Source organism: Acidimicrobiia bacterium, from assembly GCA_009694375.1.
GTDB lineage: Bacteria > Actinomycetota > Acidimicrobiia > Acidimicrobiales > VFJN01 > VFJN01.
This window is the reverse complement of sequence record SHVB01000009.1, coordinates 1-57,671: the sequence shown is the minus strand read 5'-3', so window position 1 is coordinate 57,671 and position 57,671 is coordinate 1. Positions and strand designations below refer to the sequence as shown.

Genomic DNA, 57,671 nt, shown 5'->3' with positions numbered 1-57,671 from the left:
GGAAGACGTCGAGGTGGTGTTCCATCAGGCCGCGCAACCCGGCGTCCGACTCTCCTGGGCCGAGGGCTTTGCGGAATACGAATCGTGCAATCTGCTGGTCACCCAACGACTACTCGAAGCGACGCGGGGGTTACCTCTCCGTCGGTTTGTGTACGCCTCCAGTTCATCTGTGTACGGAAACGCCCAGCAGTACCCCACCAGCGAAGCCTCACCCACCGATCCGCATAGCCCCTACGGCGTTACGAAACTCGCCGCCGAACATCTTTGCCGTCTCTACGCCAGCAATTACGGCGTTCCCACCGTGTCGCTGCGGTATTTTACGGTCTACGGCCCCCGGCAGCGCCCCGACATGGCTACCCACCGGCTGATCGAGGCAGCCCTGAACGGGCAACCCTTCCCTCTCTACGGGGACGGATCACACGTGCGCGACTTCACCTATGTGGGTGACGTCGTCGCCGCCAACTTACTGGCTTCCCGTCAACCGCTTCCCGCGGGAGAAGTCATCAACATCTGCGCTGGTGGTTCGGTGACCATGTCAGAACTGATCGAGATGGTGGGTACGGCGGTCGAGGGATCGGTTTCGGTCGATCTTCAGCCGGAGCAGCCGGGTGACGTGCACCGCACCGGTGGCGACAGCACCGTGGCCCTCAAACTCCTAGGGTGGTCCCCTCAAACTTCTCTTAGCCATGGGCTCAGTGCCCAGGTCGCCTGGCACCTTGCCCAGCGTCGCTCAGGCCCGCCCCCAGTCGTTGGCTGAAAGGGCCAATCACAATGATCCATAGCGCGAAGCCCAGGACTGCCCCCACGGTGTTCCAACCAATGTCAGCCATGCTCGGCGTGCGCCAGGGCAGGAACACCAGTTGCGTGATCTCAATCGCTAGGGCGAGCACCACCGCCGCCGGGATCGTCCAGCGGCGCCGTCGTGGCCAGCGGGCCGGAAAAAGCACGCCGAAGGGTACGAACATCATGATGTTGGCCAATTCCCCAACATCAAGCCTTCCGGCGGCGCCAATCATGCTTCTCCCGGGGACACCGGCCCCTAGTCGAAACGGCATTGCTGACTGCGCCTCCGCTTTGACCTCTCGGAGCCCCGACGCCACGCTGTCGAACTGCGGCCCAGGACTCGGCCCGACCACACAGAACACGACGGCGGCGACAAAAGCCACCATCAAGATCCGCACCAACTGCTGTTTCACCCGTCCACTCTGCCAAAGCGAACCCCGACCGGCACGTCTCATGGGAGAGTTCACTGCTATCTCTTCGGGCTATGGGGCTCGCTACGGTCGCGGAGGTTCACTCGCCCGAGCGCCCAGAGACCGCCCCCACCGTAGCGGCCAGTATCCGCAGGTCGGTGCCCAGCGAGGCTGATTCGATGTAGGCCAGGTCAAGACGTAACCGCTGATCAAAGGTGGAACCGTTTCGGGCCGTTACCTGCCAGAGACCAGTAATGCCGGGGCGGACCTCCAATCGTCGAGTGTGCCAAAGTTCGTATGTGTTCGCACCGAACGACGTTGGCCTCGGACCCACCAGCGTCATCTCACCGCGCAGCACGTTCCAAAGCTGTGGGAGTTCATCGAGACTCGTCTGCCGAAGAAATCGCCCGACTCGGGTAACCCGGGGGTCGTCGGGGATCTTGAAGTCGGGGAAGGGGAGCACATTCAGATGGGCCAGCCCCGCCTTCAGGTTCTCGGCATCCTGCACCATCGACCTGAACTTGTAGAGCTTGAATTGATTCCCATCCCGACCCGTGCGCATCTGCCAAAAGATAACCCCCCCAGGAGAGTCCAACCGTACGACAAGGGCGCAGACCAGTATCACCACAAGCACCAGAGGGAAAACCAACAGAACCAACGCAACATCCATCACGCGCTTCACCTGTTGGTATCCGACAGGGCCATGGGCACGCCGGTGAATGACCAGCGCACTGTGCTCGGCGTGAGAGCTCAACATGCCCAGGCAAGCGACGAATGCTCATGCCCCACGACGAATCTCCCTTGACGAAGATTCTTCGATACTTCGCCACATTGCGCCGGAGGTCATCGCCGAGTCGGGGAAGACAGAGTAACGAGCGTCGCGCACATCTATCCCCAGTTCAGCGATTCGACCCAAGACAAGATCCACTCCTGTGTCACGCGTGTCGCACAACGTCAGGAAGAGATCGCTCCCCTCCATCCAGACGAGATCTATTCGACGGGTAGCCAACAGGCCTTGGGCTGGGTGGGAGAGCCGCGCGTGCGCCACCGCTCCTGCGAGGGGGATCCTCAGGAGAACCAGGGAATGACCAAGACGTCGTGCTCGCTCGAGCTCCTGTTCAAACCGCGCACGACTGACCACCGGCCTCGAGGTATCGGCGGGACTTGCCCTCATGAGCAGACCCAGACTCAGCCCGGATACCCCCACCAAAAGCCCCACTACGATGCCTTCGAGCCAGACGGCTCCTAGGAGTACGAGAATTGCAATACTTGCCCGGACCGGCGCCGAACTCGCCCTTGCCCAGTAGGCATGACGCTGATGTGTTCGCCCTTGCATCTTTCTCCCGCCTCCCGTGCGAATTCTTTCACGCAATTTTATTTCACCCTCAATAAGACTACTAGGATTTGTTCATCACGAGTACAGATTTGTTCATCATCAACCCCTAATTACTTTTTCCCAGGATGAGGTAAGTTTCCGAGGGTGTTAGATCACCGGCAAACAAGCGCTCCGCATGCGGCCGTGCCAACTCTCCATGAAGCGGTGTGGGCGAAACTTGGCCGCTGACAGTCCCACTCACGGATCGACCGTGACCGATATCGATATCCATGGATGGCTCCGGGTTCGGTTTGAAAACGCCGGTGCCTCGGATCTGGCGGCCGTGGCCGCCGCGCTCGGACTCCCCCTGGTATCCCCTTCGGGCACTCCCGCCCTCCGGGTTCGGTATACGGACCAGGTCCAGGCCCCAGATCGAGGCTGGTCGCTCGGGGCCGGGGAGGCGGCGTTCGATGACGAGAACTTTGTGCTCACTCGGGGACGGTGGGGACGACCCGTCGCCATGAACCTACCCCTGCCGGGCCTCACTGGCGACTACATCGACATCGTCTGCGAGCACGGCATCGGACGCCCACCACTGCTCACCCATCTTCTGAATGTGGCCGCCGTGCGCGCTGGCGGTCTTGCCCTCCATGCCTCAGCATTCGAGCACGAGGGACACGGCGTACTGGTCCTGGGTTGGTCAAAGGGCGGTAAGACCGAGCTCCTTCTCGGGGCGGTAGCCCGCGGAGCGAGGTATGTAGCCGATGAATGGGCCTATGTACCTCCCAATGGCCGCACCGTCGGCGGACTGGGGGAACCAGTGCGCCTGTGGGACTGGCATCTCACCTCTCTGCCTGAGTACCGCCATCGGCTAGAGCCCCAGGATCGAGCTCGGCTCCGCACCTTCGGGACGGCCGTTCGAGCCCTCGAAGGAGTCTCCACCCGAATCGGTTCGCGAGGGGATGCCCTCCGGCGGGCGCTGGTGATGCTGGAACGCCAGCGTCACGTAGACGTCCGGCCCGGACCGCTGTTCGATGCGCCGGAGGGCCCCGGCCGCGGGCCGCTCGACACCGTCGTGCTAGCCACGGTCGGGCGCGGTAGTGCCGTTAGGGCCTACGAGGTCGACGCGGAAGACGTCGTTCTGCGAGCCGCCGCGTCGCTGGCCCATGAGCGTGCTCCGCTGGCTGAAGCCCTCAACATGGCGAGGTTTGCGTTCCCGAGCCGTCCCTGGGTCTCGCTGGAGGAACTCAACGCCCTCGAGACCGACCGACTGCGCGCGGTCCTGTCTACGAAACGGGTGATCCGAGTGGAGCACCCCTACCCGGTTCCCATCGAAGCCTCCACGGATGCCCTGCTAGAAGCCCTCCATTGACAGGTGGCCTGCTGGTGGCTCTCGTGGGGCCCGATGGTGCTGGCAAATCTACGGCTTGCGCCGCCGTCGTAGGTGAACTTCGGCGGGAAGGCCTTCGGGCATCATCGATCTACATGGGCGTTAGCGCGCGGAGCGCCGATCGGTTGCTGCCCACGACCCGTCTCGCTCTGGCGCTCAAGCGGCGTCGCGGCGCGCCAACCGACGCGGGCGGCCCACGGCTGGCGTCGACGATCGCCCAATGCCCCCAGTCACGAACTCCCGCAGACCAACTCCGGGCGGCGCTGCGGCTGGCCAACCGTCTGGCCGAAGAGTCACAACGGGAACTAACCGTCCGATGGCGCACCAACCGGGGCGAAATCGTGGTGGTCGACCGCCACTACCGGCTCGACTACTACGCCACTGACGTGACCATGCGCGAGCTCCCCTGGGATCGACGGGTCCACGGATTGTTTCTGCGCCACGCACTCCGGTACCCCGATCTCGTCATCCACCTCTACGCCCCGGCGGAGGTTCTCCACGCCCGCAAAGGAGAGGGGACGGTGGAGGTCTTGGCGATGCGCCAACTCGAATACGAGGCCCTCGCCGATGTCGTGCCGCGCTTCGAGAGGGTCAGTGTCGAACAGCCGATCGATCGGACCGTCCAGGACGTGCTCACGCTCGTGAAAGACCAGCGGGATGGATAGCCAACCGGTGGCGCTGGTCACCGATACCGAGCGGGGCAGCGCCGTGGCCGTGATCCGGGCACTGCACGCCGATGGATGGCGAGTGGTGGCGGCTGCTACCCACCGAAGCGCCCCGGGCCTTCACTCTCGCAGCACCTACGCCCGGCTTGTTCATGCCGATCCAGCCGAGGTACCCGATCTGGCTGCTCAGCAAATCACCGCCGCGATTCGGGAGCACCAGTGCCAGCTCGTATTCCCGATTACCGACCTGATGCTCCGGCTCTGTCGACGAGCGTCGCTGCCCCGGTCAGCCGTGGTGGCGGCGGCGCCGCCGGAAAACTACGAGGCGGCCTCCGATAAGTGGGCCACGGTCGAGGCGGCCCGCCGCCTCGCCATACCCGTTCCCGACAGCCGCCTCGCGAACTCCTCCGCCGAGGTGCGCACGGCGGCGATGGAGTTGGGCTGGCCGGTCGTCCTCAAACCCCGCTGGTCGGTGACAGAAGACCACGGGTCCTTCCAGCGCCACGACGTGACCATCGCCGATGGGCCGGACCAGCTCACCCGAGCCGAGGAGGACATGCCGGGTGGAATCATCGTCCAGGGTTTTCATTCCGGCGCCGGCGTGGGGGTGGAACTACTCCTGGATCAGGGGAAGGTGCTGGCGGCCTTTCAGCATCGGCGACTCCGCGAGTACCCCATCGGTGGCGGTCCAAGCTCGCTTCGCGTCAGCGAGGCGCTCGATCCCGATCTGTTGGCATGGTCCACCCAGTTGCTCGGCGAACTCAAATGGACGGGCCTCGCCATGGTCGAGTTTAAGGTCGGCAAACATGGTCCGTCGCTCATGGAGATCAACGCTCGGGTCTGGGGATCAATGCCCCTCGCCACCCGCAGCGGAGTGGACTTCCCCGCTCTGGCGGCTGCCGTGCACCTCGGTCGGCCTCCGCTCATGGGACCCGCTCCCTATCGGGTGGGGGTGCGGTCGCGCGATCTACGCCTTGAGATGATGTGGATCGCGGCGGTGATGCGGGGCGGGCCACCCCTGGTCGACGGTCCTCGACCCTCGCGCTGGAGCGCGCTGTCCGCCGCCATGCGGCTGCCGCTCCCGGGCGACGGATACGATGTCGTCACGTTTCGCGATCCGGGGGCGAGCATGGCCGACATTCGCCAGGCGGTGCGGCATCTGCTCAGGAAGGCTCGGTCGAGCCGGTGACCGCGATGGCGCGATTCGCCCCGTCGGCCCTGGAATGCGCTCGGCCCGTCATCAATCTGCTCGAACGGGCTCCGCGTCGTCCGGGCACCTTCATCGCCCTCACCTGGCACCGCATCGACCATCCCGACCGCCATCCCGACCGCTACCCCGGCCTGCTCAGCGCAACCCCGGAGGACTTTGCTACCCAGGTGACCTGGATTGCCAACCACCGACCGGTGGTGCGAGCCAGCGAGGTCGTGGCGGCGGTTGGCGGAGGACCGCCGCTCCCGCCGGGAGCGGTACTACTCACCTTCGACGACGCCGCCGACGACCTTGTGCGTCATATCTGGCCACTCCTGAAGTCTCTCGGCCTCCCCGGCTTGGCCTTCGTGCCCACCGGCTTTCCCGATCAGCCGGGGGTCTTCTGGTGGGATCAACTCTGGAGCGCGCTCCACCGAACCGCCTCACGGGAACTGTTGTCCTCACCGATTGGCCCCCTTGATCTCCGTGATGCTCCCGCCCGGGCAGAAGCCTTTCGTAACCTTCGAGGGCCCCTCAAGACTATGCCCGCTCCTGAGGCCGCCGCCACGGTGGATGGGCTCGTGGCAGACCTCGGCGGCGGACTGAGCGCCAACTCGGTGCCCGGCTGGAACGAACTTCGCCGATTAGCCGCCGACGGACTGGACCTTGCCCCCCATTCACGCACACACGCCATGCTCAACCAACTGCCCGTCGAAGCCGTCTATGAAGAAGTAGCCGGTTCCTGGGCCGATCTACGCGATCAGATTCCCGAAGCCGTGCCGCTGTTTGCCTATCCCGCCGGACAGGTGAACGCGGTAGCCGTGGAGGCAGTGCGCGCCGCCGGACTGGTGGGGGCGTTTGGAACCACCCGTGGCCACAACCGAGTGCCGGGCACGGACCAGTGGCGATGGCGCCGGGTGAATGTGGGGAGACGCACCACCGTCCCCGCCCTCAGAGCCCAACTTCTGCCAGCCGCCGGGGCTCTCTGGGGCCATCGAGACGCATGAGTCCCGCCGACGAAACCGGCTCTCCGGCGACGCGCCCGGTGGCTGCAATCACCATGTCGCGCTTCCCGAAACTCACGGAGACGTTCGTACTCAACGAACTGCTAGCGCTGCCCGAACACGGTATCGACGTTGAGGTATTCCCGTTACTTCGGGAGAAGGCACCCGTGGTGCATGCATCTGCCGCCGCCGTCACCGAGGCGGCGACGTTCTATCCATTTATGAGCGTGGCGATCCTTCGCAGCAACCTCCGTACCCTGCGGGCCAAACCGGCGGTGTACCTCGGGAGTCTCCTTACCTTGATTCGAGAAACGTGGCGCAGCCCAAACTTTCTGGTGGGGGCACTCGGCATCTTTCCCAAGGTGGTGGCCGCCGCAGAGCGGATGCATCACCTCGGCGTGGATCACATGCATTGTCACTTTGCCACTCATCCAGCCGTGGCTGGCTGGATCGTCCATCGCTTGGTGGGAATCCCCTATAGCTTCACCGCCCATGGCTCGGACCTGCACGTGGACCGAAGGATGCTGCCTCTAAAGGTCCGGGAAGCTGCGTTTGTCGTGGCGATTTCTGACGATAATCGCGACGAAATACTGCAAGACTGCGGTGTGATGCTCGCCGAGCGCGTCCACGTGATCCGATGTGGGGTGGACAGCCATACCTTTGCCCCCCGACCCTTCCGGAGTATTCCGGCAAAGCTGAATCTCGTCTCCATCGGTACGCTCCACGAGGTCAAGGGGCAGCGTCATCTGCTCGACGCCTGCCAACTTCTCCATGCTGCCGGCGCCCTCTCCATGTGCACCTTTATTGGCGACGGCCCCGACCACGATCTGTTGGTTCGCCACGCTAAGAGCCTTGGACTCGACGAGGTGGTCACCTTCGCCGGACCCTGCCCCAGCCGCGTTGTGGCTTCCCATCTGGGCCAGGCCGATGTGCTCATCGCCCCGAGCGTGCCGACTGCGGCGGGAAAGCGGGAGGGCATTCCGGTGGTGCTCATGGAGGCAATGGCTAGCGGAGTACCGGTGATCGCCAGCCGCCTCTCGGGTATCCCTGAACTCGTCGAACATGATCGATCGGGTCTGCTCACGCCCCCCGGTGATCACCGAGCGATCGCGGCCGCGGTGCTCCGCCTCCGTGACGAAGCGGGCCTGGCTGAGCGCCTGGTGGCCGGTGGCCTCGAGATGGTCCAAGGAGAGTTCGACCTCAGCCGAAATGTTGAACGGCTGGCCAACTTGATTCGACAGAGCGCGGCGGGGGCTCGGTGATCGCTCTCTTCTGGACCGCCGTGGCCGCCATCGCCTGGACCTACATGGGTTTCCCCGCCTGGGTGCTGGCCCGGGGGCGCTGGAAGCCCCGGCCCCTCCGGCCCGACCCAACGTGGATCCCCCCCGATGTCACGATCATCATCGCGGCTCACAACGAAGCCGCCTCTATCGCCGACAAGGTCCGGGACGTCCTGGCCCTCGACCATGGCGAGAACACGGTTCAACTCGTGGTGGCCTCCGATGGCTCAACCGACGACACGGTGGCGGAGGCAACCCAGGCCGGCGGGAGCCCCACCGTCGTGCTCGATCTCCCGCGAAGCGGAAAGGCTCCAACTCTCAACGCTGCCATTGCCGCCGCCAACGGCGAGATCCTCGTCTTCACCGATGCCAACAGCCGACTCACACCCGATGCCCTCACCCACCTCTTGGCACCGTTCGCGGACTCATCGGTGGGTGGCGTGGCGGGGGACCAACGCTACAGCGAGGGGTCCTCCACCCAGGGGCAAACCCACGGCGAACGGCGCTACTGGGATTTCGACCGGGCGCTCAAGCGCGCCGAGTCGAGTGCGGGAAACGTGATCTCCGCCACCGGTGCGCTCTACGCGGTTCGGCAGCAGTTCGTCGGACCGGTGGCCGACGGGGTCACCGACGACTTCTACATCTCCACTGGCGTGGTCGCCGGTGGCGCCCGGCTGGTTCTGGCCGAGGGAGCCGTCGCCTGGGAGCCGCCGGCGGCTACCGCCGGACTCGAGTACGAGCGCAAGGTCCGGGTGATGACGCGTGGATTCCGAGGTGTCATCCTCAGGCGAGCTCTGCTTGATCCCCGACGCACGGGCGCCTACGCCGTCCAGCTCCTCAGCCACAAGATCCTGCGACGGCTGGTCGTCCTACCCCTCGCGATACTGGCGATCGCCAGCGCAGCCTGCTGGCGGCAAGGCCCCCTCTATCGACTGGTGGGACTGGGGCAACTGGCGGTTTACACCCTTGGTGCGATCGGCCTCGGGGCTCGGAATCGTCCCATCGCTCGCGCCAAGATCCTGCAACTCCCTGCGTATTTCTGCCTGGTCAACGCGGCCGCCCTGCGGGCGGCCATCAACGTAGCAACGGGTCGGCGGATCACCCAGTGGGATACTCGGCGACCGGGTGACCCGTCACTCGAACCCGCCCTCACCCCCGATGAAGGAGGAGACCTTGGCTGAACAACGCGTCGACCGCAAAGCCCTCGCTTCGAACCTCGCTCGCTTGCGCAGCCCCAGCCCGCACCCCCCGGACCTCTCGGTAGTGCTGCCCGTAAACGCCAAGGAGGATCTTGAACTGGCCCTTGCCGTGGTCGAGCGCCTCGGCACCCACGCGGGAATCCAGAGTGTTGAGGTCGTCCTGGCAGTGAACAACCACCCGGAGAAGACGCCCCCACCCGAGATCGAGGAGTACCGCACCCTCGGGCTGACCGTCGCTGCCCATCCATCGCTATTCCGAGATTGGTACGGCACCTCACCGGCTCAGTCGCCCTTCTGGCCGACACGATCCACGACTACCTCAGCATGAGTCCAGACACATCTGTTCTGATCGGTGCCTACATCACACTGCTGCTGATCGCGTGGAGGCCACGATCATTCGAATGAGCCTGTAAGAATTACTCCAGCGGCTACCGACGTCCGACCAACTACTTGAGGCGTGGCACCCTGGGTTCAGGCGTAGGCCCAATCGGCCCAGGCGATGTTCTTCGCCGCGGAGGTCGACCCGGTGGCGAAGGAAGCGCCGTAGCGATTCAGCATGTACGGCGTGTTCCGGTCGTCGCTCGACGGGGGGTTGGCATTGGGGCCGGAGAGCCATGCCTCGGCACGGATGAGCGCATTGTCACCGGTGGCGAACGGCAAGGCCCCCGCTCGGTCCAAGATCACCGAGGCGAGAACGGCACCCTGGAGCGCCTCGTGCGGGTAGCTCCCCTGCGGTGCGGGCCACGTGTACTCACCGGTCCGGCGTTGGTCCTCGGGTTGCGCGCCGTCGAGCGGGTGGCCGTCTCGCACGGCGCCCACTGGATTCACGCCGACCTTTTGCGAGCCCGAGTGCCAGGTGGTCGACGTGTACCTCAGCTCATTGGGGACGGACTCGCCGAGCCAGGCCCGCTGGGTGTTGGCCACCACGGCGAGATCCGTGAAATCGCCGAGGTACACGTCGGCCGCGGCCATGGCGGCCCGGGACATCGTGCCCCAGTTGTTTGGGGACAGGCGGGCAGTGGACCGGAGGTCGGTCCCGCCGGAGTGCCCTTCCATCTGGTGCGACATCGCCTCACGCAGGAACGCCTCGAACCGCAGGCGGGCACTCGGCTCGAGTCCCACCAGGTCGGCGGCGATCACATACGACGGCAACTGGCGAGCGAGGCTGAGCACCCGGTCGTACGGATGCGACGTCACCAGGGCCGCAAGATGGTCCCGCACCTTGGACCGCAGGGCATCGTCGTTCAAGCGGACGGCGACGATGGCGCCGGCGAGGGTGTCCGTGTCGTCGGTGCTGTCCTGGTCCGCGATCGTCGGCGTCCCCCACGACGCCAGGGCGGCCGCCTTCATCGCGTCCCAGGCCTGGCCGGTCGTGGGCCGTGCGGCGATCTCGGACGCATTGACCCAGATCCCGGTAGATACAGCCGAGGGCGCGGGGGGCGGAGCCGTGGTCGTCGTCGTGGCCGGAGCCGTGGTCGCTGTCGTGGCCGGAGTCGTGGTCGGCGTCGTCGCCGTGGTCGGCGTCGTCGCCGTGGTCGGCGTCGTCGCCGTGGTCGGCGTCGATGTCGGTGTCGGCGTCGTGGCGGGGGTGACGACTAACACCGGGCCGGTGGCGGACTCGCTGTTGGCGTACATCGCACTGTTACCGGCTCCTGCCGCCACGATGAAAACGTAGCGCCCGTTGCCCGGCACCGATCCGAGCCGCACGTCGACGACCTGACCGAGGGCAACCGCACCGATTTGGGCCAACGCCGAACCCATCGGAGTGGGGGCAGTGGACCAAGAGACAGTGGATTCGTTCCAGGTGGTACTCGACCCCGCATACACCGAGCCGCCGTTGTAACTGGCGTCGGTCACGGTGAGGCGCAACGAGACCGAAGCCGGCCCGGAGAGTCCAGTGAGATCGAACTGCACCAGGCTCCGCCAGTCCGCCGACGAATCCCGCACTCGGAGCGCACGGCTGCTGTAGTTCGAGCTTGGTGAGCCCTGGCTGATGGCGCTGTCCTGGGTGGCCGACACCGCAACGCTTGAGGTCGCGGTGGCGCTGTTCGGGAAGATAACTACCCCCGCCGCCAGCGTCGCCACTGAGCAAATGGCGGCCAGCCATCTCCTCCCCCGGGGGCGCTGTCCGGATATCCCCGTGGGGTCATGCGGGTGGACGGACCGGGGCTGCAAAGACGATGACATGGTCGGTTCTTTCGGAAGTGAAGCGGGTGGAGTCAGGACTAGGTGTGCTCCGCAATGGCGCACTGTTGTCTCTGGTGTTCGGCACATCCGGCGCCCACCTTGAGCGGTTGCCACGAGATGCCGACACAACTCCAAAGCCGGCAGTACCGGGAGGCATCTCGCCGCCCGGGAACGGTTCTCGTCCCGGCTCAATGCGCGCTGGCTACGACCGTCACCGGCGTCACGATCAGCCCTGGTGATTCCCGGCGTTTCCGCCGCTGATCAACCGCGCCGAAACACGACCATCGACTGATGCAGGGGCACCAGGTCGCGACGGTACTGACGGTGAGTCTGTTCCACCACCTGCTCGGCTCGCTCCCGCTCCACCTGCAGCGCCCGATGGGCGGCGGCTAGTTCAGCCTCGAGGGTAAGCACCCGCTGCACGCCCGCCAGGTTCAAGCCTTCGTTCGTAAGTTCCTGGATCCGGCCGAGGAGCAGAATATCGGCGTCGCTGTAGCGACGGCTCCCACCGCCGGTTCGAGCAGGATCCACGAGGCCCTTGCGTTCATAGATGCGTAGCGTCTGCGGGTGCAGCCCCGACAGTTCGGCGGCGACCGAGATGATGTAGACGGCTCGTTCGGGAGGCGTGGCCATAGCGATCAGACCCCCAGGTGCTCACGAGGGGAAGCCCCGTCAGAAGCCGCTCGAAAGGCTTCGAGTGCTTTGCGCTCTGCGCTCGAAAGTTTGGACGGGACCGCCACCTCCACGGTGACGAGGAGATCCCCGGCGCCCTTGGGGGTGCCCACACCCTTACCCTTGGCCCGGAACGTGCGGCCCGAGCGCGTGCCGGCGGGCACGCGGATGGTCACTGGGGGGCCGGCGAGGGTGGGCACCGCAATGTCGGCGCCGAGGACCGCCTCGGGAAAGGTAACCGGCACGGAGATGGTGAGATCGATGCCCTTGCGCTGAAACAGCGGGTGCCGAGCCACGCGGGCAACCACGTAGAGATCCCCAGGCGGGCCACCGTTACGGCCCGGCCCCCCCCGTCCCTTGACGCGGATGCGCTGGCCCTCGTCAACACCGGCCGGCACTCGGAGCTTCACTTCTCGAGGACGGCGCTCCACCCCCGTGCCCCGACAGGCGGGACACGGGTCGTCGATGGTTACCCCTCGTCCTGCGCAAGCCGCGCATGGAGTGGAAAATGAGAATAAGCCCTGGTTGTCCGACACCACCCCTTGGCCTCCACAACTGCCGCAGGGATGGGCTGCTGTGCCGGGTTTGGCGGCGGAGCCATGGCAGTCATGGCACACGGCCTCACTGGTGAGATGCACCGCGGTGGTTACACCGGCGGCGGCATCTTCGAAGGCAAGGTGCAACTCAGTCTCCAAATCTTGACCCCGGTGGGGACCACCACCGCGAGCACCGCGCCCACCCCCTCGGCCCCTCCCCCCGAACAGTCCTCCCAGTACGTCGCCGAGGTCACCCCCGCCGTTGGGAAACCCACGCGATCCGCCGCCCCCGCCCGGGAACCCCGAGGGGGTCGGTCCGAGCCGGCGCACCTCGTCGTACTCCGCGCGCTTGTCCGGTGTGCCCACCACGTCGTAAGCCGCCGACACCTCTTTGAAACGCTCCTCGGCACTGGCATCGCCCGGGTTGGCATCCGGGTGATATTTCCGAGACAACGCCCGGTAGGCGCTCTTGAGCTCTTTGGTCGATGCCGTGGCCGCCACACCGAGCACGCGGTAGTAATCCTTATCGAACCACTCGCGCGGGGGAGCCATCGGGAATCTCTAGTCCGTTACCTTGACCATGGCGGGACGCAGTACACGACCCTGCCAGATATAGCCCGCCCTCATCACCTCGGCCACCACGTGCTCGCCCCCGTCGCCCGGTTCGTGCACGACCGCCTCGGCCACCGTGGGATCGAATACCTCGCCGAGCGGGTCTACCCGCGCCAACCCCTCCTTCTCCAAGGCGGCTAGGAGCGCCGCCATGATCGGGGCGGCCTCGCCTCCGCCATGAGCAAGGGCGCCATCGCAGGCATCGAGCACCGGCAAGAGGCGTTCCACGAAGCCCCCCAACGCCCGCGCGAGCTCGTCGTCTTGCCGTCGCTGCGTGTTCTTGCGGAAGTTGTCGAAATCGGCCGCCGCCCGCTGATAAGCGTCACGGAACTGATTGCGCTCGATGGTGACGGTCTCGAGGTTGCCCACCAGGGACTCCACCGAGAGCTCCTCGGCCAGCGTTGTCGGGGAGTCGTCCTCCATCGCGTCACCCTCCACGAACACCTCGTCAACGGGTTCCATCGCCGCTAGGACTGCGGCTCGTCGTCGACGATCTCGGCATCAACTACGTCGTCATCGGAAGGATGCTCAGCGCCGCCCCCGTCGCGATCAGCCGCCGCGGCGGCGTCGTAGAGCTTCTGGGTGAAACCCTGCGACGAGGTCGCAAGCGCCTCCGTGGCGGTCTTGATGGCGTCGTTGTCGGTGCCGCTGATGGCACTCTTGAGGGCGGCGAGGTGGCCCTCAACGGTGGACTTCTCCTCACCCTCGATCTTGTCGCCCTGTTCCTTGAGCAGCTTCTCGGTTTGGTACACGAGGGTGTCGGCGTTATTCCGCACCTCCGCCTCCTCCCTTCGGAGCCGGTCTTCTTCGGCGTGGGCCTCGGCGTCTTTCACCATCTGATTGATGGCGTCTTTATCCAGGCTCGACTGGCCCGTGATGGTCATCGACTGCTCTTTGTTGGTGGCTCGGTCCTTGGCGGACACGTGCACGATGCCGTTGGCATCGATGTCGAAGGTGACCTCGATCTGAGGCATGCCTCGCGGGGCAGGGGGCAGGTCTACGAGCTGGAACTTGCCGAGCGTCTTGTTGAACTGCGACATCTCGCGCTCACCCTGCAACACATGAATCTCCACCGATGGCTGCATGTCTTCCGCGGTGGTGAATACTTCGGTTCGGCGGGTGGGGATGGTGGTGTTGCGCTCGATGAGTTTCGTCATCACGCCACCTTTTGTCTCGATGCCGAGCGATAGCGGAGTGACATCGAGCAGTAACACATCCTTGACCTCACCCTTGAGCACGCCCGCCTGGACCGCCGCCCCGATCGCCACCACCTCATCGGGGTTCACGCTCTTATTGGGCTCCTTGCCGGTGAGGCTGTTCACCATTTCCGCCACGGCTGGCATGCGCGTGGAGCCACCCACGAGAATCACGTGGTCGATCTGGTCTTTGGTGAGGCCAGCGTCCTTGATGGCCTGGCCGAACGGCGTGCTGCATCGCTCGAGAAGATCGGCGGTGAGGTCCTGGAACTTGGCCCGGGTGAGTTGCACGTCGAGGTGAAGGGGACCATCGGCGGTGGCCGTGATGAAGGGCAGATTGATCTGCGTGCTCTGCACCTGACTCAGCTCGATCTTGGCCTTCTCGGCGGCCTCCTTGAGGCGCTGAGTGGCCATATTGTCTTTGGCCAGATCCACGCCGTGGGCGGCGCGAAACTGCTCAACCAACCAGTCGATGACCTTCTGGTCCCAGTCGTCGCCGCCCAACTGGGTGTCGCCGTGGGTGCTCTTCACCTCGAACACGCCGTCACCGATCTCCAGGATCGACACATCGAAGGTGCCGCCCCCCAGGTCGAACACCAAAATCGTCTGGTCGGCGTCGCCCTCTTTGTCCAACCCGTAAGCCAAGGCGGCGGCGGTCGGCTCGTTGATGATGCGCAGCACTTCCAGACCGGCAATCTGGCCAGCTTCCTTGGTGGCGGTGCGCTGGGCATCGTCGAAGTAGGCGGGCACGGTGATGACGGCCTGCGTGACGGTGTCGCCCAGGTAGGCCTCGGCATCCCGCTTTAGTTTCATCAAAGTGCGGGCACTGATCTCCTGGGCGGTGTACTTCTTGCCGTCGATCTCAGTGGTCCAACTCGTGCCCATATGACGCTTCACGGATCGAATGGTGCGATCCGGATTGGTGATGGCCTGGCGCTTGGCCACCTCTCCCATCAGCACCTCGCCACCCTTGGAGAAGGCCACCACCGAAGGAGTTGTGCGAGACCCCTCCGAGTTGGGGATAACCACGGGATCGCCGGCCTCGAGGACCGAAACGACGGAGTTGGTAGTGCCGAGATCGATACCGACAGCTTTGGGCATGGGGGGTCCTCCAGGAGGTGCTACAGAAGTGAGTCGTTCGTCACTATAGAACCTGAGTCACCCATTAGCAACTTTGGGTCCGCCGGGGATCAGCGGCGCACGGGGCGCGGCTGCGTGGGGCCGCTCCCCGGGCGTGTGCTCCCCATCCGCCCGACGGACACGTACGCTCCAGGCATGACCTACCGGTTGGTGTTGCTCCGCCATGGCGAGAGCGAGTGGAACAAACTAAATCTCTTCACCGGATGGTGGGATGCTGCGCTCACCCCACTGGGCGAGGACCAGGCCGCCGCCGGGGGGCGCCGGATGGCCGAAGCCGGGGTAGCCCCTGATGTCGTGCACACCTCGCTACAGACCCGGGCCATCCGCACCACCGAGATCGCCCTGTTGGCCCAGGGCCGATCCTGGATTCCGGTGCGGCGCGACTGGCGGCTCAACGAACGCCATTACGGCGACCTCACCGGTCGCAACAAGGCCGAAACTACCCAACGCTTCGGGGCCGATCAGGTGAAGGTGTGGCGCCGTAGCTACGACATCCCGCCACCCGCCATCACCGCGGACAACCAGTTCAACCCCAACGGGGACGAGCGCTATGGGTCGATCCCACCCGATCGCCGCCCGCTCACCGAGTGCCTCGCCGATGTAGTAACTCGCATCGCTGCCTACTGGGAAGAAGCCATCGTGCCCGACCTCCGCGCCGGGCACACCGTGCTCGTCGGCGCCCACGGAAATAGCCTGCGGGCGTTGGTGCTGCACCTCGACCGCATCAGCCCCGCGGCCATCGTCGAAGTGAACATCCCCACTGGCGAACCCCTCGTATACGACCTGGGCCACGATCTCACCCCGCTCGTCGCCATGCCGGTAGAGGATCGGTACCTGCGCAGCGCCGAGGAGATCAGAGCGGCGGCGGCGGCCGTGGCGCGGCAAGCCGAAGGTCCTTCACCCGATGGTCCTGAGGTAAGTGAAAGACTAGGAAATCAACAACGGACTGTGGGGGAATACCATGGGTGAACACATCACGATTCGAGCCATGATGACCCTCGGCATCGGAGTGTCCCTCGCCCTGACGGCGTGTCAGAGCGACCGAGAGGCCACCAAACCCGATCCCGTTCCCGTGACCGACCCACTTCTCCAGAGCGCCCTGCTCACGGTGGAAGATCTACCCACCGGGTGGGTGGCGGATGCCACGCCCCTGCCCATCAACACAGAGGTAGTGCCGGGCAGTCCCTGTGACGATGCGCTCACCAAGCTCAAGCCAAAGGCATCCGCCTCGGCTGACTTCGCCGCAGCCCCCAGCCACCTCAGCAACGCCGTGGCCTACTTCCCGGACCAAGGGTCCGCGATCGAACAGACCCTCATCAATGTGGCCGAGAATTGCCGCGAACTGGTCCTTCCGGACGGCGTGAGCGTGAGGTCCGCCGCCCTGGACTTCGGCGTCTTATCCGACCGGACCTTGGGGATTCGTTTCGAGTTTGAGCCCAAAACCGGCCCCATCCAGGAGACCGATCTCATCCTCATCCGAGACGGCGACCTCGTAGGTCTGGTGCGGCTAGACGGCACCCGACCCACCGACAAGGCGCTCCTCGACAGCATCGTGCGCACGGCCATCGGTCGGCTCAGCACCGTCGCCGCCCAAATCTGACATCAACCTGCGGATAGCAAGCGGGAGGGGTGCCAACCGGCGGCGCAGGCGACGTATGTGCGCATCTAGCCCATCCCGCCCGGGTGCCCCGCTGGCCATCGAATACGGGCGACCTCCGCCGGGACAAGCCTGGGAATCCAACGTTTCACACCTGTTTCGCCACCGTGAAGCGTTTGACCGTCCGGTCGGGTCACGCAGCCCCGAATATCCGATCGCCTGCCTATGCTGCAGGCATGACTCGTTCCACCCACCTGGACCACTTGGCCTCAGTGTCACTCTTCTCGAACTGCTCGAGAAAAGAACTGGAAGCGGTGGAGCGGGCCTCCGATCAACTCACCCTGCCCCAAGGCAAGGTCCTCTGCGAGCAGGGGGCCTCTGGGCGAGAAGCGTTCGTGATCTTGGAGGGCACTGCGGACGTGGAACGTAACGGCATCGTCGTGGCCACCCTCACGTCTGGGGCGTGCGTCGGCGAGTTGGCGATCCTGGACCACGGCCCCCGCACGGCCACGGTGAGAGCCACCACCGATCTTGAGGTCCTCGTGCTGGGAGCACGGGAGTTCGCCTCGCTCGTGGACGACGTGGGACCCATTGCCCACAAACTGCTGAAGTCGCTGGCTACCCGCATCCGCGACCTCGACTCACAGACCTACGACTGAGGACCTGCGCCATTCGGAACCGACGAGCCCGAAGCGATACGTTTTGGGGGTGAAGTCCCCCGCCAAGCCTCAACAGGCCGTCATCGGAATCGGTCTCATGATCGCCGCCGTCACGGCCCTCTCCGGCGTCACCGCCACCGTGTTCCAATGGCATGACGACAGCGATGTGCAGCGGGAGGTATTCGCCAACATTCCGAGCGCATGGAAGTTGGTCTTTTACACCGCGATACCCGTGATGTTCATCTGTGGGGCCGTGCTGTTCAGCCAACGAGTGCGCAACTGGGAGCGTGGTGCCCCCGACGACCGCCGCACCACCCGGAAAAACGTCGGCCGCCGCATGAAGGACTTCCGAGCCGGCGTGTACATGAAAACGCTCCTGCGTGATCCGGCGGCGGGAATCATGCACAGCCTCATCTACTTCTCCTTCCTGATCCTGCTCGCCGTCACCACGGTGCTGGAGATCAACCATCAAATGCCCGAGTCGGCCAAATTCCTGCACGGTGGCGTCTATCAGGCTTACGCCGCCATCGGTGACTTCGCCGGCATGACGTTCCTCATCGGAGTGGTGTGGGCCATCGTCCGTCGCTACATCCAACGGCCGTACCGGATCCGCATCAAAACCAAGCCAGAGCACGCCGTGGTCCTCGGCACGCTGTTGGCTATCGCGGTCACCGGATTCGGGGCCGAGGCCTGGCGTATCGCCCTGATGGGTAGGCCCTCGTTCGAAACAGCTTCCTTCATCGGCTACCCGCTGTCGGGCCTGATCGCCGACGGCAACAACCTCGCCGGCACCCACCAGATCTGGTGGGTGGCCCACGTCGTCAGTTTCTTCCTGTTCCTAGCGATCCTCCCGATCACCATGCTGCGCCATATCTTCACGTCACCGCTCAACATGTACCTAAAGGATCGTGAGCGCCCCAAAGGTGCCATGAGGCCGATGCCCAACCTCATGGAGACCGAACTTGAGAGCTTCGGGGCCGCCACCATCGAAGACTTCACCTGGAAACAACTGCTCGATACCGACGCCTGCACCATGTGTGGCCGCTGCACGGCCGTATGCCCGGCGCATGCCACCGGCAAGTCACTCGACCCCCGGGAAATCGTACTCAAAACCGGTGAGGTGATGGCCCGCACCGGCACTCCCGCCGTTTCGCCTCCCCTCGGCGTGGACGCCGAAATCACGGTCAGTTCCAGCAGCATGTTCGAACGGATCACCCCCGAGGAGGTGTGGGCCTGCACCTCGTGCAAGGCCTGTGATGAGATCTGTCCGGTCAACATCGAGATCCTCGACAAGATCCTCGACATGCGGCGCTATCTCTCGCTCATGGAGTCGAACTTCCCGACCGAGCTCGGCAACGCCTACCGCGCCATGGAAAATTCGGGGAACCCATGGGGCCTGTCGCAGAGCGACCGCGCCACCTGGACGAGCAAAGTGGATGGGGTCGACATCGTGGATCCGGGCGATCCGTTCGCCCACGAGTACCTCTACTGGGTGGGGTGCGCTGGATCGTTCGACGACAAGAACCAAAAGGTCACCATCGCCATGGCCAAACTGCTGCAGCGGGCCAAGGTCGACTTCGGCATCCTCGGCCCTTCCGAGACCTGCACCGGCGACCCTGCCCGACGATCCGGCAACGAATACATCTTCCAAATGCTGGCGACGGCCACCATCGAGCAGTTGAACACGATGGGGGTAAAGAAGATCATCACGCAGTGCCCCCACTGCTTCAACACGCTGCTGAACGAATACCCCCAGCTCGGTGGGCACTTCGAGGTCATCCACCACAGCCAACTCCTCGAACAACTCATCGACACGGGCCAGCTCGATATGACCAATGCCCGGCTGGAGGAGCGAGTCGTCTACCACGACTCGTGTTATCTCGGCCGCCACAACGACGTCTATCTCTCGCCGCGCAAGGTCATTGGTAGCCTGGGGGGCATCGAAATCGTGGAGGCTGGCCGTAACGGCACTACGGGCATGTGCTGCGGAGCCGGCGGGGCACGCATGTGGATGGAGGAAAGCGTGGGCAAGAAGATCAACGACGAACGGGCCGAGGAACTCATCGCCACCGGGGCCACGAAGGTGGCCACTGCTTGCCCCTTCTGCTACATCATGCTCGACGACGGGGTGAAGGGCGCCGGGGCCGAAAACACGGTGCAGGTCGCCGACATCTCAATGCACCTGCTCGCCGCCCTCGAAGCCGCGGATGAACACCTCGGCTCCGGGCGCCTCCAGGCCATCGAAGACTGACCGTGGCGGGCCTAGTCCTTCGCCGCCGCGCCAAATCCCTTCCGGATCGCCGCGGTCCTGCGCCGGTCCTCGTTGCCAACGACAACGCCGCGGCCTGCGCCCTCCTCCAGCGCATGATTGCTAGGGCGGGCTACCAGGCCGCCGGTGCCACCACCTTCGACGCGGCTCTTCGCCAGATCTCTCAAACCCTCCCGCGTTGTGTGGTACTCGACATGGCGAGCAAGGGCGGCAGCGGAGGTTCGAGCCTCAACTTGCTCGCACTGATCCGCGGGAGCGAAGACCCTCGGGTGAGTTCGGCTCGGGTCGTGCTGTGCACCGCCAGTGCCAAGAACCGCTCCTTTAGCTTCGAGTCCGGCGCCGATGCATTTCTGGTGCACCCGTTCCACCTCGATGAGTTGCTGGCTGAGATCGCCAATGTGATTGCCCGCCCCCAGAAAGATCGGGCCCAACACCGCCGTGACGAAATCAATAGGCCGGAGCCAGATCAGGAATCGGTAAAGTTCTCCCAGTAACGGGAGGGAGTGGGGCCACGCTGGCCCTGGTACTTCGATCCGAGGTTCCCGCTGCCGTAGGGCACATCGGCCGGAGTGGTCATGGTGAGAAAGCTGATCTGACCCACCTTCATGCCGGGATAGAGGGTGATCGGAAGATTCGCAACGTTCGACAATTCGAGGGTGATGTGGCCCGAGAAGCCCGCGTCGACAAAGCCGGCGGTGGCGTGCACGAGAAGGCCGAGACGCCCAAGCGAACTCTTCCCCTCCACCCGACCGACGAGATCGTCCGGCAACCCGAGGCGCTCCAGGGTGCTGCCCAGGACAAACTCACCTGGATGCAGCACGAAGGCCTGGTCTTCGGGGATTTCGATGAGTTGGGTCAATTCTTCGAGGTTCTTCTTGACGTCGATGACGGGCATCGTGTGGTTCAGGAACACCCGGAAATAGCGGTCGAGGCGCATGTCCACCGAGGCCGGCTGCACGAGGTCTGGATCGAAGGGGTCCAGTTGGATCCGTCCGGCCGCAATGGCCTCACGGATGGAGCGGTCAGACATGATCACGCCGAGGAACTTAGCCCGGCCAGCGCGCCACTCTGGTGGCGAAGACCGGAACCCGATCTCCGCCACCAGAGCCCCAAGCGCTCAGGGTGGACTGGCCGTTCACCGCCAGGCCCGGACCAGCCTAAGATCTGTAGGCCGGTCGACAAGCCACCCGGATTCTGATGCCGCATCAAACCCGGCACCCGTTCCCGAGTGCCGTTCGACCTTCCTGCGGGTGTAGTTCAGAGGCAGAACATCAGCTTCCCAAGCTGAGAACGCGAGTTCGATTCTCGTCACCCGCTCCACCATGAAGGCCCAGTTCAGCGGCCATACCGACACCCTTCCCGCCGCGAGGATTCGCGCCGTTAGGCGACCACGGCCAATGAGGCCACCGAAGCCAGGCCGACGCCGCGGGCGTTGGTGGCGGTGACCCTGCAGGTATAGGTCTTGTTAGCGGTAAGGCCGGTGACCGTGATCGGCGAAACCGTACCCGTGGCATTCCCGCTAACGCCGGCATTACTCGACGTGCATGTCACCTTGTAACTGGTAATCGAACTGCCATTCGATGCCCCCGGGGTGAAGGTCACCCGCAGTTGGCCCGAAGCCACCTTTACACCGGTGACCGCGCTGGGGGAGGCAGGCGAACCTACGATCACCTGCGCGCTGGCGGCGGAAGCCGCACTGGTGCCGATGGAGTTGGTCGCCGTCACCCGGCAGGTGAACTTCTTCGAGGTAGCGGCACCGGAAACCGTGATCGGCGAAGTGGTTCCGGTGGCATTCACCGCGGCAACCCCTCTTTGCGTGGAGGTGCAGGTGGCCACGTAAGTGAGGATCGCGCTGCCGTTCGATGCCCCCGGGGTGAAGGAGACCAGGAGCGAACCGGTCGTGGCCGTCGCAAGGCCGGGTGCGGCAACGACGCCGGTGGGAGCCGACGGCACGGCGGCCGGGGTCACAGCGTTACTTGTAGCTGAGGTGGCACCGGTTCCGAGCGCATTCTTGGCGGCCACCGTGAAGCTGTAGGTGGTGCCATTGGCGAGGCCCGTGAGCACCAAGGATGTCACCACGCCCACACTCTTGGGGGTTTGAGCGGTGGTGCCGATGTAGGGCGTAACCACATAGCCCGTAATAGCGGAGCCACCGTTGGAGATCGGCGCCGTCCAGTTCACAGTGGCCTTGGTGCTCGTGGCCGTTGCGATACCAATGGTGGGTGCACCGGGCGCCACTAGCGGTCCCGTGGGAATAACCGAATTAGAGGCCGACGACGGGGCGCCGACTCCGAACTCGTTGGTGGCCGCCACCTTGAAGGTGTAAGGGTACCAACTGGTGAGACCAGTCACCGCCGCCGAGGTCACCAGCCCCACCACGGTCGGTGTTTGGGCGGTCGTTCCGAGGTACGGCGTAACCACATAGCCGGTGATCGGTGGGCCACCGTTAGGAGTGGGCGCAGTCCACGTCACCGTGGCGGACGCAATCCCACCAGTGGCGGCACCAATCTGGGCAGCCGCCGGGGCCGCCGGAGCGCTATGGACGGTACCCGTCCCCGAATCCTCAAAGGAACTGTCCGTCGTGGCCAGGAAGGCCCAGTCGTAGCCGGTCTCGTGGAGGGTGAGCTTCAGTACCCCGTTGGTGCGGCTCTTGCACACCTCCTGCGTGAGAATCGGGACCCCACAATTGGAACCCGCAGCCCCTCCGGTGCCAACGGTAAACTGCCGGATGCCGTAGTCGCTATCGGCGGTACCATCCGGCTTCGTCGGAGCAATTCTCTCATAGACGTGATCATGGCCCTGTAAAATGACGTCAACGCCGGCTTCATAAAGATCCGTGTACATCGCTTGTAACGCGGTGTAGCGCGTGCCACCCGAGCTAAACAACGGCTGGTGCCATATCGCGATGACGTTCTTGCTGCTGTTGCTGGCCAGATCGGCCTTCAGCCATGTTTCCTGCGGGGATCCCGCCGCGCACCCGTCGGCAACATTGGGGGTCACCAATTCGCACTCGGTATCAAGGTTCACGATGTGCCAGTTGCTCAAGGCGATGTCGTAACTGTAGTAGCTCTTTCCATTCGCATCAGTGGCGTTGGCGCCGAAGTAGCCCTGGTAGCCGCTGAGGCTCCCTGAGGTCGAGTTGTCGCCCCAGTCGTGGTTACCAGGAACGGGACGGGTGCGGGCCTTGATACTGCCCCCCCACACCGGGTCGTAGCAGTTCGCAAAGTCCTCGGCCAGGCCCGACGGATACACATTGTCACCCGATGTCCACACGGTCCCATCGATCCCGCTCAAAATCGCCGCAGTGGCAGCGTCCATGTCCTCGTTGCAGCCCGCAATATCGCCGGCCCCGATGAAGATCGGGTCGGACCCCGGCGCGGTGTGGAAGGTCCACGTCGGGCTCGTGGTCGAGAGGAACCCGTCGCTAACCACCGCGTACCACTCGTAGCTCTGGCCCACCGCCAGGGCCGACCAAACCGTCGAGTCGGTGGTGCCTGAGGACACACCGGTATGAAACATGATCGGGAGGAATGGACCACTAGCGAGTGGTCGTCCCAGGTAGGTGACGATCACCGTGTCGTCGTTCGGGTCCGCCACGGCGACCGACAGCGTGGGCGCCAGGCCAACCCCGTTGGAAGCATTCGCCGGCGTCACCAAGGTGGCGACGGTGGGAGATACGTTGCCCTCGGGATTTTGTGCGCCGGTAACCCACGTCGGGCTATTGACCGTGGTGCCGGAAAGGTTGCTGACGGATTGGTCTCCCAGCTGGGTGCCATAGCCCTCGTTGATGTGCCATACCCCCAACAACCCACTCGGGGATCCCACGAGGTCCGCGTCTTTGGCAGAGGAAATCTCCGCCTGTGTACGCGCCGTCGCCCAAACCCGCACCTCATCCACGTCACCGGCGAAGAACCCCGCCGGGTTCCCCGTTGTCTGCAACGCCGAGCCCACCGCCGCCACCGCGCTCGTCTCCGCGTTCGCCGGCACCCCCACGAACAAGCCCGCTTCCTTCACCCCATCCAAATACAAAGACCACGACGAACCGTCATACGTCCCCGCCGCGTGATGCCACACACCATCCGCCGGGATCGCCGTGGTACCCGACGCCGGATGATTCGCCCCCGGCGTCACCCCACCCGCCGCCGTCTGCGCCTCCTCAAAATCCGCCACCAACGCCCCCGTCGTGGCGTTAATACCCAGGAAATAGTTGATATCCGCCGCCGCCGATTCGCTCTGGGACCGGCCCTTGGTGATCAAGGGGATCACCGACGGCAAACCCCCCAAACCCGTCGACGTCGCCACCCCCGTACCCGTTCGGCGAAACCACAACTCCACCGTAAACACCGACGACCTCAAATCAGTCGCCACCCCCAACTTCGCGTACTGCGACACACCATCAAACCCCAACCCGGTACCACCTACCGTGGCCCCAGCCGGACTTGCCAAAGAGGGAACGACCATCGCCATCACCAGCAGTGCCACGAGTCCTGTCCCTATTTTCCGCACAAATCCCCACCCAAGTCTGTCAGACCACATCACTGCTTAGGCAGGACTAGTGGCGTTCCCGATCCCCTATCATTCCCCCACTGAGGGCGTTTAGGCAATGCCGTCCATACATGACCCCCGGCCGTCCTCCGCCCAGCGCTGCCGGCCGCATGGCTCTTCCCCCCCCCGCCCGCCATGGGCCGCGTCCGCTCCCGAACTCTCCGGTATCGCTACTCTCCCAAGTGATGGGCGTCCAACCGCAGCCAAGCGCAGCTATTTTCGTGCTTCCCACAACTACTTCAGGCCAAACAGGGCCGGTCGCCGGGTGGATCAGCACCTGTGGTTGGGCCAGCGCAGCCCAACGTGAGTTGGGCAGGGCCTGGATCGTAACCCCCCAGGGAGTACTCGATATCGACGAGGTGCGCCGTCGAGCCACCGACGCGCAGGCATCCCCCCCTTCCGGCCATCGTCGAGCCCGGCAAGCTCTGCCCCCGGTAGTCAAAACTATCCTGAAAGACGGACGTGAGGCACTGCGAGCCCGCCGATTCCGCCCCGACGAGCGCGGACCATGGACGGAGGAGGAAGGCACGATCGAGTTCGTATGGCAGCGCCATGAACTGTTTCACTCCGCCGGACTCACCCTCGCCGATCGCCTACAGGTGCCATCAGTGCTCTTCGTGCCCGCCCTACTTGTCTGGCAAGCGGAGCAGTGGAACGTGCGCCGACCGGGGTGGGGCACCTGGCTAGAGCGGCGAGGCGAACATCCAGCCCTACGACACGCCACGCTGGTGGCGTGCGGCTCCGAAGTAGTAGCTGAGGAAGTCGCCCGCCTCGGGGTCGCCGAGGACCGCCTGATCATCACACCCACCGGGGTGGACCTCGATCTGTTCGCACCGCCCATCGACCGCGCCGCCGCCCGAAGGTCCGCCGGAGTGGGCGACGAGGTAGTCATTGGATGGGCGGGCAGCTTCCGGCCATTTCACGCCATCGATGACCTGGTACGCTCAGTGGCCCCCTTGACGGGGGTGAGTTTACTCCTCGTGGGGGATGGCCCCGAGCGGACACGGATTGAACACTTGGCGCAGGAATTGGGCGTCCATGTGCGCTTTACCGGGCTCGTTCCCCACCACGAATTACCGGCGCTACTCGCCGCGATGGACATCGGGGTGGTGCTGGGTCGTCCCGACGAACCATTCCATTACTCTCCGCTCAAACTAGCCGAGTACCTCGCCGCTGGGCTTGCGGTGGTCGCCCCGAACGTGCGCCAACTCACCAATCGCCTTGATAACGGCCGCCACGCCGTCTTCTTCGTGCCCGGCGATACCGCCGACCTCTCCCGGGCGCTGCAAACCTTGGCAGACGATCCCGAACAACGCAGACGTATCGCCGCCGCCGGACACAGCGTGGCAACCCAATGGTCCTGGGACCACCAGGTACGGACGGTGCGCCAGGCCCTCACCCTCCGGTAAGCCGCCTCCGGTGCGCCACGCCACGACGTAACTGCTCAGCGCAACTCAACCCGCCACTCTGCGCGGCAAACCTTGACCCACCATGGTAAGTTTTCTGGGTAATAGGGACTAGTGCACCGTGGGAAGCAGAAGCCAGGTAAGGAATCGGTTGCTGTGGGGTGGGCTAGGAAACACGGGGGAAACTATGAGTCTTTCGGAAACACGCTGCACGACGAGTGCTCCAGTCTCTGGCGACCCGGATTTCCGAAGGCCGGCACCTTGGCTGGTCTCCGAGCCCACCTCTACCCGTATTCCATTCAACCGAACCTGAGGAGTTAGCCCGATATGCACGAGAACAAGCAACCCGAACAAGGGCCAAAGGTAGGCAGGCGCCGCCGGCGCCTGCTGGCCCACCTAGGCATTTTCGCCGCCGCCGGACTGGCCATGGTCACGCTTGGCCCCTCCTCCACCTCCGCCGGTAGCCCTCCCGGTGGGCAAGAAGGTAAGTACCTCACGGCAGGGAACCTACAAGCAGACTACCTCTGCGAAGGTGCGGATGCTGGTAGCAAGGCCATCCTTGGGGGCATCCTGCCGAGCCCCCCGGCACCAGCCGCAGGTCAGTTCCTACTCCCTACCACAATTCTGTCTGACGCTGTGGAGCCCTCGCCGGCGCAGGGCGATGACTTCGATATGACCTTCACCTTCAACTTCGTCCTACCGAAAAACCTGACGGAGGTTGCGGTTGAGACGGGCTACACAGAATTGGTTGTCACCGGCGGCGGTGCCATAAGTCCCACCGAAGGAGCTGTCGGAGAGACGGCCATCCTCACCGACACGGTCACCGTTCAGCTCGGTGACGGGTCGGTCGCGGTCGGATTTACCATTGGCCCGCAAAGCTTCCCGTATACCCGCACCGCTGCCCCCGGTGAACCCATCGTCTTCACACCCAACCAAATCCTCAGCGAAACCCCAATTGTAACTGGGCTACTCAAGATGATTTGCTACCCCCCTGATGAAGAACTGATCCTGAACGACCAGATTGGCGTAGCGCCGATCGCCACGACCACCACGCTTCAGGCGCTTGTGCCCACCACCGCTGGTCCTCCGGCAACCGTCAAGGGCACTACTGATGATGCTGAGGTGGCTGCGTTGCCCCGCACTGGCAGTGGCACGTCCAACCTGTACCTGGTCCTCCTAGCGCTTGGTCTGCTCGATGTGGGCTACCTCGCCCTAACCGCTGATAACTCTCGCACGCGGCGAGCGTCATCGGTGCGCTAACCAGCCCGTGGTTCCGTGACCGCGGGGGTCGAAAGACCCTCGCGGTCACAAGCGCGCTCCTAAACCAGCCAACCCGCTTAGAATACGCGATAGAAGCGGAACCCATGGCAACCCCAGCGGTCCAGAACGGCCTACGGGTGCTCCATGTGGTGACACGGTCCCACCGTCGAGGGGCCGAGGTGTTCGCACTCGAGTTGGCGTTGGCCAGCGATGCGCTCGGCGACCGCAACGAGGTCGTGGCCATTACCCAGGCCACCGACGGAGGAGAAATATCGAGGCTACCTCCGTTGGTCCCAACCACCCGCCTCGGAATCCGAGCCTTCGTGCAGGGAACGTGGGCCCTGCGGCGCCTGCTAAAACACAACCCAGCCGACGTCGTGCTCGCCCACGGCGGGTGGGCGGCGATCGTGGTGGCCGTGGCGGGGTCCTCACCGGGCACCGTGCGGGTTTGGCAAAGAATCCTCGGGCTCCCACTGGAACGATGGGGTCGCATCCGTCTCGCCATCTGGGCCCTGATCGCCCGCCAGTTCGACGGAGTAGTCACCTTGACCCCCGGCATGGAGACCGAGATGCGCAACCTGGGCTACCCCGGGCCGGTGTGGACGATCGGAAATGCGCGTGAGCCCAGCCGATTTGCCGCCGTTGACCGCACCACAGCCTCGGCCACCCTCCGACACCAAATCGGCATCAGCGAGGATCTACCGCTGCTGGGATTTGTGGGGCACCTGGTAGACCAGAAGCATCCCGAACTCGCCATTGATGTCCTGGCTGAAATCCATCGCCAGGGTCACCCGGCTCACCTCGTGGTGGCCGGCGACGGCCCTCGCCGGTCGGCGCTGCTAGCTCGCATCAAAGCTTGCGGGATTGAGGATTCAGTGACCCTCCTCGGCCATCGAGATGACCCGGAGATGGTCTTTGGCGGTGTTGACCTGGTCTTGATTACCAGCCGGGCCGAAGGGATCCCTGGGGTCGCCATCGAAGCGCAAATGACCGGCTGCCCGGTCGCCACCTTCCGTCTTGGGGCCATTGGGGATGTGGTTGAAGACGGCGTTACTGGCGTGATCGTGCCCCTAGGCGACTCCACGGCTCTGGCTTCAGCCGTGGTGGGATTGATCATGGATCCGGATCGGCTGCACGCCATGAGCCTGGCAGCCACCCCTCGTGTTGCGGGCTTCACCACCGCGATCACCGCCACTCTGTACACCAGCCGATACAACGAACTGCGCTCAGCCCTGCCGCGGTAGCGTTCATTCTGGTTCGGTCCACCCAATCAGCTGGGAAACACCACCGAGGACTCTCAATGCCCGTCCCCCCGCAATCCGAGATGAACATCGTGGACGCTGACGAGACCGGGGATGTTGGATCCTCCCCCCCGCGCCAATCAAACACCGGCGCCCGCATCGCCCTCGGGCTCTTCATCGCCTACCTGCTCATTTCGTGGTGGTGGCTGGTCTTCGAGATCGGCCCCAACTATTGGTTCTTCCGCGACGACTGGGCGATGCTCGTCTCACGCGACGGCGGCAGCCTCCGGAGTGTGATGGCACCATTCGACGTCCACCCGATCCCCATCCCAGTGGTGATCTTCCGGCTGATGTTCAACATGTTCGGACTGAATTTCATCCCCTATCACATGCTTCTCGTGACACTGCACCTGGGGGTCGCGCTGTTACTTCGCATCATCATGCGGCGAGCCGGAGTTGGCCCATGGATCGCCAGCGCCGCCGCCGCCACACTGGTCCTCTTCGGTCACGGCGGATCTAACATCATCTGGGTCTTTCAGATCACCAACCTCGGGTCGATATTGTTCGTGCTGATCCAACTCATTCTGGTCGATCACGATGGCCCTCTCAGACGACGAGACGCCCTCGCAGTGCTGGCCGGAATAGCCGCCTGCATGTGCTCCGGCCTCGGCCTGTTGCTGCTCGTTCCCGTGGGCCTGGTCAGCCTCGCCCGGCGAGGATGGCGCTACGCCCTGCTGCAAACAGGCCCTGCGGCGCTCACCTACCTAACCTGGAACCACTTTTTTGGGTTACGAGATCGCCCCAACCCGCCCGCCCCACGCGTCGTCTTGACTTGGATGAGCGAGGGACTCTTGGGCACGGGCAAGGCCCTTGGCCACCTACCAGTAGTGGCCATTCTCCTCGCCTTGTTGCTCGTCGGTGGCCTGGGCCTACTTGTCACATCCACCTCCCTCGAAGACCTACGACGCACCGTATGCGTGCCGGGTGCGCTACTGATCTTTGTCCCGCTGTTCTTCGCACTATTAGCAGTGGGTCGCTCTTTTGCAGGTATCGAACTAGCGCAATCCAGTCGCTACCTCTACACGGGAGCCGTGTGCGCGCTACCGGCCCTGGCCGTCGCCGGAGATGCCGTAGCGAGGCGGTGGCGGCCGACGACCGTCGCCGTTGTCCTCCTGTTTCTGGCCGGCTTTCCTGGCAACATCAGAGCGTTCGACCACATACTCGGATTCCCCTATCCCGACAGGGCGATCTTCGACTATGAGCGGAAGGTGATGACTGGGATCGCCATGAGCCCACAGGCGAAACAAGTACCGAGATGGGTCCGGCCGTTGAACAGCGAATTCGACTTCAAGGAAGTGACCGTTGGGTTTTTACTCGACATGCGCGATCAGGGGTTTCTCCCACCCAGAGGAGACCTCAAACCACAGAACCGCGCAACCATTCAACTGATGCTGGGGCTCATACAAATTGACCAACCCTTTGCGGACGGCGAGTGCAAAACCCAGTCGAGGCCACTCAACCTCTCCCTTGTCAAGGGCGAGACCCTCGGCATCATCAGCCCGCTTCAGGTGGCTCTCACGCAGGAAGGGAAAGTTTCCCCTGGGCAGAACCTTTACCTTCCGGATTTCGGCCAAACTCTTTCGGTAGAGTCGCCCAGCCTTGAGGTGAGGTTTGCCCCATTGGAGCCCAACAAGACCTTCACCCTATGTCGATGACGAGCAGTCGGAGCCGATGACCAACCGAAGCACCTTCGTATGGGGGCTGAAGAGGAGCGGGAACCACCTCATCGCGAACTGGCTCTACGCCAACCACGGCGGAGTGACAAAAGACCCCCCCATCACCGATGGGCTCCATCGTCAATTCTGCGATGGGTTTGTCGATCCTGCGGCCGGGGTGGCGTTCTACAACAACTGTGGCCGTCTTCACTCCCGTCGCTTCGAGCTGGGCACCCTTGGGCCGAATGATTTCCGGCGGGCCGCCCAACCCCAACGGTCGGCGATCTTTAGCATTGAGGACTGTTCACTCTCGTTCGCCGTGCGCACGGCGGGGATCGCGGAGGCCACCAGCGTGCTCATTCTTCGGGATCCACTCAATACACTGTCCTCCCGGCTCGCCGCCGCCCAGTCGCGCCCCGAGCTTTTTCCAGTGGACGAAGGATTTGTCGACCTGCTCGATACCTACTGCGCCGAAGCACTCGACCACACCCAACAACTTCCGGCCAAGGTGGTGATCAGCTTCAACCGCTTTGTAGAGGACCCGGCCTATCGAGATGCGCTGGCCGAGCAACTCGGATTCATCAACCTCGACGCCGTTTCCGAGGTCTCCTCCTACGGTGGCGGAAGTAGCTTCTCTTCGGACCCCACCCCCAGTCCCACCCACCTGCTCATGACACGCTTCCAACAACACCCGGTATCGCCGTGGCTTCTCGAACTCCTGCTGACCCGCTCCTCGGTGCAAGAGGCGTGTACCAGTCTGTTTGGCTACGATCTTGCCGACCATATGGGGAATGCATGACCACCCCGCCGATCGTTCTCATACCGGGGGGGCCACGGGCCGTGCTCCTGATCCGAATGGCGTATGAAGAAGAGGGGCTCCCGTGCCCTGCGATCGACGAGCGCACGGTGGCTACGCGGCTCCTATTCCCGCGGTCATTTGTGGAGGCCGTGAGCGAAATGCCGAACGACAAGATCCATGATTATTGCTTCATGGGTGGCCTTTATCGTGCCGACACCTACGACAACCGCCGTTGGATCCTCGACTTTGCTCGTGACCACTTCACCGAGCGTTCCCACCTGCTGATCAGCGACGGTCACGAACAGCACACGCCTCTGGGGAGCTTCGATCACACCGGAAACAGCCATTCGGTCTTCGTGCCACGCGATCGAGCCGAACATGAGCGGGGCTACTTCAACCCCTCCTATTTCGAGACACTCCGTCACAGCGAATTCGCCCTCTGTCCAGCCGGTGATCTGCCCTGGAGTATTCGCTTCTTTGAGGCAATCATGTGCCGATCGATACCGATCGTTGCCGATCGACAGGACACTGGGCGCAATAGCCTAGAACGAGGTATCGGATATCGTGTCGAGCTTCGAGAGCACCAACACCAGTACCAGTACCGCGAGGACATCGTGGAGGAGAACTACCAACTCTTCCTGGAGTACCAGACACTTATCAGCCCCTCATCGAGACGGTAACTAGCACCCATGCCGCAACCCATACCGCCCACCAATTCCCAGCGACGGCGCTTCCTGCTCGAGATGCTGCCCCCGGAATCAGTGGGAGCCGAAATCGGGGTACACCTCGGGGACTTCTCCCAGGTCATCCTCGAGACGGTGGCGCCGCGACAACTCCACCTCATCGATCCATGGATCTACAACCCCGCACCCGAGTATGAGCGCGCGATGTACGGGGGACGCTCCGAGGGCGGACAGAGCGAGATGGATGAGCGCCACATGAGTGTTCTGAGCCGGTTTGGGCCGGAGATCAACCGCGGGCAGATCATCATCCACCGAGGCGAATCAGCGGAGATACTCGGGGCGCTCCCCGATGCGTCGCTGGACTGGGTGTACATCGATGGAAACCACACCTACGACTTTGTAGTCCAGGATCTGCGCCTCTCACTGGCCAAGACCAAACCGGGCGGCCTCGTTACTGGCGACGACTACGGCGAGGGGGGTTGGTGGGATGGTGGAGTAAAGCAGGCGGTGGACGAACTAGCCGAGAGCGGAACCGCCCGGCTCCTAATGATCCAAAATGGTCAGTTCGCCTTTGCGGTGACCGGAACGTAACGGTTCACCGTTCGAGGACCGCTGCGCTGAACAAGCACCGGCTCCTACCCCGCCGATCGGTTGCCCATATTCTGACTCTGGCCCCTTCGGTTGGGTCTCCCCCTACGTGGTGTCGGGCGAAACCCAACCGGTGGGACGCGACAAGGTGCGTCTGCTCATCAGCACCCCCGTCTGCCGGCGGTTCTAGAATCCGAACCATGGCTGACGATATCGAGGAACTCCGGGAACTGAAGAAGTTGGTTGCCGAAGGTCCGGTGGCCCAGCAGGTGGCCCTGTCCCTGGCGGCGGGCGCAGTGCTGCGGGGCCGTCTGACCGCCAACGAGGCTGCCCAGGCCGGCGCCTTCTCCACCGCAGAACTCCATAAACTCATGGGCACCTCGACCCAAGAAACAGCCCGAGCCATCCTCGTAAGCATCGTTGTCCCTGCCTTCAATGAGCAAGAGAATCTGGACGCCCTCTGGGCACGCGTGGCTCCAGTGCTTGATGCAGCGGGCACCGGGGAGATGGTCATCGTGGACGATGGGAGCACGGATGCCACCTGGTCGGAGATTCTTCGACTCGGGGCCATCGACCCTCGCGTTCGGGGCATTCGGCTGTCACGGAATTTCGGACACCAGGCCGCCCTCACCGCCGGGATGGCAAGCGCCCAGGGCCAAACCGTGTGCTTTGTGGATGCCGACCTGCAGGATCCCCCAGAACTTTTGGAGCAAATGTTGGAACACTGGCGGGCGGGCAACCACGTCGTCTACGCCGTGCGGCGCACCCGTCAGGAAGGTCTCGTCAAACGTCTGGCCTATCGCACGTTCTACCGGGTCTACCGCCGCCTCGCGAATATCGACGTCCCGCTCGACAGTGGCGATTTTGCCCTCCTCGACCGGGTGGTTGTTGATGAGTTGCTCGCCCTCCCCGAGCACAACCGGTTCCTACGAGGACTGCGAAGTTGGGTCGGTTACCAGCAGATCGGGCTGGAGTACGACCGCGAGGCCCGCAACGCTGGCACACCGAAGTACACGACGCGCCGCCTCTTCCGCCTCGCCTTCGATGGGCTGTTGTCCTTCTCTACCCTGCCCCTGCGGCTGGCCTCTTGGCTCGGTATCTTGGCCGCCCTGGCGGGGTGCGTTTACATCGGAGTTGCCCTGGCCTTTCGCGTTTGGTTCGGCGGTGTACCCGAGGGATGGACCTCCATCATCGCAGTGATCCTTACCCTTGGCGGCATGCAACTCATGATGCTTGGGATCCTCGGCGAGTACCTCGCTCGGGTCTACGACGAGACGAAAATGCGACCGAACTACCTCGTAGCTGAGACAAGCAACCATTCGGCCGGTTCGTCCTAACCATGGACCGGGCGCTCTACGACGAACATGCACAGCTAGAGACCAACCACTGGTGGTTCGTGGGGCGTCGGGCCATCATCCACTCCACCCTCAGTCAACATCTGCCAACCACCACCGGCAACACCATCGTCGATGTGGGATGTGGGACGGGAGGAATGCTGCCGATGCTCGCCACCTTCGGCCAGGTGACCGGCATCGAAGGCGACCAACTGGCAGTGGAGCATTGCCGCTCCACCTTCGGTCAGTTCGAAGTTGCCCACGGGCAGATCCCCCACGCCATACCCACTGAGGGCACCTTGACCCTGGCCACGGCGTTCGACGTCATCGAACATCTTGATGACGATGTGGGGGCACTCGTTGCGCTCCGAAGATCGGTACGGCCTGGCGGAACTGTGGCGGTGACGGTCCCGGCATTGTCGTGGTTGTGGAGCGACCATGATCGCGCCAACGGCCACCGCCGCCGGTACACCCGCCGAGTTCTCCTGGGGGCCATCCAACAGGCCGGGTTAGAGGTGCGGCACGCTTCCTACTTCAACACGATCTTGTTGCCGCCGGTGGCCGTTAGCCGCCTTGCGCAACGAATCCACGCGCCGGTCGTCGAGCCGGAATCAGACTTCTCAATGCCCCCATCACTGCTCAACCGAATCTTGACCGGCGTGCTTCGCTCGGAGCGGAGGATCGCGGCACGGCGAGGACTACCCATTGGTGTATCGCTGATTGCCATCGCTGAGCGTCGGTTGTGACCAACGCTCAGACAGCGCACTCTTGCGTACCCTTTGAGCGAACCCTGAAAATCACGCCATCATCGACGACCGCCACTCGCTCCAGATCGACCACGGCTCGAATCTCTCGCAACGGAACCACCCGGTCGTTCCCAAAGAGGTAATAGACCAGGTAGGTCGCTTGAGGACTGCAAAGGACGTCGTCCACAAATGCATCGAGTTCCCCCACTGCGGGCGCGCCCCGATAACCACTATCCCGCGGCGCCCACTTGATGGGCTGCAGGCGGGCGCCCGCCCAGAGTCGGCTCACCTCGTTACTGAACACGTTGACCGGCGCCTCCCTGCTCAAGATTTCGGCGGCCACGACGGACAGTTCAGATTGGGTACTGGCGTCGGCGTTGTACCCAATCCCGTTGGTAAACCCATCTCGAACGTTACCGATCGTCGTGATTACAGGGCCCGCCCAGAACAGCACCGCCGCACAACCAACGGCCACTGACCACCGGCGTCCGGCATGGCGGTTTAGGAGGGCCGCCAGCCCGGCAGAAGCGAGAGCGAGGCCGGGAACGTATACCGGCGACAGATAACGAGAGTTTGTGGGTTCGAACGAGGTAGCCACCGACGCCAGGGTCAAGTAACTCACATAGACGATGGCGAAGGTCGTACACGCCAGCAGCTGCCCGCGCTGCACTCCTCCAGTTGTTTCGTCGCAGTCCGACCGAAGCACCCACCCCACCCCGACCATGATGAGCCCCACTCCCACGATGCCGATCACAGTCAGGACGCGCGTGGATGGGTCGAACATTGGAACCGCCCAATCGCCGAAGACGGCCCCCGTGCGAGCGGCCACCACCCGAATCGAATCCGGCGATGGGGAACGGCGTCCCATATAGGTTCCGTCGGCACCGTAGTTTCGTAGGATCCACAAGATGGGAAACGACATGCTCACCACCCCGAAGGCAGCGATGCGCGTCAGCACTCGTCGATCCAAGGGACGGATAGCGGCCAGCATCGAAACTCCAGCCGCCGCGATCAATGCCGTTCCCGCATAACGGAGAATGAACGCCATCCAACAAAGGCCGGCTAGTCGCAGCACGTCAGTGGCAGTGAGAGCGCCGCGCTCCCATATGTCGCCCAGCACGAAGAGAAAGATAAGGGTCACGACAATAAACGGGGGCTCGGACCAGGCCATCGTGGCCACTCCCAGCAACACCGGAGATACCGCCAGCATGGCGGTGGCTCCGAGTTCCACCCCCCGATGAGGAACCACCCGCTGCAACAGGCGACTGCCCAGCCCCACGATCAGACCAAACGACACGATCGATACGATCCGCAGCATCATTTGAGCCCCGATCCCTCCCACCTCCCCTAGCGCCGCCAGTAGTGGGAGTCCCGGGGGGAAGATCGTGAGCGCCTGACCGCTGACGGCCACCCAGTCATCGCCGTTCGCGATGTTGATCCCCGCCGACAGATAGTTCACCGAGTCAACCGATAGTCCTGGGCCTTTGCGCGTCGCCAGGGCGGCCAAAAACATCGCCGTTCCGATCGCCACAATCCGCACCCAAGCGAACGGCTTGAGCCCTCTATGGAGCGAGCCGTGGTGAGAAGCGGTCAACTCAGTCATCGCCGGAACGGAAACGGATCAGATGGAATGGCGACACCGAGGAACGGACACAGTTGATCCCACCCATCGCCGGCGGTGACATCGAATACCAGCAGATCTGCGGGACGGGCAGCGAAATAGGACCGAACCCGGGATTCGTGTTCGAGTGCTTCGGTTCGCCACCCGATGAGATCTACCTCCAAGAACGTACCGTTGTATTCACCGCTAGATTGCATCGCCTGATTCGCCTTCACGTGCATCTCTCGACTGGCGAGCCACTCCTCGATGGGGCGCACCGTGAGAATAAACTTACTGGCGGGGTATTGACTATCGAGCACGTCGAAGTTCGTATTCAGCGCGTGAATATCGGAGTAGGCATCGGCGTCCTCAAGCCCCTCGAGCAGCGGTCGGCCCGCCGCCAGCGACTGCTCGACCGCCGCCCGAATCTCTGGCCCCCGCTGCACGGCCGTCGGCAGATTCGGCCCTCCCCAGTGGACGCTTCGAAAGCCCAAGACCTGCAGGGCATCGTGCAGCGACCGCGTCCCTGTCTTGTTCAGGCCCACGCAGAAAATTTTCATCGGATCCGCTTGAGGAATCCGCCCGGGTTGAACGTCAGGGAGTACCGCTCCGGCTCGTAATCTATGGCGAAGTTACCGTGACGCCCCAAAATCAGCTTCACCGCTTCAAAGGGCCCGGGGCCAAAGCCCGCCCACACCGGATTCCCATTGACCGCGGTGTCGGTGACGATGGCGTACGACCCCACCGACACGAATGGGGCGTAGGCCTCAAACTCCTGCTCCGTCGTGTTCCGATGGGCGCCGCTCCCGACCAACACCAAACCATGGGGGTCCTTCCCCACCAGTTCCCGCACCTGCGCCACGGTTGACTCCAGGGCGGGTACGGCATCGATGTAGGTGAGCAGTGAGTGAACCGGAAGATCGTCGGAAGGTTGCTCGCCGATCGAGACCACTCGGCCGTGCCCAATGAGTTCACACACCGACGCTAAGAAAAGTGCCCGACCCCCGCTACCCGTGCCAGTTTCGATGACCCAGTCGGGCCGCAGGGACGTGATCAACTGCTGATAGGCGAAGAGGTCAGTAGGGGCGCTAGTTAACGGTCGCCCCAGCCACGTCGTCTCATCCCAGGCCATGCTCCCCCAGACGGCCTCGATGAAGCTCCATCGCAGATCTTCGGGCACGAGAGTCGGTGACGTCGGCAGGCCATCCGGCTCTGGAGCACCAGCCCCGCGGCCAAACAGCTCCCCGCTAAGACGGCGGGAACGGCTGCGCGCGGCGTAGGGTGATCCGACCCGTCCGACGTAATGGAGCGGCTTTCCGGGACCACGAAAGCCGCGACCGCGAAGGTCGGCAAAATGCTCGCCGTACCCGAACACCCGTGCTCGACGCTCATCGGAATCCGGTTGATTCGTACTCACCCCCCCGTGGACCTGATGGAAGGACCCCTCCCCGATAATCGTCGCCACCGTTACCTCAGGAGAGGACCCCAGGCGCTCGTAGAGGTCTAGGTTGGCGAATCCGCCGCCGGCCATGTCGAAGTTCTCATCGAAGCCGCCTACCTGTTCGATTTGTCGCCTCGGCGCGAATAGGCAGTTGCTTTCCCACATGCCATCCAGCCAGTCACGGCCACCGACGAAGTGGCCGATCTCAAACAGGCGATACCCCGCTTCCGGCCAACCGATCCGTTTGAAGAGCCGGTCTTCTGCTGCCTGGTCGTAGCCGCGCCGCATTGCTTCGCCCTGTTGCCCCGGACCCACATACCACTGCTGCGTAGCCACGATGGCGGGCTCGTAGATTCGCAGGCCATCCAAGCCAAATCGCAGCACGCTGGGGGTGAGCACGTGGGCTCCGTCGATCATGAGCGCAAAGGCCTCACCGAGGCCGGCTCGAATGCCAACGTTGAGGGCATATGACGGAGAGGGCCGTGCCTCGTCTCCGAGGTCGATATAACGAAACTCGGGGCCAAAATCAGCAACGAAATCATTCCCCAACCGCTGGTCGGGGAATGATCCATTTTCAACCACGATGACCTCGTACCGAACCTCCTCCAGATCCTCTTGATAAGCGCGCGAGAGGGAACGAAGGGTGCGGGCGGCCTCCCGCTTCATGTTGTAGAAGACCACCACCACCGTGAGATCGATCGCCCCCTCCGGCGCGGGCAGAGCGAGGGGCAGACCCAGCGATGCCATCTTGGCCGCCGCCGAGGTGGCCTGGTCGTCATCGACGCGTTCGGTTTTACGCCACGAGACGGCCACCCAGTCGACGACCTCGAGGGGAGCGTCGATTTCCCGGTCCACCCGGTAGGCCGTGACGGCACGAGCACAGGCCGGGTCCGTGTAGTCGTCAACGACCACGCGGGCTCCCAGCGACAGGCGAGGGTAGAGCGCCTCCAAAACGGCACCAGCGTTCTCGCCAATACCACTTCCCAGGCGCAACAATGCAATATCACCGATATCGACAAACGACGCGGCGGCCCTGAGCGGTCCCTGCAGGAAGCACACCCGATCGTCGAGCAAGTCGAAACGCTCGAAGCCATCTCGTACGAGGTTGAGGTCGCCCTGGAATTCCGTTAGGTCCTCATCGACAGTGCCTGCGGCGCGCAGCGGCGACGGAGACGCTCGGAACTCATCGGCTACCCACACCTTGCGGGCGGCAAGTTCGTGAGCCTCCAAATAGGCCCGTAGGAAAATAGCGCCGCCCCCCCGGCCCGTGCCGCACTCCACCAAATCGCCGGGAACCGCCTCGGCCCGCACCGCATCGAGACAATCTTCAAGATGGTCCAACCGCACACGCCCCATGGGCGCATACGGCAAAAACCCATTGGCACCCTCGCCAGAAATTGCCGAACCGGCGCGCCGCCGGCGCAGGATGCGCTGGTACACACCGGGCTGCGCCCGGACCGGATCGCGTAGGCGATCTGCTTCGACCTTTGCCCCGGTGCGCAAACACCGAGCCAAATACTTCAGGCGAATCTCATTCTCGAGATAATGCTCATCGAGAAGCGCCCCCTTCATGAGTTCGAGATAACGGTTGGCCGAGCGAGTGAGCTTGTCCTGGGCTCGTATCTGGGTGGTGTGCGTGCGGCCAAGTGCACGCAGACGGGTCGACTCGGCAATCTCCAGAAGTGGTCGTAAACCTTCTTCCCCCTCCAGTCGGTCGAGTTCCCGGGCGATCTCAGGATGCTCGGCCAAGCGATCGTCGTCTACCAGGATCGCCAAACCGAAGTAGATCGGAATCACCACCAGCCGTACCGGACGATCGTGCTCGGCAATAAAGTCATCGACCGCCGTCATCACCCCATTGCGGGGTCCGCCCTCCACCTTGGCGTTGCACATCGTTGGGTTCACGCCACCCTGCTTTCGCAATGTCGCTATTCCTGGCCGCATCCCCCCCCGAGCCCAGGGTTGACGGAACTCCTCTGGCACCTGTTCGGGGTTGTAGTACAAGTCGCGTCGGCCATACGGCCACCCCACATCATGAACGAAGATCAGCGGTAGCGGCTGACCAGCGGACCGAGAGACCTCCGAGAGCATCTTGAGCTCGTGGTACACGGTGAACCAGTTGTGGTCTCCGTCCACGAGGGCCGCATCCATCGGCGGAAGCCCCGGCAGTACGTCGTGACTTATCTGGCGATGGAAGTGGTAGCGCCCGGCGAAGGCCTTTTCGTGCTCAGAGGGATCGAAGGCTGGCGCCGGATCGATGATGTGGAGTTCGGCGTCGGGACCCAGCAAATCCAGGATGAGCGCGGTGGTCTCGCCGCGCTCGGCGCCGATCTCTACCACCCTCCGTGATTGACCGGCAGCAAGGACTGGCGCTATCGCCACCTCCCAGAGCGGAAACATCCCAGCGACCCCCTCTTACTCAGGAAATGCGTACCCTAGCGAGGAAATCAACTTCAGCACTGCGCCAGACCATGACTGAGCACGAGATCCTAGTCCTCGTCGACTGATCCTTCTACCTGAAAACAGGAACACACCATGGAGTTCATTCTAGTACCGGTTCCTGCCGAACACGTCCTTGCGGTCATGAAGTGGGTGCTCTTTCGAGCGGAGACCGCCGAAGAGCGCTTTCGACCCATCGGCGATTTCCGCTCGTTGGTTTCTCTCCTAGTCAAGGCCGATCCCGAGCTTCGATTTTGGCTCGGCGCGATCGCCGAAGCCGCTATCAAAAATCAGCCGATCCGACTCCTGGATCTCGCCGGTGACCGCAACCTCACGACCAACGACCTGCTCGAGGCGATTGCCAATCTCAATCAAAGTGTTCTGGACTCGGATCGAGAACTGATAGAGGTGACCACTGAAACCGCGGTGGGGGTAAGCGGAAATACCGGACAGATTGTCCACCTGTCGATGCCACGACAGTTCGCCCTCATCATCCGAGGCGAGATCCGGCGCCAGGCGTCTACATGACCGCCGATACATCACCAGTGCTGTTTATTCATCTGATGAAAACGGGTGGCACTACCTTGATGCGCAACCTCCGCGAGACGTTTGCGCTCGAGGAGATCTACCCGTACCGGGATCTTGACATTCGCCACGAAGATGGCCAGTTAGATATCCAGCACCACCTCTCCGTGCGGTACCTGCTCACCATCTCAGACGAGCGATGGGCCCACATCCGGGTGCTTGCTGGCCACTTCCCATATGTGGTGCACGAAATACTTGGACGCGATTTCCTTACCGTCACGATCCTTCGCGATCCGGTTGAGCGAACGATTTCCCTCCTCCGCCAGTTCAAACGTAACCAGCCCTGGGAGAACGCCAGCGGGTTGCGGCCGAGGGCGGCGCGCACCCTGGAGGCGGTCTATGACGAGCCGCTCGTGTTTGGTCCGCTCATCCAAAACCATCAGACGAAGATCTTCTCGATGACCACCGCCGATAACCCACAGACCTATATGGACGTGATCGAGGTAACCCAGTCCCGATTGGAACTGGCCAAGACAAACCTGGCTCAAATCGACGTCGTAGGGGTAATGGAGAACTTCCAGGAGTTCCTGCGGGAAACCCAGGAACGATTCGGATGGCAAATCGTTCGGGGTGCCAGGAAGAACGCCACGCCCGAGTCCGACATCGAACCCGTCGATCCAGACCTGCGTCGTCGAATCGCCGCCGACAACGCCATCGATGTTGAATTCTATGCGTATGCCAAAGCACTGGTGAAGTCACGTCGGGGGGGTTGATCCGTGAGTGTCTCGCGGGTCATGGGCCGGCCCCGGAAATCGACCAGCCCGTCGCTCCGCCTGGATCAGCAGCGCCTCTTGGCGCTTGGCTGCGCCAACAGAAGCGAGCATTTTCCTCTGCTCGCGCTTCGGGTTGATCCACCCCCGCACCCGGGCGGCGGGAAACCAATAGACCACCATCCATGCGGTGGTGGCACGAGTGCGCCACCTTTCACGCCTCCCCAGCACGCTCTCGTGGATCATTTCCGGCCGCACACACCGGTCGAGCGACAACTGCACATCGGACAGACTGACACCGGGGAGAATCGACCCCAGCGCGTCGTGAAAATAGGCCGCGTCAAAGGCGAATCGAGGAAACTCAAGGATTGTATAGGGCACATCGAACTCGGCCAGTACGGCGAGAATCTCCGCTCTCGCTGAGATAAGGAGGCGTTCCTGTTCAGTCGCGCGCAGCGTTCCCGTCAATCCACCTTGCCGAAATGGGCGCCGTCCATAACTAGCCGCACGAATGCGACTGGCGACGGCCACATCCATCCGGCGGTCGGGAATAATCACGTGGCCGAACTCCACCGCTCCCCCCTCCAGAAGTGCACGGATCCGGAAACCCAGGGTCATGTCCTTTACCACCGTGGGGGCCTCGGGATCGTCGACGCGGCTCTCCAGACCCGCCCGGGCCCTTGGCCGGTAGGCAGAGAGCTTTCCCTCCGCTAAACCCGTGTCCAGCCCGAGATCGTCCAGCAGCTGTACGAGCAGGGTGGTCCCGGCCCGGCCGGTGCCGGTGATCACGATCTTGGGCTCACTCATCGACGGCACCGGGCCCCGGGTCCCGCTCGTTGACCAGCCCGACGGCAAACCGATAGAGAGCGATGTCGGCGCGGTTGTCAGTCGTGATCCGCTCCCGTAACTCGTCAGGCACCGGCGCTGATGAGGTGCGGTTGGCAAAACGTGGCGGACCGAGATTCCAGCCAAAACTCGATTCCAGGTTTCCACAAAAGGTATCGAACTGCTCCTGTAGACCCACCACATCGATGCGCTCAAGACTGCGCTTCGCCGCTTCAAGTCGCTCATCATCGAACGTGACAGGCTGGGTCAGGGGTATTCGACCCATCTCGGCCGCGGTGAGAGAGAGCATCTTCACCATGTGGTTGTCGATGATGACCCGGAGATCAGCGTCGGCATAGATGTCGAGTAGGTCGCGGCCTCGAAAGCGCTCATCAGAGGCCTGGCGGCGCCGAAGCAACGACAGCGTTCGCTCTACGGGATCTCGCAGCACCGTAAAGGTGGTGAATGGCACCCCCAGCACCTCGGCGGCACACAACGGGAAGTGGCCGGTAATCACCCGGAAATCGTTTCCGTGAAGACGAAACTGATCTACCAGGTGCTCAACATCGATCACGGCGGCGACGTTGCCCTGGTCCGCCAGCGTCGGATAGACGACCTCGACCCCGAAGCTTTCACGCAACCGTTGGAAAAGGGCTGTGCCACCCGTCTTCTGTAGATGCACAAAAAAGAAGCGGTCAGGGTCGCTCATCAGCGCTTCGTGCAGCAGAACGTCAGCAAACGCGATGCCTCTGCACTCGAGGACTCAAACCGAATAACCGTCGTATCGAATCCCGCCGTTGCCAGTCCGTCGACAAGATCCCGCCCGAAGTCGTTGTAGACGATGTGTTGGCTGTTGCCCGGTCCGAGGTGATAGCGGGGTTCCAGGATATTCACATCATCGGCACCGCTGGTATCCACTCGCGCCACGGTGACCGCCCGCCAGGGCTCTTGCACGGGGATGCTGAAGATGTGTCGGCCCCCCGGCCGGAGCACGCGGTGTACCTCGGCAAAGCCATCGAAGGGATGGCGAACGTGCTCAAAGATGTCGGAGGTGACCACTAGGTCGTAGGAGTTGTCGGCAAAGGTCAGCGCCATCAGGTCCTCGCAGCGCACGCCATCGCGCGTATCACCAGGGGCCACATCGGGCCAGTAGTCCGACATCACATAACGCGGCATCGTGGTGAAGTGCTGCCGGAATGGCCCGAGCACCCCCGGCTCCCAGAATGACAGCGCCGCGAACTCAGGCTCCTGGACGAGTTCGGTGATCGTGGTGGCACCGTGATGGGCATAACTGCGCAAGATGGCGTCGGCCTGGCCGCGGTAACGCAAAGATGCCTTACACGGCACGCACCGGTAGCCCTCCCGCAACGATGCATTGCGACGGATAAAGGCCTGATGCGTCCCACACACATTGCAGATGCCATCGAAGGAGTCGTCGTCGGGAACACCAGGCTTCGCCGCCGTCGCTGGGGAGGCTGCCGGCTTCCCGGTGGGGGCCACTGCCGGTTTCGACCCCAACGCCCGGGCTTTCGCACGACCCAGCCGGGAGCGAATTTGGCGAATCGGAGAGGGCGCTGAGACGCCGGACTTCGCGGCGCTCACACCCGAAGTAGTAGTCGCGCCGGTGGCAAGCGGCTCCACCGAGGCCAGCGTTGGAATCTCGACCGTTTCGGTCACATAGGCAACGTGATTGCCGTCGCGCTCCACGACAAGATCGGGGCTTCCCGTGATGTGGCTGCTCGCCACCACACAGTGGGGAGACCCGCTTTTTCCTTGGATCACGATCCCCGCAATGCCGTTCGACGCAATGGTGGTACCAACCAGGAACACGTTCGAGGCGTTCGATACCAGTACGCCGACCTCCCGGTTATCGGAGTAATCCCCCGACACGCATACGTTGGTCAATGCCTTCTCGTGATCACCGCTGAGCGAAAGACCGCGCATCGAGCGCCGAGCCACGCCTCGAACCACCACATCACTCAAGGGAGAAAACTTTGAGTCGAGCATGATCCCATTACCGGTGCAGGTGTCGATAACGGCATCCACATAGGCGCCGGTGCCGCCATCGAGATGAATCCCCGAGTGACGTACATCGAGACCGGAGTTCGTCACCACCACGCTCCGGAGCACGATGTCGTCGGTACCGGAGGTGGACACACCGCTCCACCCGAGTTCGTTTGCCTCTAGGCGCTCGATCATCACGTGCTTGCAGTGGTTGAAGTGAAAAGCCGTCTGGCGGATCCCACGCGCCACGACGTCCTGCACCACCAGATGTTTCACCCGTTTGAAATAGCCGCCACAGGCGAAAGTGATTCCTTTCAGATCCACTGGGCGCGGCTGCGTGCGCATGTTGCCCTCAAGGGTGAAGCCACGCAGTTCAATAGCCTCGTTGCCCTTGGCATGGTCGTCGTTGGTGAATACATGACAACTTGAACCGGGAGCCAGCGTGATGGTGGTCGATGCAGCACCGGCGCCCACCAACGACACCCCACTGGGGAGTTCGATGGTTGAGTCCACTACGTGCTCGCCCGGACCAAGGAAGACCGTCCCGCTACCCACGATGGCTGCGACGGCCCGATGGATCGAACCGGGAGAAGCCGGGTCGGCTGTCACGACCAGTCGGTGTTCATTTCCCACGCCGGGCAGGGTACCCGACTTCGCCGTCTGAGTTGTGAGACGACCCTGCTGTGGTCACGCCGGCCCGACCGGCCTGGTCCACCATTGTCGGAACCCATCGAGTTCGGCGGGGGAATAAAAATGCCGGGACTGGCGTGTCTCATACACCTGGGCCACATAATCCGGAGAGGGCCGAAACCGATCCAAAACCGAGCGATACAGACCGCCGTATCCCTTGGTGGTAGCCACGTTTTCGAGCGTGAGCTCTACTGGCCGACCAAAGTGTGCCCGCAGCGCCTCGGGAGCCTTGTCCAGACTCTCCCGCCGGAGCAGCAAAGAGTGAATGTGATCGGACGCAATCGTGCCGCAACCCACTGACGGATCGAACGGAACGTCGTAGACGCTCTGCCCCAAAATCGGCCCCAACTCGGCTTCGCACCAGTCATATCCGATACCAAGAGCTGATTTCTGTTGATGGAACTGCTCCGACAGGTCAACCACCAACGCCGCCGCGTTGAGGTCGTCATACAACTCCTGAAAAGCGTTCTTCTGTTGGAAAAACCTGGACACCACCCGGGCAATCGGGTCGCGCACCGAAGCAACCAACCGCCACGGGTGCTGCTCAGTGGGGCCATGAGCGCCCAACCACTGGGCCTCCCAAACATGGCGGGGATAAGAGTCGTCCCGTCGGCCGCTATACTCAGCCTCCGTCTTGCTCAACTTCGTTGGATCCAGCGTGTGTACCTGGAACACCGGACGAAACCCCGCCCGCTTCAGCCCCGCGGCGATGCTGCTGGTTCCCGTCTTGCCCTGCGCAAACACCACATTCACCTGCGTGGTCTCCCGATCCCACTGCTCGAAGAAGGACCGCTTCAAGGCCGGATACTCCGCCGGATCAACCACCGGTCAGCTCCGGACGCGCGCTGGCCACGTCGTCCACCAGTTGCAGGGCTCGCTCGATCCGCACATCCCATGAGTGCGGGCGGAGAGCCTGCCGATCTGGGAGGCAGCGAGGAATCAGGAGAGCCTTTTCAATTGCCTGCAGAAACTCCGCGGGGCCTTCGGCAACGGTGAGAAAGGTCTGCATCTCCGCCAGGTTAGCCACCGGGGTCGATACGATCGGCACCCCCAGAGAGCAGTACACAAAGGCCTTGAGCGGGTTCATCGACCGGGTCATCTCGTTGTCGAGGTGAGGGATGAGACCCACATCGAAGTGACGAATGATGTCCTGCGCTTCCTGGTATCGCTTGGTTCCGAGGAAGGAGACGTTCGGTTCGCGGTCCAGATCGAGGGCCGCTCGATCCCGGTGGGTCGAACCAAGGAGTACGAAGGTCCAGTCTCGTCGGGTGCGGGCCAACGTTCGGAGGAGGTCAACGTCGATGCGGTCCGACAGGTTTCCGGCATACCCGATGATCGGGCCGGACAAGCCCCGCAGAGCGGCGGGCCGCTCAGGGTTACCGCTACCGTCGAGAAGTTCACAGGCATTCGCCACGACCTCCACCGGGGACGCGAAGGCCGCCATGCTGTCGGCCACCGGAACACAGTTCGCCAACACCACATCGCTGCGTCCGAGGACCTCCGCGTAGTTGCGCTCAATCTGGTCAAACATCGGAGTACCCGGGGTGTACCAACTGCGATTGTCGTCAACGACATCGGCCAACACCACATCGGGCTGCAACTCGTCGATGAGTTCCGGCAAGAAGGCATTGGTGGGATAGACCCAGCACAGCACCGGCCGCTCATTCCCACCAACTCCCTCGTGCGCAAGCACACTGCGCACCCAGCGGACGTATCGATCCCGACGGGGTAGCCCCAGCGCCCCCCACACCCGACCCGGGGAGTAGAGGTAGGTGCGTTGGCGAAGTTTCCCGTCATCGCTTCGGTGAAGGAGACGGCTCAGGGTCTGACGCAGCACGAGGCCGTTCTGGTCAGACGACCCGATGCTGGCCCGAGCCGTGGCCAGGAGAGCCCGAGTGCTCACCGGCTGGTCGAAGTGGACAATCGTATTGAAGCGACCGGACTGGCCAAGATACTTGAGGAACATGTCCTGGCGCCGTCCGTAAATGCCAGTGTCGTTTTGCTTCCAGAACATAACGAGGTCGTAGGTCGATCCGGCCGGGACCGGCCCCCGTATCGGCTTACGCGGCAGCACTGATTCCGGTTGAAAGATCTGTCGAACCGTGGTGACCAGCGCCGACATCGCGGGGGCCGGTTGCGACGGCCCCTCCACCAGACGATTGATGGTGGCCGTGAGGGCGGGACGCACGGCGGCGTAACTGTGCGATTCGAGGAACACCTCCCGGGAGCGACGAGCTCGATCGGCGCTGGCCTCATCATCATCAAAAATCTGGCGCAGCCGCTCGTGGAGCGGCACCTGTCCGTCGTAGACCTCCACCACGTCCTTGTCGATCAGAGACGACAAGGGAGGAACCGCCGACACGAGACAGGGCACCGCCATGGCCATGGCGTCGGTGACCTTGGCCGGCATCTGATACTGCGACACAGCGTGGCCGGGCGACTGGAGGGCACAGGAAAGATCAGCCGCCGCCAACACGGCCGGAAGCTCGTGAAACGCCGGGGCCACCAGGGGGAGAATCCATCGGTCGAGGTTGCCGATCTGCGGCCGCAGGTCATCTAACTCCCGGGTCGCAAATACTCCCAGCCGCAGGTGATCGTCGCCCAGCGCCTCCAGTGCTTCCAGTAATTCGAGCAAGCCCTTATGGCTGCGGGGCGTGCCGCCAAACAGGAGCAGTCGGTCGCCCTCCTTGAGCCCGAGACGGCGGCGCGAGGCGTCACGGTCGTAGCGCTGCGGATCGAACAGGGTCTCGTCGCGGGCGTGGGGCACGATGAGTCCCCCGTAACGGGCCGCCAGCTCGGGGTTAGACACGGTCACCTGATCGGCCTGGCCCACCACCGAGTCGCACGCCCGGGTCCAGAGGTTCCCGAAGGGCAAGGAAAGGTCGGGCTCTGCTCGGCGACGCCACACCTCGTCCAGATCAACGCCATCGATCTCCTGGAAGAACGACAGTTCAAAGTCGTCAACGTCCAAGATCAGCGGGCGGTTCCATAGCTCCTTGGCCATGGCCCCTAACGCCAGCGAGGGAAGCCTTGGTTTCGACACAAAGATGGCATCGGCGTCGATGCGGCGGGCCACATCATCCAGCGTGTCGAGGAACTCGGGAAACGAACTCCCTGGAAACCGCCGAACCGGGATCGTCGTGTCGCGGAGCGGGGGCCAAATCGCCGATCCGTACCGGTCGAACTGTGCCCCCCAGATCTCAACCTCGAAGTTCTCTCGCAGAAGATCGGCGAGGAGATGGGCCCGGCCGAACGGGTTGTGCCCCACATCCCAGGCCACCACCGCTACCTTGGCCCGCTCACCGCGCCCCCGAGCCACCCCACGCTGACGTTGCAACTCCGCCAGCGGCGGTGCGGGATCCCCCAAGCCAAACCCACCCGTCGAGGCCATGGACGCCGAGGGGTCTACCAGGGCCTCACGGGCCCGCTGGATGCTGGCCAACGCTCCCCGGATGGCAACGTCCACGCCGCGGTTTCCACCCCCTTTTACCCGTTCACGAACCGATGAAATCCGAACCCCGAGGCGGACGGCTCCGGAAACCTTGACGGCCTCGATTCGGCGGGCCGCTTCCCCCAGCTCATCGTCACTCCGGCGGTGCCGCGAGTTGAGTTCGTTCACCCCGAGGCGATGTTGCGAGTTGAGTTCGTTCACCCCCCGGCGGTGTTCATCGGCAACTCGAATCCGTTCATCGGCAACTCGAATCCGTTCCGCCGCTATCTCACGGAGCGTCTCGCGCAGATCGACCGCCAACGCCTCTCTCTCCTCGAACGCACGCAACGTGGCGGCGGCTCCCGCCGAAAGTGGCCGCGTTGCGGTGGCGTCCAGCCATCCCCCACTGTCGAGAGCACCGGCGAGCGCGCCCTGCGTCTCGTTCAGGTACTCCGATCGGCTGATCGCCGTCTCGCGATGGCGATGGAGGGACGGGGTAATAAATTCCATCACCTCAGATTCCGATGGCATCCGCAACGAAGGGACCCCGAGAGCGGTGAGTTCCTGCACCAGGTGGGTCGTGATGCCGACGGGGTCGTGCATGAGGTCGCCGTAGGAAATCACGACCCGGGGATCGTCGCCCACCGCGGCGGTCCCGTGGATGGTGTAGCTCTCCCACAGGGCGATGCCAACCGGCAGCGGGAACCCGTTGCGGGTCAGCAACGACTCGGCGATTTCCAGCGGCTCACGCGTCACATACACGAACACCGGCGCCTCCAGGAGCGGCCGCACCAGCGGCAGCAAGAGCGCTAGGCGGGGCTCCTTCAGCACCCACGGTCGGTGCTCATCCAGTTCGAGAACGATTCGGCTAAAGGCCGCCAGTTGTTCCCGGCGGACGTCCTCGGGGATGCGGTCGAGATCGAAATCAGCGATCTGCCACCAATCGAAGCCGCCGCCGTGGAGCAATCCGTCGCATACGGCCCGGGCGTCGCGTCGTTCCCAGAACCCTTTGGGGTTCTCATCGTTGGTCTCGGTGGCAATCCCCTCGGCCCCGAAATAGGCACCAGCAAGATTTAAGAGCCGGGTCACGCTGGACGTGCCAGACCGGTGCATACCCAGCACGATCAACTGCATCCGGAGAGACTACCGACCTAACTCGTCACCCATCGGCGAAGGAACGGTCCAGTGGGCCCGAAATCGGGCGATCTCCTCGGTTTTATAGAAATGCTGAACCGCCCGGGACCGGTAGGCGCGATCCAATTGGCTGGCGGTGGGACGCACGGAGGCCCGGAAGCTCTCGTACACCTCGGCATACCCTTTCTCCGATCCAACGTTGACTCTCGGCACCGCGATGGGATCCGCGCTCCCGAGAAACTCACCGAGGGCGACAGGGGCCACGGCCAAGTCCTCGCAGCGCAGCAGGAGGAGGCTCACCGCAGGGGTGGAGATGACCTGGTACCCCCGCTGATGGTCGAAGGGCGTGGCGAATACGTCGATCCCAAGCCCGGGAAGGACCTGGTTCTCGAACCAACGGAGGGGCAGGTGGTCGAGTCGGTCGCCAAACCGCTCCTGCAGAGACCCCACCGTGGCCTCCCCATGGAGGTACCCCCGGCGCTGGCCCGGCTGAAAGAAGGCCGACATCGTCTGGGCAATCGGATCCCGGATGATCGATACCACCCGCCACGGCTGCGCCGGGCTAGGCGGCCGGCGCAGCAGTCGTTGCGCGTCCCAGATCCGCCACGGCCGGCCATCCCACCGGTACTCGCGTTCTTCGCGAGCGAGAAACTCTGGGTCGAGGTCGTGCACATGGTGTACCGGCCCTCGATGGGCATCCCTAAGGGCGGCCGCCACGGCTGACGATCCTGTCTTAGCCATAGAAAACACCACCAGCGGCGCGCCCGACGGAGAAGAGCGCCACCGATAGCGGGTGCGGGCATACAGGTAAGAGAACCGGGCCGGCAGGTCAGTCGTCATCGAGGGTGGCTAGCCCATCATCAGTGATCCGGCAGTACCGCATGTAGGCATCTACGACGTCGTCGGGATCGCCGTATTCCACCACCTTGCCCTGGTGAAGCCACAGCGCCGTGGTGGCCATCGCTCGGACGAAAACCAGCGTGTGGGTGACGACGACGATGGTTCGTCCGTCCCCGCACAACTCAAACATCTTCTCCTCTGTCTTTTTTTTGAACCTTACATCGCCGCCTGCGAGGGCTTCATCGATCAGGAGAACATCGGGATCGAGGTGGGCGGCCACCGCGAAGCCAAGGCGGGACCGCATTCCCGCCGAGTAGGTACGGAAGGGGTAATCCACGTATTCGCCAAGTTCGGCGAAATCGGCGATCAACGATTCGAGGCGCGGCAGATCATGGGCCTCGTGGCCTTGAGCCAGAGCACCCATCCGGATGTTCTCTCGTCCGGTTAGATCACCCTGCATGCCCAAACCCACCGACAACAGAGGGGAGACACGACCCCGCACAACGACACGCCCTGTGCTCGGGGTCAGGATCCCCGATAGCGCTCGCAGCAGCGTAGACTTACCCGCTCCGTTCCGGCCGATGATTCCCAGAACCGTCCCATGCGGTACGTCAAAAGAGACTCCCTGCAACGCAGGTACCTCTCGCCATCCCGAGCCGTCCCGCTTCAGGATGCCCCGCAGGCCCCACCAGCCAGCCGCTCGACCCACCCGCAGGTAGTACGACGCATGAAGGTTATCCACCTCGATGGCCAAAGGCGATACCTGGTGGGGTTCAGAGGCGGAGGCCAAAGGACCGCTCATTTCGAAGAAACACCCAAGCCCCGATGACGAGACAAACGAGCGCCCAGGCCACGCTCTGAACGATGAGCCCGAACGAAGGCATCTGCCCACTGATGACCGACTGATACGCCGTAAAGAGGGCAAAGAAGGGATTCCAACTCAGGATTCCTTGAAGAGTGGGGCTCAGCATGGAGACCGGGTAGATCACGGGGGTGGTAAACATCAGGATCCGCAGCAGATAAGCCACCAGATTCGCTACATCCTCAAAGAACACCGTGGCGGTGCACAGCAAGAGGGCGAACCCCAGATTCAGCACGGTCTGGATGAGCAACAACAACGGGATGACCAAGAGTGCCGTCGTGATCGGTGCTCCGAAAACCACGAACACGATGGAGTAGAGAGCCAGAGCGGGAAGCGTGGCGAGAAAACCTTTATAGACCTCGGAGACAGGCAACAGGGCGCGCGGGAAAACTGCGTTCAAGACCAACCCTTTATTCCTCACCACGGCTCGACCGCCATCACCGATTGAGATACGGGTAAAGTTGAAGAGGAACACACACCCAATGATGGTGGTTACGAAGCCACTCGATGTCTGATCCGAGCCGCGGATGACCGTGTACAAGAACAGGTAGATACACGCCTGGAAGATCGGGTCGACAAGGGTCCAAAGTTCGCCGACTGCTGTGTTAGTGCGCTGGCCTCGCACCTCTGCGCCAGCCAGCTCTTTGATGAAGGCGCGCCGATCGACCAAGTCGAGGAGGTACGGTCGAAGGCGAGGCAGGGATCGGTCGTTGGGCTCGAACACATGCACGACACCGCTCCGGGAGCGGTAGACCTCGTCGGTACTCATGCTCACTCGGGCAGGTCCGTGGCGGGTTCGCTCACCGCTTCAGCACCGAGATCTGCAGAACCGGGACGCCCACGGGAGCGGATCACCCGAGCAATCTGCGGGTCCATCACCAACAAGCGCCGCTCCACCGAGCGACCGTTCCGAAGGACCGTGGGGACCTCCCGGATGGCAACAATCGGCCCCCGTTTCTCCGTCTTGGCAGTCTCTCCAAGGTCTCGAACGATCGAGCGAACCTCCCGCCCGGACAACTCGAGGGATGAGGCGGCGTCGTCCTCGCTCAGGTCCTTGTTGGCCACCACATGACGGGCCACCATTGCCAAGAGCGACCGGCTCGCTTCGTCAACACTGTCGAAGAGGCTGGCGGCGGCGTCATCGTCCCAGGCAACGGCCGACGCCTGGGCCACCAGCCTCGCAACGTGCTGCATCACGTCGACAACGAGGTCTTCGGGTACGGGCACCATCACATAATCCATGCGGCGAACCTACTTCGCTCCCGTGTTCGGAGTCTCCCCCGAGGAGTTGGGAGCCTCCAGGGTCACGCCGCTGTCGGAGGGCAACACCCAGAAATTGATCTTGCCGGATTCAATGCCGCGCAACAAGACGTAGTTCATGCCGCCTTGAGATAACCCTTCGTTCAACGCCAAAATCGACCTCGACTGGGCCTCCCGCTGGGCAATCTCGTTCTCGTTGGTCTTCACCTTGATCAAGGAGGTTTCGTTCTCTTGATAGGCCGCCGCCACATCCTCGGGTATCTCCACCGCTTTGATGATGAAGGTCGGAGGTGTGCATGCCTGGCCTCGCCCATAGACGGGACCGCAGAAGAACGCCTGCCCTAAGGCCCCCGTCAGGCGTTCGCTGAGTTGCTTCTCAACGTCGGTCTGGATTGCCACAAGATCGGCGGCGTTGCCATAAATTTGCGACACGTCAAAGCGTCGGGTGTTTTCCTGCAGGGTGTTCTCGATCTGTTGCCGGAACGTGTCCTGGATGAGCCGATTCCATCCGGCGGACGTGTAGGCCTGGAACTGCAGACCTAGTTGCTCGTGGAACGCCTGCAGGCGATCGATATTCAATTTGAAGTACACCGCGATCTGGTAGTCGATCTTCACCCGATCACGGGACGGGGAGCTGATCGAATCCACTCCTTTCACCGCGCCTTGGGTGGGCGACTTCGAAACGATGTAGGTCTGCGTGTCAGCGGGATAGAGGTAGAGAGGATCGAAGAGGCCGTTGAAAAACAACTTGCTACTCGGCGGTACCACCCGCTGGAAGCGAGCCGCCTCCAGCGGGCCTCCGCCGTAGCTAATGCCCACCATGTTGCTTGGGGTCTTTTTCAGGCTCGAAAACACCGCTGGCACGAAGGCGAGGCCAATCAGCAGCACGACTACGATCGCTATGTTCCGGATCGTTGATCGACCCCCTGAGCCAGAACCTTGCCGCCCCAGTTTCCCGCGCACTCTGGCCGATTGCGACTTGCCCAAGCCGCCCACCATCCGAGTAGGAGCTGCCCCTAGCGAGTCGATGTTCTCTGAGGATTCAGGCGGTCGGGGATCATCGCTCATTGTGCACCGTCCTCTAGCTCTCGTTGGAATGTTCTTTCGCCGGTTACCCGCCTAAACAGCGGGGATCGACGATCGCGGTTCCCGTAGGCGGATGTGAGTTATACCCGCCGCCGATGCTAGAGGCTAGTGATGGATCTGCTCCCATGGGCATCACCTCGCGGTGGTTCCTAAGCCGTGGCGTTCCACCATCTCCACAATCTGCTGTGCTCGATGGTCAAAGGTGTGATGGGCCAGAACGATCTGGCGACCACCCTCTGCCCGCAATCGGGCGGCATCGGGATCCGCCAACGCCTTGCGCACTAGGTCGCCAAGGTCTGCACTCGTCTCGTAGGTGGGCACGGCCGCCCCGAACAGCTCCTGGATTTCGGGAAGGCGGTCGGAGATGATCGGAACTCCACAGGCCAACACGTCGAAGATCCGGTTGGACACGAATCCCCAGGAGCGCATCGTGTCCCAATGGTCGTTCAGCACCACGCCCGCGCTGCTGTAGACGACGGGTAGCAAGTCATTGTCCACATGGTCTGCCACCACGAGCGCGGGGTCCACCAAATGCCGCCACCCGCTTCCGTAGATCGCGGGACGAATCCCCGCCGCCAGAGCGTCGACAACCACCCGCCGGCGCACGTTACGGGTCTTGGCCACCACCGTTACGGGGTGCTCGTGCTCAGGAACAGCCGGGCGCCGCTGGAAGCGCTCAGGATCGGTGCCCTGAAGAACTACCTCCACCGGCGTATTCGAGCGGGCTCGTAGGTCCTCGGCGAAGCGGGACGATGCCACCAATATGAGGTCGGCGGCATCGCCGGTGTCGAGCTCAAAAGACTCAGGATGGCTTACCACCCACAGAATGTGGCGCTGACCCGGGGTGCGGCGTACCGACGCCAGCCCGTGTATCACGAGATGGATGTCGCGGACTCGGGCGGCCAGTGAGTCGGCCTGATCATGTGTCTGCACCACCACGTCTTGGCCGAGCCGGCGTAGCGCCTCGGCGAGGCCCTGCGCGAGGTGCCAGTCGCCCCATCTGGCCGCCACCCGGGCCGATGGCACGGCGGTGGTTATGACCCACCGTTGCGTTCGCGGGTCGGGCTCGGATCGAGCAGAATGCATCAGGCTTGATCCATGCCGGTCAACTACTTCGTGCCAGCCACGGCTGCGCGGGTCGATGGGGCGATGGAGTGCGTCCCGTGATGCCACGGGGCGCTGGTCGTAGACCACGGCTGTTGGTACGTGCAGGATGCTCCCACCCCGACTACGAAGGCGAACGCATAAATCTACGGCGGCGGCGTCGTCGTCGGTCGACAGCAGACCTCCAGCCGCCAGGTAGGCCCGTCGGTCTACTACCAAGCAATGCAGGGGGGCGGCATCGACCGGCGTCGGTGGCCGCTGCACATCAACCTCCACACCCGCCCGACGCGCCAGAACCGACGGCACCCCCGACGGCTCAAGGACCAGATCAAATCCCTCGGATCGGACCAGTTGGTCATATTCGGTGGCCTGCCATCCCCGGCGGGCCGGGTGCACGATCGTGGGCGTTGCCGCCACCACGTCGCCCCCTATCGCCCCTGCGAGGTGGGCCAACCAGCCCGGTGCAACAGCCTGCATGGGCCAGGGCGCAAAACAAAGGACATCGCCAGTAGCCGCCGAAGCCCCCTGAGCCAGCGCAGCCGTGATCCCTTGGGCACCCGCCACCACCCGGACATCGCCATTGTCGTCGCCCGTTGAGGCAGCATCGCTGACCGCCACAACCTCCATCGTCAGGCCAGTGGCCATCCGCCATGACCCGTCTCTCCCGTCATCGATAACGACCACCGACACCGACGGGCCCGTCTCCGGTTCCTTCAACCGGGCCATCTCAGTGGCCAGAGCAGCCGAGCGGCGCCGTCGGAGGAATCGACTGCCGATCGCCATTGAGGAAAGTTGGCCGTGGCGGAGGCCTGTCTGGCCCCGGGAATACCAGGAGTGAACGCGACGGCCCGCGGGAGCCAGGCGACGGTCTAGTCCCAACGCCATTCGGACCAGCGGGCGACCAGCGAGTAGCCGTAATGCTGCATCGCGTTCGGCGGCCAGATCACGCCAGTGCTGCAACTCCACACCCGAAGCGTCGGCATCCGCCTGCCGGTCACCGCCACCGTGCGGATCGTCCACCTTGTTCCCTGCCATCGTCGGGGAGTATGCCACCGGCCCGTGCTTGGAAGCGGTTGCGCGGTGATGCGGAGAGACAACGGGCCACCAAAGGGGTACATTAGACCTAGTTCCGGGAACAATCGCGGATGATCGGGGTGCTGGAGACCCTCAAACAGCCGTCGAAAATTTCCCGGACTTCCATTTGACCACAGAGAGTAGTAATGTCCTTCGTCTAGTCGCCGTAAGTGGGATTAGCGGAGGCGTTGAGGCAATACCAAGCGATTCAAGGGGGGCGAGCCGGGTGAACGTCAAGGAACTGCGAGGATCACTGCGTCGTCATTGGGCGGTCCCGTTGGTGATTCTTTTGGTTGTTCCGATTGTGATGGCTGGTTATCTCGCCAGCCGGGACATCGTGGAGGCGCCGGATATTTTCACCACTAGCGCTGACGTACTCATCCCCGCCCGCACCGAAGAGGACCCCAGCACCACTGACAGCGTGCCCCCGGTACTCCTTCAGGGACAAAACGAACTCGCGAACTCGCTTGAAGTAAAAGAAGCGACCCTTAGGGCGGCAGACCTGCCCGATGACCTCGCCGAAGAGGTCGTACTCATCGGCAAACTCAGCGAAGACCGCACGCTCATGATCCTGACCGTGTCCGGGTCTCAGCCCGACGTGGCCGCCAACGTGATCAACGATTACATCAAGGCCTACCAAGACGGCCGGAGCAAATCTGTAGCTGACGCGGCTAACGAACTGCAGGGAATCCAGATCCTTGTGATCAGGCGACTCACCGGGCGACTTCAGTCTGTGGAAGGAACCATGGCGAAGTTGGGGCTCAAACAGTTGCCCCGAGTGGCGGATGGGGATGCGCTTGCCCCTGTATCCAGTTCCACCGCCACCAACGAAGCAACCCTGCTCTTGTACGAGCGAAACACCATTCTCAACGAAATCCAGCGCCGGCAGGTCTCCTTTGGTTCGGCGGCTACCCAGTCCACCGCTCCCGGCTCATACACCACGGTGGTCCAGCGCCGGTCCACCGCACGGATCACCCCGCCGCCGCCGTCGCCGCTCATTCCCCTCGTGGAAATCCTGGCTATCGGCCTGCTGCTGGCCTTGGCGATCCCCTTCGGGATGGACCGCCTCGATGCCACAATCACCGAGGCACGGTCGGCTCCAGGGATTCTCCGGGCAAGCCTTCTCCAGGCCATCCCACACATACCTCGGCGGCTCCAAGAGCAATTTGCGCCCCCAGACTCGGCATGGGGAATAGCGTTCCGATCGCTCGCCGCCACGAGTATTTCCACCGACCGGCTGCCCAAAGCGATCATGGTTACGAGTCCATCCGATGTAACCCAGGACGCCGTGGCGGCCAACTTCGCCGTGGGTCTGGCCGGTCTCGGGGTATCGGTGGCCCTCATCGGTACGGTTCCCCGCCAGCGTTGGTTCCTTCACGCAAACCCGCTTGATAACGAGGGCGGCGGCGAGGGCGGCGACAGGTTGAGCACCTTGGGCTATGGCGAACTAAGCCCCGTGGCCGGTCAGGTTTCTACGTTCCCCGAACTGCTCGCCGATGCCCAATCGGGCGAGTTGACTAGCAATATTCTCACCCGGCTCGGGACCCGTGCGATTCCCAACCTCTATATCGTCCCGCCGGGGGAAACGGGGGCAGAACTGTCTCTCGATGGGCTTCCCCCGCTTCTCGATGCCCTGGCCGCCAGCGGGATCGACCTCGTCGTCATCGCCGGACCTGCACTCCTCGAGGACCCCAGCGCGACGATCATGGCATGGTCTACTCGCCATGTGCTCTGGGCGATCGAAATCGGTCAAGCCAACAAGAGCGACGCAAACCTGGCCGCTGATCGCCTTGAGTTGGGCGGCGTTGACCCGTTCGGCATTGCGCTTGTGAATCGCGGCAACCTGAGAACGTGATGGCAGAATCCTGTGACAGTTCCGCACCCCGTCCCTAGCCCATCCCTAGTCGACCCGAAAGATCGGGTTAAGCCATCGACGGCTGGTGCCCGCTGGTGGATGTACCAGCGACCTGCCGTCGAGGAGCCTCGGGGCCCAGTCCATTCGGAGCATCCTGCGCACGACGTAGGCCACGACACCAACGGCCACGACACCAACGGCCACGACACCAACGGCCACGACACCAACGGCCACGACACCAACGGCCACGACACCAACGGCCACGACACCAACGGCCACGACACCAACGGCCACGACACCAACGGCCACGAC

At 63.3% G+C, this 57,671-nt stretch carries 47 protein-coding genes, 1 tRNA gene and 2 pseudogenes (1 of these 50 running past the window's edge); 27 read left to right on the top strand and 23 right to left on the bottom strand.

The genetic code is table 11. The features are described 5' to 3' along the window. Positions 1-757, top strand: the 3' portion of a protein-coding gene (locus tag EXQ71_07545; protein MSO87357.1) for an NAD-dependent epimerase/dehydratase family protein. The gene continues 215 nt to the left of window position 1, outside the view; only the last 757 of its 972 coding nucleotides appear in the window; the start codon falls outside the window, past its left edge; the stop codon is at positions 755-757. Here the strand turns inward: EXQ71_07545 and EXQ71_07540 are convergent. Beyond that, positions 693-1,238 (bottom strand): VanZ family protein, encoded by a 546-nt coding sequence (locus EXQ71_07540; GenBank protein ID MSO87356.1) that lies wholly within the window; start codon positions 1,236-1,238, stop codon positions 693-695. The two genes, EXQ71_07545 and EXQ71_07540, sit on opposite strands and share 65 nt — an antisense overlap. Before the next feature lie 55 nt (positions 1,239-1,293). Then, positions 1,294-1,950, bottom strand: coding sequence for a sugar transferase (locus EXQ71_07535; GenBank protein MSO87355.1), 657 nt, complete (start codon positions 1,948-1,950; stop codon positions 1,294-1,296). 829 nt (positions 1,951-2,779) lie between these two features. Here EXQ71_07535 and EXQ71_07530 point away from each other — a divergent pair. From EXQ71_07530 to EXQ71_07500, 7 genes are read left to right on the top strand one after another with little or no spacing between them, the layout of a single operon-like run. Next, a complete protein-coding gene (locus EXQ71_07530; protein MSO87354.1) occupies positions 2,780-3,880 on the top strand; it encodes a hypothetical protein in 1,101 nt (366 codons plus the stop codon). Further along, positions 3,877-4,563 carry a hypothetical protein gene (locus tag EXQ71_07525; protein MSO87353.1) on the top strand — a complete coding sequence of 229 codons (687 nt, stop codon included), beginning with the start codon at positions 3,877-3,879 and terminating at the stop codon, positions 4,561-4,563. The genes EXQ71_07530 and EXQ71_07525 overlap by 4 nt, the downstream gene beginning before the upstream one ends. After that, the gene (locus tag EXQ71_07520) at positions 4,556-5,752 is read left to right on the top strand and encodes a hypothetical protein (protein ID MSO87352.1); all 1,197 of its coding nucleotides are present in this window, start codon (positions 4,556-4,558) and stop codon (positions 5,750-5,752) included. The genes EXQ71_07525 and EXQ71_07520 overlap by 8 nt, the downstream gene beginning before the upstream one ends. A gap of 5 nt (positions 5,753-5,757) precedes the next feature. Further along, a complete protein-coding gene (locus EXQ71_07515; protein ID MSO87351.1) occupies positions 5,758-6,759 on the top strand; it encodes a hypothetical protein in 1,002 nt (333 codons plus the stop codon). After that, a complete protein-coding gene (locus tag EXQ71_07510) occupies positions 6,660-8,018 on the top strand; it encodes a colanic acid biosynthesis glycosyltransferase WcaL (GenBank protein MSO87350.1) in 1,359 nt (452 codons plus the stop codon). The genes EXQ71_07515 and EXQ71_07510 overlap by 100 nt, the downstream gene beginning before the upstream one ends. Further along, a complete protein-coding gene (locus EXQ71_07505) occupies positions 8,015-9,217 on the top strand; it encodes a glycosyltransferase (GenBank protein ID MSO87349.1) in 1,203 nt (400 codons plus the stop codon). The genes EXQ71_07510 and EXQ71_07505 overlap by 4 nt, the downstream gene beginning before the upstream one ends. Beyond that, positions 9,210-9,563, top strand: coding sequence for a hypothetical protein (locus EXQ71_07500; protein MSO87348.1), 354 nt, complete (start codon positions 9,210-9,212; stop codon positions 9,561-9,563). Before EXQ71_07505 ends, EXQ71_07500 begins: the two co-directional genes overlap by 8 nt. A 1,116-nt stretch (positions 9,564-10,679) precedes the next feature. Here the strand turns inward: EXQ71_07500 and znuA are convergent. The 5 genes and pseudogenes from znuA to dnaK form a co-directional block, all read right to left on the bottom strand. Next, positions 10,680-10,796, bottom strand: a pseudogene (gene znuA / locus EXQ71_07495) (zinc ABC transporter substrate-binding protein). 887 nt (positions 10,797-11,683) lie between these two features. Then, entirely contained in the window at positions 11,684-12,055 is a 372-nt protein-coding gene (locus EXQ71_07490; GenBank protein MSO87347.1) for a MerR family transcriptional regulator, read from the bottom strand. 5 nt (positions 12,056-12,060) lie between these two features. Next, complete coding sequence (dnaJ, locus tag EXQ71_07485; protein MSO87346.1) at positions 12,061-13,182, bottom strand: molecular chaperone DnaJ; 1,122 nt, start codon at positions 13,180-13,182, stop codon at positions 12,061-12,063. A 9-nt stretch (positions 13,183-13,191) separates the two neighbouring features. Further along, the gene (locus EXQ71_07480; protein ID MSO87345.1) at positions 13,192-13,704 is read right to left on the bottom strand and encodes a nucleotide exchange factor GrpE; all 513 of its coding nucleotides are present in this window, start codon (positions 13,702-13,704) and stop codon (positions 13,192-13,194) included. 5 nt (positions 13,705-13,709) lie between these two features. Further along, complete coding sequence (gene dnaK, locus EXQ71_07475; GenBank protein MSO87344.1) at positions 13,710-15,539, bottom strand: molecular chaperone DnaK; 1,830 nt, start codon at positions 15,537-15,539, stop codon at positions 13,710-13,712. A gap of 174 nt (positions 15,540-15,713) precedes the next feature. Between dnaK and EXQ71_07470 the strand changes: the two genes are divergently transcribed. The 5 genes from EXQ71_07470 (at position 15,714) to EXQ71_07450 (ending at position 20,597) form a co-directional block, all read left to right on the top strand. Beyond that, positions 15,714-16,547 (top strand): 2,3-diphosphoglycerate-dependent phosphoglycerate mutase, encoded by an 834-nt coding sequence (locus EXQ71_07470; GenBank protein MSO87343.1) that lies wholly within the window; start codon positions 15,714-15,716, stop codon positions 16,545-16,547. After that, positions 16,540-17,178 (top strand): hypothetical protein, encoded by a 639-nt coding sequence (locus EXQ71_07465; protein ID MSO87342.1) that lies wholly within the window; start codon positions 16,540-16,542, stop codon positions 17,176-17,178. Before EXQ71_07470 ends, EXQ71_07465 begins: the two co-directional genes overlap by 8 nt. Before the next feature lie 233 nt (positions 17,179-17,411). Beyond that, positions 17,412-17,834, top strand: coding sequence for a cyclic nucleotide-binding domain-containing protein (locus EXQ71_07460; protein ID MSO87341.1), 423 nt, complete (start codon positions 17,412-17,414; stop codon positions 17,832-17,834). A 97-nt stretch (positions 17,835-17,931) separates the two neighbouring features. Further along, the gene (locus EXQ71_07455) at positions 17,932-20,085 is read left to right on the top strand and encodes a 4Fe-4S dicluster domain-containing protein (protein MSO87340.1); all 2,154 of its coding nucleotides are present in this window, start codon (positions 17,932-17,934) and stop codon (positions 20,083-20,085) included. Further along, positions 20,082-20,597 (top strand): response regulator, encoded by a 516-nt coding sequence (locus tag EXQ71_07450; GenBank protein MSO87339.1) that lies wholly within the window; start codon positions 20,082-20,084, stop codon positions 20,595-20,597. The genes EXQ71_07455 and EXQ71_07450 overlap by 4 nt, the downstream gene beginning before the upstream one ends. On the opposite strand, the gene EXQ71_07445 is transcribed toward EXQ71_07450, so the two are convergent. Next, positions 20,570-21,139 carry a dCTP deaminase gene (locus EXQ71_07445; protein ID MSO87338.1) on the bottom strand — a complete coding sequence of 190 codons (570 nt, stop codon included), beginning with the start codon at positions 21,137-21,139 and terminating at the stop codon, positions 20,570-20,572. The genes EXQ71_07450 and EXQ71_07445 overlap by 28 nt on opposite strands. A gap of 210 nt (positions 21,140-21,349) precedes the next feature. On the opposite strand from EXQ71_07445, the gene EXQ71_07440 reads away from it, so the two are divergent. Next, positions 21,350-21,423: transfer RNA gene (locus EXQ71_07440), tRNA-Gly, on the top strand. Between the two features lie 60 nt (positions 21,424-21,483). Here the strand turns inward: EXQ71_07440 and EXQ71_07435 are convergent. Continuing rightward, positions 21,484-24,639 (bottom strand): hypothetical protein, encoded by a 3,156-nt coding sequence (locus EXQ71_07435; GenBank protein MSO87337.1) that lies wholly within the window; start codon positions 24,637-24,639, stop codon positions 21,484-21,486. An 80-nt stretch (positions 24,640-24,719) separates the two neighbouring features. Between EXQ71_07435 and EXQ71_07430 the strand changes: the two genes are divergently transcribed. The 9 genes from EXQ71_07430 to EXQ71_07390 all read left to right on the top strand — a co-directional run bounded on the left by EXQ71_07430 (position 24,720) and on the right by EXQ71_07390 (position 34,420). After that, positions 24,720-26,057, top strand: a complete 1,338-nt coding sequence (locus tag EXQ71_07430; protein MSO87336.1) for a glycosyltransferase — start codon at positions 24,720-24,722, stop codon at positions 26,055-26,057. A 633-nt stretch (positions 26,058-26,690) separates the two neighbouring features. Next, the gene (locus EXQ71_07425; GenBank protein MSO87335.1) at positions 26,691-27,314 is read left to right on the top strand and encodes a hypothetical protein; all 624 of its coding nucleotides are present in this window, start codon (positions 26,691-26,693) and stop codon (positions 27,312-27,314) included. 104 nt (positions 27,315-27,418) lie between these two features. Beyond that, positions 27,419-28,558: a glycosyltransferase family 1 protein gene (locus EXQ71_07420; GenBank protein MSO87334.1), complete on the top strand. Its 1,140-nt coding sequence runs from the start codon at positions 27,419-27,421 to the stop codon at positions 28,556-28,558. Positions 28,559-28,614: 56 nt separating this feature from the next. Beyond that, positions 28,615-30,270, top strand: a complete 1,656-nt coding sequence (locus EXQ71_07415) for a hypothetical protein (protein MSO87333.1) — start codon at positions 28,615-28,617, stop codon at positions 30,268-30,270. Positions 30,271-30,286: 16 nt separating this feature from the next. Next, positions 30,287-31,069, top strand: coding sequence for a hypothetical protein (locus EXQ71_07410; GenBank protein ID MSO87332.1), 783 nt, complete (start codon positions 30,287-30,289; stop codon positions 31,067-31,069). Beyond that, complete coding sequence (locus tag EXQ71_07405; GenBank protein MSO87331.1) at positions 31,066-31,749, top strand: hypothetical protein; 684 nt, start codon at positions 31,066-31,068, stop codon at positions 31,747-31,749. The genes EXQ71_07410 and EXQ71_07405 overlap by 4 nt, the downstream gene beginning before the upstream one ends. A gap of 9 nt (positions 31,750-31,758) precedes the next feature. After that, positions 31,759-32,343 (top strand): class I SAM-dependent methyltransferase, encoded by a 585-nt coding sequence (locus EXQ71_07400; GenBank protein MSO87330.1) that lies wholly within the window; start codon positions 31,759-31,761, stop codon positions 32,341-32,343. Between the two features lie 197 nt (positions 32,344-32,540). Then, positions 32,541-33,677 carry a glycosyltransferase gene (locus tag EXQ71_07395; GenBank protein MSO87329.1) on the top strand — a complete coding sequence of 379 codons (1,137 nt, stop codon included), beginning with the start codon at positions 32,541-32,543 and terminating at the stop codon, positions 33,675-33,677. Between the two features lie 2 nt (positions 33,678-33,679). Beyond that, complete coding sequence (locus EXQ71_07390; GenBank protein ID MSO87328.1) at positions 33,680-34,420, top strand: class I SAM-dependent methyltransferase; 741 nt, start codon at positions 33,680-33,682, stop codon at positions 34,418-34,420. Positions 34,421-34,427: 7 nt separating this feature from the next. Here EXQ71_07390 and EXQ71_07385 read toward each other — a convergent pair whose 3' ends face one another. Genes EXQ71_07385 through EXQ71_07375 form a run of 3 tightly spaced genes read right to left on the bottom strand, consistent with a single transcriptional unit; the run spans position 34,428 to position 39,861 of the window. Further along, positions 34,428-36,023, bottom strand: coding sequence for a hypothetical protein (locus EXQ71_07385; GenBank protein ID MSO87327.1), 1,596 nt, complete (start codon positions 36,021-36,023; stop codon positions 34,428-34,430). Next, positions 36,020-36,580 (bottom strand): sulfotransferase family protein, encoded by a 561-nt coding sequence (locus EXQ71_07380; protein MSO87326.1) that lies wholly within the window; start codon positions 36,578-36,580, stop codon positions 36,020-36,022. Before EXQ71_07380 ends, EXQ71_07385 begins: the two co-directional genes overlap by 4 nt. Further along, on the bottom strand, positions 36,577-39,861 hold the full coding sequence (locus EXQ71_07375; GenBank protein MSO87325.1) for a hypothetical protein: 3,285 nt from the start codon (positions 39,859-39,861) through the stop codon (positions 36,577-36,579). The genes EXQ71_07380 and EXQ71_07375 overlap by 4 nt, the downstream gene beginning before the upstream one ends. Before the next feature lie 135 nt (positions 39,862-39,996). On the opposite strand from EXQ71_07375, the gene EXQ71_07370 reads away from it, so the two are divergent. Next, positions 39,997-40,428 (top strand): hypothetical protein, encoded by a 432-nt coding sequence (locus tag EXQ71_07370; GenBank protein MSO87324.1) that lies wholly within the window; start codon positions 39,997-39,999, stop codon positions 40,426-40,428. Beyond that, positions 40,425-41,198 carry a hypothetical protein gene (locus EXQ71_07365; protein MSO87323.1) on the top strand — a complete coding sequence of 258 codons (774 nt, stop codon included), beginning with the start codon at positions 40,425-40,427 and terminating at the stop codon, positions 41,196-41,198. The genes EXQ71_07370 and EXQ71_07365 overlap by 4 nt, the downstream gene beginning before the upstream one ends. Here EXQ71_07365 and EXQ71_07360 read toward each other — a convergent pair. From EXQ71_07360 to EXQ71_07310, 11 genes are all read right to left on the bottom strand, one after another. Beyond that, positions 41,181-42,002 carry a hypothetical protein gene (locus EXQ71_07360; protein ID MSO87322.1) on the bottom strand — a complete coding sequence of 274 codons (822 nt, stop codon included), beginning with the start codon at positions 42,000-42,002 and terminating at the stop codon, positions 41,181-41,183. The two genes, EXQ71_07365 and EXQ71_07360, sit on opposite strands and share 18 nt — an antisense overlap. After that, positions 41,995-42,729: a hypothetical protein gene (locus tag EXQ71_07355; protein MSO87321.1), complete on the bottom strand. Its 735-nt coding sequence runs from the start codon at positions 42,727-42,729 to the stop codon at positions 41,995-41,997. The genes EXQ71_07360 and EXQ71_07355 overlap by 8 nt, the downstream gene beginning before the upstream one ends. Next, positions 42,729-44,657 (bottom strand): methyltransferase domain-containing protein, encoded by a 1,929-nt coding sequence (locus tag EXQ71_07350; GenBank protein ID MSO87320.1) that lies wholly within the window; start codon positions 44,655-44,657, stop codon positions 42,729-42,731. The genes EXQ71_07355 and EXQ71_07350 overlap by 1 nt, the downstream gene beginning before the upstream one ends. A 54-nt stretch (positions 44,658-44,711) precedes the next feature. Continuing rightward, the gene (locus EXQ71_07345) at positions 44,712-45,539 is read right to left on the bottom strand and encodes a hypothetical protein (protein MSO87319.1); all 828 of its coding nucleotides are present in this window, start codon (positions 45,537-45,539) and stop codon (positions 44,712-44,714) included. After that, positions 45,532-49,278, bottom strand: a complete 3,747-nt coding sequence (locus EXQ71_07340; protein ID MSO87318.1) for a glycosyltransferase — start codon at positions 49,276-49,278, stop codon at positions 45,532-45,534. The genes EXQ71_07345 and EXQ71_07340 overlap by 8 nt, the downstream gene beginning before the upstream one ends. A gap of 9 nt (positions 49,279-49,287) precedes the next feature. After that, a complete protein-coding gene (locus tag EXQ71_07335; GenBank protein ID MSO87317.1) occupies positions 49,288-50,118 on the bottom strand; it encodes a hypothetical protein in 831 nt (276 codons plus the stop codon). Then, the gene (locus tag EXQ71_07330; protein ID MSO87316.1) at positions 50,108-50,920 is read right to left on the bottom strand and encodes an ABC transporter ATP-binding protein; all 813 of its coding nucleotides are present in this window, start codon (positions 50,918-50,920) and stop codon (positions 50,108-50,110) included. Before EXQ71_07330 ends, EXQ71_07335 begins: the two co-directional genes overlap by 11 nt. Next, positions 50,892-51,755: a hypothetical protein gene (locus tag EXQ71_07325; GenBank protein MSO87315.1), complete on the bottom strand. Its 864-nt coding sequence runs from the start codon at positions 51,753-51,755 to the stop codon at positions 50,892-50,894. Before EXQ71_07325 ends, EXQ71_07330 begins: the two co-directional genes overlap by 29 nt. Then, the gene (locus tag EXQ71_07320) at positions 51,752-52,222 is read right to left on the bottom strand and encodes a hypothetical protein (protein ID MSO87314.1); all 471 of its coding nucleotides are present in this window, start codon (positions 52,220-52,222) and stop codon (positions 51,752-51,754) included. The genes EXQ71_07325 and EXQ71_07320 overlap by 4 nt, the downstream gene beginning before the upstream one ends. A gap of 9 nt (positions 52,223-52,231) precedes the next feature. Next, on the bottom strand, positions 52,232-53,308 hold the full coding sequence (locus EXQ71_07315; protein ID MSO87313.1) for a hypothetical protein: 1,077 nt from the start codon (positions 53,306-53,308) through the stop codon (positions 52,232-52,234). 150 nt (positions 53,309-53,458) lie between these two features. Then, positions 53,459-55,465, bottom strand: a complete 2,007-nt coding sequence (locus EXQ71_07310) for a hypothetical protein (GenBank protein ID MSO87312.1) — start codon at positions 55,463-55,465, stop codon at positions 53,459-53,461. Positions 55,466-55,730: 265 nt separating this feature from the next. On the opposite strand from EXQ71_07310, the gene EXQ71_07305 reads away from it, so the two are divergent. Both EXQ71_07305 and EXQ71_07300 read left to right on the top strand, forming a co-directional pair. After that, positions 55,731-57,359 (top strand): hypothetical protein, encoded by a 1,629-nt coding sequence (locus tag EXQ71_07305; GenBank protein MSO87311.1) that lies wholly within the window; start codon positions 55,731-55,733, stop codon positions 57,357-57,359. A gap of 190 nt (positions 57,360-57,549) precedes the next feature. Beyond that, positions 57,550-57,671, top strand: a pseudogene (locus EXQ71_07300) (PGF-CTERM sorting domain-containing protein).

Coding starts and splice junctions, on each gene's coding strand:
- EXQ71_07540 (MSO87356.1), bottom strand. CDS start 1,238: ATGAGACGTGCCGGTCGGGGTTCGCTTTGGCAGAGTGGACGGGTGAAA.
- EXQ71_07535 (MSO87355.1), bottom strand. CDS start 1,950: ATGTTGAGCTCTCACGCCGAGCACAGTGCGCTGGTCATTCACCGGCGT.
- EXQ71_07520 (MSO87352.1), top strand. CDS start 4,556: ATGGATAGCCAACCGGTGGCGCTGGTCACCGATACCGAGCGGGGCAGC.
- EXQ71_07515 (MSO87351.1), top strand. CDS start 5,758: ATGGCGCGATTCGCCCCGTCGGCCCTGGAATGCGCTCGGCCCGTCATC.
- EXQ71_07510 (MSO87350.1), top strand. CDS start 6,660: ATGGCGCCGGGTGAATGTGGGGAGACGCACCACCGTCCCCGCCCTCAG.
- EXQ71_07490 (MSO87347.1), bottom strand. CDS start 12,055: ATGGCCACGCCTCCCGAACGAGCCGTCTACATCATCTCGGTCGCCGCC.
- dnaJ (MSO87346.1), bottom strand. CDS start 13,182: ATGGCTCCCCCGCGCGAGTGGTTCGATAAGGATTACTACCGCGTGCTC.
- EXQ71_07480 (MSO87345.1), bottom strand. CDS start 13,704: ATGGAACCCGTTGACGAGGTGTTCGTGGAGGGTGACGCGATGGAGGAC.
- dnaK (MSO87344.1), bottom strand. CDS start 15,539: ATGCCCAAAGCTGTCGGTATCGATCTCGGCACTACCAACTCCGTCGTT.
- EXQ71_07470 (MSO87343.1), top strand. CDS start 15,714: ATGACCTACCGGTTGGTGTTGCTCCGCCATGGCGAGAGCGAGTGGAAC.
- EXQ71_07465 (MSO87342.1), top strand. CDS start 16,540: ATGGGTGAACACATCACGATTCGAGCCATGATGACCCTCGGCATCGGA.
- EXQ71_07460 (MSO87341.1), top strand. CDS start 17,412: ATGACTCGTTCCACCCACCTGGACCACTTGGCCTCAGTGTCACTCTTC.
- EXQ71_07455 (MSO87340.1), top strand. CDS start 17,932: ATGATCGCCGCCGTCACGGCCCTCTCCGGCGTCACCGCCACCGTGTTC.
- EXQ71_07435 (MSO87337.1), bottom strand. CDS start 24,639: ATGTGGTCTGACAGACTTGGGTGGGGATTTGTGCGGAAAATAGGGACA.
- EXQ71_07430 (MSO87336.1), top strand. CDS start 24,720: ATGACCCCCGGCCGTCCTCCGCCCAGCGCTGCCGGCCGCATGGCTCTT.
- EXQ71_07420 (MSO87334.1), top strand. CDS start 27,419: ATGGCAACCCCAGCGGTCCAGAACGGCCTACGGGTGCTCCATGTGGTG.
- EXQ71_07415 (MSO87333.1), top strand. CDS start 28,615: ATGCCCGTCCCCCCGCAATCCGAGATGAACATCGTGGACGCTGACGAG.
- EXQ71_07410 (MSO87332.1), top strand. CDS start 30,287: ATGACCAACCGAAGCACCTTCGTATGGGGGCTGAAGAGGAGCGGGAAC.
- EXQ71_07405 (MSO87331.1), top strand. CDS start 31,066: ATGACCACCCCGCCGATCGTTCTCATACCGGGGGGGCCACGGGCCGTG.
- EXQ71_07400 (MSO87330.1), top strand. CDS start 31,759: ATGCCGCAACCCATACCGCCCACCAATTCCCAGCGACGGCGCTTCCTG.
- EXQ71_07395 (MSO87329.1), top strand. CDS start 32,541: ATGGCTGACGATATCGAGGAACTCCGGGAACTGAAGAAGTTGGTTGCC.
- EXQ71_07390 (MSO87328.1), top strand. CDS start 33,680: ATGGACCGGGCGCTCTACGACGAACATGCACAGCTAGAGACCAACCAC.
- EXQ71_07385 (MSO87327.1), bottom strand. CDS start 36,023: ATGACTGAGTTGACCGCTTCTCACCACGGCTCGCTCCATAGAGGGCTC.
- EXQ71_07380 (MSO87326.1), bottom strand. CDS start 36,580: ATGAAAATTTTCTGCGTGGGCCTGAACAAGACAGGGACGCGGTCGCTG.
- EXQ71_07375 (MSO87325.1), bottom strand. CDS start 39,861: ATGTTTCCGCTCTGGGAGGTGGCGATAGCGCCAGTCCTTGCTGCCGGT.
- EXQ71_07370 (MSO87324.1), top strand. CDS start 39,997: ATGGAGTTCATTCTAGTACCGGTTCCTGCCGAACACGTCCTTGCGGTC.
- EXQ71_07365 (MSO87323.1), top strand. CDS start 40,425: ATGACCGCCGATACATCACCAGTGCTGTTTATTCATCTGATGAAAACG.
- EXQ71_07360 (MSO87322.1), bottom strand. CDS start 42,002: ATGAGTGAGCCCAAGATCGTGATCACCGGCACCGGCCGGGCCGGGACC.
- EXQ71_07355 (MSO87321.1), bottom strand. CDS start 42,729: ATGAGCGACCCTGACCGCTTCTTTTTTGTGCATCTACAGAAGACGGGT.
- EXQ71_07340 (MSO87318.1), bottom strand. CDS start 49,278: ATGCAGTTGATCGTGCTGGGTATGCACCGGTCTGGCACGTCCAGCGTG.
- EXQ71_07335 (MSO87317.1), bottom strand. CDS start 50,118: ATGACGACTGACCTGCCGGCCCGGTTCTCTTACCTGTATGCCCGCACC.
- EXQ71_07330 (MSO87316.1), bottom strand. CDS start 50,920: ATGAGCGGTCCTTTGGCCTCCGCCTCTGAACCCCACCAGGTATCGCCT.
- EXQ71_07320 (MSO87314.1), bottom strand. CDS start 52,222: ATGGATTATGTGATGGTGCCCGTACCCGAAGACCTCGTTGTCGACGTG.
- EXQ71_07315 (MSO87313.1), bottom strand. CDS start 53,308: ATGAGCGATGATCCCCGACCGCCTGAATCCTCAGAGAACATCGACTCG.
- EXQ71_07310 (MSO87312.1), bottom strand. CDS start 55,465: ATGGCAGGGAACAAGGTGGACGATCCGCACGGTGGCGGTGACCGGCAG.